The 57,210-nt window shown below is 59.6% G+C and carries 51 protein-coding genes and 3 pseudogenes (1 of these 54 only partly in view); 36 read left to right on the top strand and 18 right to left on the bottom strand.

Annotated features, from left to right (window positions below; all coding sequences use genetic code 11):
- From BSF44_RS14400 to BSF44_RS14370, 7 genes are all read left to right on the top strand, one after another.
- Positions 1–14 carry the final stretch of a PAAR domain-containing protein gene (locus tag BSF44_RS14400; protein WP_095944057.1) on the top strand. The gene continues 241 nt to the left of window position 1, outside the view, so the window shows 14 of its 255 coding nt (coding positions 242–255); its start codon lies beyond the left edge, outside the window; it ends in the stop codon at positions 12–14.
- 9 nt (positions 15–23) lie between these two features.
- Positions 24–1,103 (top strand): hypothetical protein, encoded by a 1,080-nt coding sequence (locus BSF44_RS14395; RefSeq protein ID WP_095944056.1) that lies wholly within the window; start codon positions 24–26, stop codon positions 1,101–1,103.
- A gap of 35 nt (positions 1,104–1,138) precedes the next feature.
- A complete protein-coding gene (locus BSF44_RS14390; protein ID WP_095944055.1) occupies positions 1,139–4,015 on the top strand; it encodes a type VI secretion system Vgr family protein in 2,877 nt (958 codons plus the stop codon).
- 2 nt (positions 4,016–4,017) lie between these two features.
- Positions 4,018–5,979: a phosphatidylserine/phosphatidylglycerophosphate/cardiolipin synthase family protein gene (locus BSF44_RS14385; protein WP_095944054.1), complete on the top strand. Its 1,962-nt coding sequence runs from the start codon at positions 4,018–4,020 to the stop codon at positions 5,977–5,979.
- A gap of 3 nt (positions 5,980–5,982) precedes the next feature.
- A complete protein-coding gene (locus tag BSF44_RS14380; RefSeq protein ID WP_224790047.1) occupies positions 5,983–7,014 on the top strand; it encodes a DUF6396 domain-containing protein in 1,032 nt (343 codons plus the stop codon).
- An 85-nt stretch (positions 7,015–7,099) separates the two neighbouring features.
- On the top strand, positions 7,100–8,164 hold the full coding sequence (locus tag BSF44_RS14375; RefSeq protein ID WP_095944052.1) for a DUF6396 domain-containing protein: 1,065 nt from the start codon (positions 7,100–7,102) through the stop codon (positions 8,162–8,164).
- 85 nt (positions 8,165–8,249) lie between these two features.
- A complete protein-coding gene (locus BSF44_RS14370) occupies positions 8,250–9,314 on the top strand; it encodes a DUF6396 domain-containing protein (protein ID WP_095944051.1) in 1,065 nt (354 codons plus the stop codon).
- A gap of 252 nt (positions 9,315–9,566) precedes the next feature.
- Here the strand turns inward: BSF44_RS14370 and BSF44_RS14360 are convergent, their stop codons facing one another.
- Together BSF44_RS14360 and BSF44_RS14355 are read right to left on the bottom strand one after the other, a co-directional pair.
- Entirely contained in the window at positions 9,567–9,896 is a 330-nt protein-coding gene (locus BSF44_RS14360) for an EscU/YscU/HrcU family type III secretion system export apparatus switch protein (protein ID WP_095944050.1), read from the bottom strand.
- Entirely contained in the window at positions 9,893–11,467 is a 1,575-nt protein-coding gene (locus BSF44_RS14355; protein WP_095944049.1) for a flagellar hook-length control protein FliK, read from the bottom strand. Before BSF44_RS14355 ends, BSF44_RS14360 begins: the two co-directional genes overlap by 4 nt.
- A 199-nt stretch (positions 11,468–11,666) precedes the next feature.
- On the opposite strand from BSF44_RS14355, the gene ccmA reads away from it, so the two are divergent.
- The 12 genes and pseudogenes from ccmA (at position 11,667) to phnN (ending at position 19,854) form a co-directional block, all read left to right on the top strand.
- Positions 11,667–12,302 (top strand): cytochrome c biogenesis heme-transporting ATPase CcmA, encoded by a 636-nt coding sequence (gene ccmA / locus BSF44_RS14350; protein ID WP_095944048.1) that lies wholly within the window; start codon positions 11,667–11,669, stop codon positions 12,300–12,302.
- Positions 12,299–12,967, top strand: coding sequence for a heme exporter protein CcmB (gene ccmB / locus BSF44_RS14345; protein WP_007980754.1), 669 nt, complete (start codon positions 12,299–12,301; stop codon positions 12,965–12,967). Before ccmA ends, ccmB begins: the two co-directional genes overlap by 4 nt.
- Before the next feature lie 79 nt (positions 12,968–13,046).
- Positions 13,047–13,802 carry a heme ABC transporter permease gene (locus BSF44_RS14340; protein ID WP_095944047.1) on the top strand — a complete coding sequence of 252 codons (756 nt, stop codon included), beginning with the start codon at positions 13,047–13,049 and terminating at the stop codon, positions 13,800–13,802.
- The gene (gene ccmD, locus BSF44_RS14335) at positions 13,799–13,975 is read left to right on the top strand and encodes a heme exporter protein CcmD (RefSeq protein WP_008055370.1); all 177 of its coding nucleotides are present in this window, start codon (positions 13,799–13,801) and stop codon (positions 13,973–13,975) included. The genes BSF44_RS14340 and ccmD overlap by 4 nt, the downstream gene beginning before the upstream one ends.
- Complete coding sequence (gene ccmE / locus BSF44_RS14330) at positions 13,972–14,427, top strand: cytochrome c maturation protein CcmE (RefSeq protein WP_056721628.1); 456 nt, start codon at positions 13,972–13,974, stop codon at positions 14,425–14,427. Before ccmD ends, ccmE begins: the two co-directional genes overlap by 4 nt.
- Before the next feature lie 3 nt (positions 14,428–14,430).
- On the top strand, positions 14,431–16,419 hold the full coding sequence (locus BSF44_RS14325) for a heme lyase CcmF/NrfE family subunit (RefSeq protein ID WP_095944046.1): 1,989 nt from the start codon (positions 14,431–14,433) through the stop codon (positions 16,417–16,419).
- Positions 16,416–16,952 (top strand): DsbE family thiol:disulfide interchange protein, encoded by a 537-nt coding sequence (locus tag BSF44_RS14320; protein ID WP_095944045.1) that lies wholly within the window; start codon positions 16,416–16,418, stop codon positions 16,950–16,952. The genes BSF44_RS14325 and BSF44_RS14320 overlap by 4 nt, the downstream gene beginning before the upstream one ends.
- Positions 16,949–17,422 (top strand): cytochrome c-type biogenesis protein, encoded by a 474-nt coding sequence (locus BSF44_RS14315; RefSeq protein ID WP_095944044.1) that lies wholly within the window; start codon positions 16,949–16,951, stop codon positions 17,420–17,422. The genes BSF44_RS14320 and BSF44_RS14315 overlap by 4 nt, the downstream gene beginning before the upstream one ends.
- Positions 17,415–18,614 (top strand): c-type cytochrome biogenesis protein CcmI, encoded by a 1,200-nt coding sequence (gene ccmI, locus BSF44_RS14310; protein WP_095944043.1) that lies wholly within the window; start codon positions 17,415–17,417, stop codon positions 18,612–18,614. The genes BSF44_RS14315 and ccmI overlap by 8 nt, the downstream gene beginning before the upstream one ends.
- A gap of 15 nt (positions 18,615–18,629) precedes the next feature.
- Entirely contained in the window at positions 18,630–19,037 is a 408-nt protein-coding gene (locus BSF44_RS14305; RefSeq protein WP_095944042.1) for a hypothetical protein, read from the top strand.
- Positions 19,038–19,096: 59 nt separating this feature from the next.
- Positions 19,097–19,267, top strand: a pseudogene (locus BSF44_RS14300) (hypothetical protein); the annotation flags it as partial.
- Between the two features lie 20 nt (positions 19,268–19,287).
- The gene (gene phnN / locus BSF44_RS14295) at positions 19,288–19,854 is read left to right on the top strand and encodes a phosphonate metabolism protein/1,5-bisphosphokinase (PRPP-forming) PhnN (protein WP_095944040.1); all 567 of its coding nucleotides are present in this window, start codon (positions 19,288–19,290) and stop codon (positions 19,852–19,854) included.
- A gap of 204 nt (positions 19,855–20,058) precedes the next feature.
- On the opposite strand, the pseudogene BSF44_RS14290 reads toward phnN, so the two are convergent.
- Together BSF44_RS14290 and BSF44_RS14285 are read right to left on the bottom strand one after the other, a co-directional pair.
- Positions 20,059–20,217, bottom strand: a pseudogene (locus BSF44_RS14290) (SDR family oxidoreductase); the annotation flags it as partial.
- 7 nt (positions 20,218–20,224) lie between these two features.
- Positions 20,225–21,430: an MFS transporter gene (locus tag BSF44_RS14285; protein ID WP_095944039.1), complete on the bottom strand. Its 1,206-nt coding sequence runs from the start codon at positions 21,428–21,430 to the stop codon at positions 20,225–20,227.
- Positions 21,431–21,665: 235 nt separating this feature from the next.
- Between BSF44_RS14285 and BSF44_RS14280 the strand changes: the two genes are divergently transcribed.
- Positions 21,666–22,295 (top strand): hypothetical protein, encoded by a 630-nt coding sequence (locus BSF44_RS14280; RefSeq protein ID WP_095944038.1) that lies wholly within the window; start codon positions 21,666–21,668, stop codon positions 22,293–22,295.
- A 62-nt stretch (positions 22,296–22,357) separates the two neighbouring features.
- Here BSF44_RS14280 and BSF44_RS14275 read toward each other — a convergent pair whose 3' ends face one another.
- The 8 genes from BSF44_RS14275 to gcl all read right to left on the bottom strand — a co-directional run bounded on the left by BSF44_RS14275 (position 22,358) and on the right by gcl (position 31,948).
- The gene (locus BSF44_RS14275; protein WP_095944037.1) at positions 22,358–23,356 is read right to left on the bottom strand and encodes a sulfate ABC transporter substrate-binding protein; all 999 of its coding nucleotides are present in this window, start codon (positions 23,354–23,356) and stop codon (positions 22,358–22,360) included.
- A 91-nt stretch (positions 23,357–23,447) separates the two neighbouring features.
- Complete coding sequence (locus BSF44_RS14270; RefSeq protein WP_095944036.1) at positions 23,448–24,272, bottom strand: ion transporter; 825 nt, start codon at positions 24,270–24,272, stop codon at positions 23,448–23,450.
- A gap of 21 nt (positions 24,273–24,293) precedes the next feature.
- Complete coding sequence (locus BSF44_RS14265; RefSeq protein ID WP_095944035.1) at positions 24,294–25,208, bottom strand: urea transporter; 915 nt, start codon at positions 25,206–25,208, stop codon at positions 24,294–24,296.
- 161 nt (positions 25,209–25,369) lie between these two features.
- Positions 25,370–26,785 (bottom strand): pyruvate kinase, encoded by a 1,416-nt coding sequence (gene pyk, locus BSF44_RS14260; RefSeq protein ID WP_095944034.1) that lies wholly within the window; start codon positions 26,783–26,785, stop codon positions 25,370–25,372.
- Positions 26,775–28,055: a glycerate kinase gene (locus BSF44_RS14255; RefSeq protein ID WP_095944033.1), complete on the bottom strand. Its 1,281-nt coding sequence runs from the start codon at positions 28,053–28,055 to the stop codon at positions 26,775–26,777. The genes pyk and BSF44_RS14255 overlap by 11 nt, the downstream gene beginning before the upstream one ends.
- 160 nt (positions 28,056–28,215) lie before the next feature.
- On the bottom strand, positions 28,216–29,109 hold the full coding sequence (locus BSF44_RS14250; RefSeq protein WP_095944032.1) for a 2-hydroxy-3-oxopropionate reductase: 894 nt from the start codon (positions 29,107–29,109) through the stop codon (positions 28,216–28,218).
- 137 nt (positions 29,110–29,246) lie between these two features.
- The gene (hyi, locus tag BSF44_RS14245; protein WP_095944031.1) at positions 29,247–30,029 is read right to left on the bottom strand and encodes a hydroxypyruvate isomerase; all 783 of its coding nucleotides are present in this window, start codon (positions 30,027–30,029) and stop codon (positions 29,247–29,249) included.
- Between the two features lie 143 nt (positions 30,030–30,172).
- Positions 30,173–31,948, bottom strand: a complete 1,776-nt coding sequence (gene gcl / locus BSF44_RS14240; RefSeq protein WP_095944030.1) for a glyoxylate carboligase — start codon at positions 31,946–31,948, stop codon at positions 30,173–30,175.
- Positions 31,949–32,229: 281 nt separating this feature from the next.
- On the opposite strand from gcl, the gene BSF44_RS14235 reads away from it, so the two are divergent.
- Both BSF44_RS14235 and BSF44_RS14230 read left to right on the top strand, forming a co-directional pair.
- A complete protein-coding gene (locus BSF44_RS14235; RefSeq protein ID WP_015096201.1) occupies positions 32,230–32,670 on the top strand; it encodes a heme-binding protein in 441 nt (146 codons plus the stop codon).
- A gap of 212 nt (positions 32,671–32,882) precedes the next feature.
- Positions 32,883–33,341 (top strand): transposase, encoded by a 459-nt coding sequence (locus tag BSF44_RS14230; RefSeq protein ID WP_095944029.1) that lies wholly within the window; start codon positions 32,883–32,885, stop codon positions 33,339–33,341.
- Positions 33,342–33,444: 103 nt separating this feature from the next.
- Here the strand turns inward: BSF44_RS14230 and BSF44_RS14225 are convergent, their stop codons facing one another.
- Positions 33,445–34,050: a TetR/AcrR family transcriptional regulator gene (locus tag BSF44_RS14225; protein WP_008020589.1), complete on the bottom strand. Its 606-nt coding sequence runs from the start codon at positions 34,048–34,050 to the stop codon at positions 33,445–33,447.
- Positions 34,051–34,184: 134 nt separating this feature from the next.
- Between BSF44_RS14225 and BSF44_RS14220 the strand changes: the two genes are divergently transcribed.
- The gene (locus tag BSF44_RS14220) at positions 34,185–35,099 is read left to right on the top strand and encodes a DUF808 domain-containing protein (RefSeq protein ID WP_095944028.1); all 915 of its coding nucleotides are present in this window, start codon (positions 34,185–34,187) and stop codon (positions 35,097–35,099) included.
- A 127-nt stretch (positions 35,100–35,226) separates the two neighbouring features.
- Here BSF44_RS14220 and BSF44_RS14215 read toward each other — a convergent pair whose 3' ends face one another.
- Positions 35,227–36,015, bottom strand: a complete 789-nt coding sequence (locus tag BSF44_RS14215) for a VacJ family lipoprotein (protein WP_095944027.1) — start codon at positions 36,013–36,015, stop codon at positions 35,227–35,229.
- Positions 36,008–37,306, bottom strand: coding sequence for a serine/threonine protein kinase (locus tag BSF44_RS14210; protein ID WP_095944026.1), 1,299 nt, complete (start codon positions 37,304–37,306; stop codon positions 36,008–36,010). Before BSF44_RS14210 ends, BSF44_RS14215 begins: the two co-directional genes overlap by 8 nt.
- Positions 37,307–37,531: 225 nt before the next feature.
- Here BSF44_RS14210 and BSF44_RS14205 point away from each other — a divergent pair, with 225 nt between their 5' ends.
- Complete coding sequence (locus BSF44_RS14205) at positions 37,532–37,900, top strand: hypothetical protein (RefSeq protein ID WP_095944025.1); 369 nt, start codon at positions 37,532–37,534, stop codon at positions 37,898–37,900.
- Between the two features lie 122 nt (positions 37,901–38,022).
- On the opposite strand, the gene BSF44_RS14200 is transcribed toward BSF44_RS14205, so the two are convergent.
- Positions 38,023–39,618, bottom strand: a complete 1,596-nt coding sequence (locus BSF44_RS14200) for a beta (1-6) glucans synthase (protein ID WP_095944024.1) — start codon at positions 39,616–39,618, stop codon at positions 38,023–38,025.
- 296 nt (positions 39,619–39,914) lie between these two features.
- Between BSF44_RS14200 and BSF44_RS14190 the strand changes: the two genes are divergently transcribed.
- From BSF44_RS14190 to BSF44_RS14180, 3 genes are all read left to right on the top strand, one after another.
- Positions 39,915–40,766: a glycine betaine ABC transporter substrate-binding protein gene (locus BSF44_RS14190; protein ID WP_095944023.1), complete on the top strand. Its 852-nt coding sequence runs from the start codon at positions 39,915–39,917 to the stop codon at positions 40,764–40,766.
- Positions 40,767–41,006: 240 nt separating this feature from the next.
- Complete coding sequence (locus tag BSF44_RS14185; protein WP_095944022.1) at positions 41,007–41,318, top strand: DUF485 domain-containing protein; 312 nt, start codon at positions 41,007–41,009, stop codon at positions 41,316–41,318.
- A complete protein-coding gene (locus BSF44_RS14180; protein WP_095944021.1) occupies positions 41,315–42,973 on the top strand; it encodes a cation acetate symporter in 1,659 nt (552 codons plus the stop codon). Before BSF44_RS14185 ends, BSF44_RS14180 begins: the two co-directional genes overlap by 4 nt.
- 745 nt (positions 42,974–43,718) lie before the next feature.
- Here the strand turns inward: BSF44_RS14180 and gltA are convergent.
- Positions 43,719–45,008, bottom strand: a complete 1,290-nt coding sequence (gltA, locus tag BSF44_RS14175) for a citrate synthase (protein WP_007959044.1) — start codon at positions 45,006–45,008, stop codon at positions 43,719–43,721.
- Positions 45,009–45,372: 364 nt separating this feature from the next.
- On the opposite strand from gltA, the gene sdhC reads away from it, so the two are divergent.
- The 9 genes from sdhC (at position 45,373) to sucD (ending at position 56,870) form a co-directional block, all read left to right on the top strand.
- A complete protein-coding gene (gene sdhC / locus BSF44_RS14170) occupies positions 45,373–45,747 on the top strand; it encodes a succinate dehydrogenase, cytochrome b556 subunit (protein ID WP_032829628.1) in 375 nt (124 codons plus the stop codon).
- Complete coding sequence (gene sdhD / locus BSF44_RS14165) at positions 45,741–46,109, top strand: succinate dehydrogenase, hydrophobic membrane anchor protein (protein ID WP_056721678.1); 369 nt, start codon at positions 45,741–45,743, stop codon at positions 46,107–46,109. The genes sdhC and sdhD overlap by 7 nt, the downstream gene beginning before the upstream one ends.
- Before the next feature lie 3 nt (positions 46,110–46,112).
- Entirely contained in the window at positions 46,113–47,885 is a 1,773-nt protein-coding gene (sdhA, locus tag BSF44_RS14160) for a succinate dehydrogenase flavoprotein subunit (protein ID WP_095944020.1), read from the top strand.
- Positions 47,886–47,896: 11 nt separating this feature from the next.
- Positions 47,897–48,601 (top strand): succinate dehydrogenase iron-sulfur subunit, encoded by a 705-nt coding sequence (locus BSF44_RS14155; RefSeq protein WP_095944019.1) that lies wholly within the window; start codon positions 47,897–47,899, stop codon positions 48,599–48,601.
- Positions 48,602–48,854: 253 nt separating this feature from the next.
- The gene (locus BSF44_RS14150) at positions 48,855–51,686 is read left to right on the top strand and encodes a 2-oxoglutarate dehydrogenase E1 component (RefSeq protein WP_095944018.1); all 2,832 of its coding nucleotides are present in this window, start codon (positions 48,855–48,857) and stop codon (positions 51,684–51,686) included.
- Positions 51,687–51,728: 42 nt separating this feature from the next.
- Positions 51,729–52,949: a 2-oxoglutarate dehydrogenase complex dihydrolipoyllysine-residue succinyltransferase gene (odhB, locus tag BSF44_RS14145; protein ID WP_007977514.1), complete on the top strand. Its 1,221-nt coding sequence runs from the start codon at positions 51,729–51,731 to the stop codon at positions 52,947–52,949.
- A 98-nt stretch (positions 52,950–53,047) separates the two neighbouring features.
- Positions 53,048–54,484 (top strand): dihydrolipoyl dehydrogenase, encoded by a 1,437-nt coding sequence (gene lpdA, locus BSF44_RS14140; RefSeq protein WP_095944017.1) that lies wholly within the window; start codon positions 53,048–53,050, stop codon positions 54,482–54,484.
- A gap of 338 nt (positions 54,485–54,822) precedes the next feature.
- Positions 54,823–55,989, top strand: a complete 1,167-nt coding sequence (sucC, locus tag BSF44_RS14135; RefSeq protein ID WP_007919879.1) for an ADP-forming succinate--CoA ligase subunit beta — start codon at positions 54,823–54,825, stop codon at positions 55,987–55,989.
- The gene (gene sucD, locus BSF44_RS14130) at positions 55,989–56,870 is read left to right on the top strand and encodes a succinate--CoA ligase subunit alpha (RefSeq protein WP_007919877.1); all 882 of its coding nucleotides are present in this window, start codon (positions 55,989–55,991) and stop codon (positions 56,868–56,870) included. Before sucC ends, sucD begins: the two co-directional genes overlap by 1 nt.
- A 161-nt stretch (positions 56,871–57,031) precedes the next feature.
- Here the strand turns inward: sucD and BSF44_RS30695 are convergent.
- Positions 57,032–57,210, bottom strand: a pseudogene (locus tag BSF44_RS30695) (IS110 family transposase); the annotation flags it as partial.

The following is a 57,210-nucleotide window of genomic DNA, read 5'->3' as shown; positions in this document are numbered from 1 at the left end:
CTGGCCTTCTCTAAGGAACAGAGATGGAATATCGAACAAGTCTCTATGATCGGATCTCCGAACGCCGGTTGGCGGCGCAGGAGGCGCAACGCCTGGCGGATGCGATATTTCCCGCGGGGGATTTCACCTCCAACTGCGTCAGCATTGCGCGGGCCTGGGTCTGGCTACCCTGCGGCGCCTATGACGCACCGTTACCGGTAAGCGAACTGGCAGGAATGCGTACCGACTTTTCTCACGACCCACGCCTGCTGGATGCCAGCGGACTGCGTCGGCCCATTTGCCGTCTCGCCACTCCCATCGAAGGATGGCCAGCAGTCGAGGCGCTTGGTCGCTCCGGCGAAATCCTGCAGGGTGCCCTGAAAAAATGGGCATCGGCATTCCGCGAATCAATCGACTGGTCGAACACCCAGGTCGTGTTGTTCGTTCCAGACGCTGTCGGCGCGATGGACTGGATTGATCGAGTCGTGAGCCTGTGGCCTCGTGAGCTGATGCCGCTACGTGGTTTTGACTTGCAGACCCAAGCCCCCGCGCAGTGGTTGCCCGAGGTCCTTGGTCACAGTGCCGGGCCGCAGTACCTGTTGTGCCTGAGTCTGGCCACATGGGTCTGCAAGGAGCAGGTGCCGTGTCTCGCACCTGATGAGATGGCCGGCGAAGCGGTCAGCGCGGTGTTGCTGCATCGCCAGCCGAAGCTTGCGGACCTGCGGACCGACAGCGCTCTGAAACTGTTTGCGCCGATCCAGCTGGATCACCCGCCTCGCACTGCACAGGCGCGTATCGACACGCAAACCCTCGAACGGTTGATGGCAAAACTGTGCGAGCTCACGGCCATCGATCCGGTGCGAGTCAGCGTGCTGATCGGAGAGGGCGCACTCGGTGACAACCGCCTCACTCAGCTCGGCGAATATGCCCGGAAATTCTTGTCTGGCCTGGACCTCGAGCGCCAGGTTCGCCTCAACACAATGGGGGCCCGGTTCGGGTCTGTGACCGGGCAATGGGTGCAAATCGGCCTCGCTTGGCTGACTGCAAGCGCTGAACCTGGCTGCGCCGTGTGGATATTGGATCGCACATTGTCCGACCAGACCCGGGGCTGGCTGATCGGCTGAAGCCTCATGGATTAGTGAAACAGGGAGTTTGAACGGTGAATTCAATTACAGACACCGCATTGGCTTCGTTTGTCCAGCCATTGAGCCAGGCCGGACGCTTGTTGCAACTGACCACGCCCCAAGGGCAGGAACTGTTCGCGTTGCGAGCCCATGCCCGGGAGAGGCTGGGCCGGGTGCCTCGCTACACGGTAGACGTGATCAACCAGGCGACGGTGTTCGACTCCGAGCAATTGATTGGTGAGGCGGTGCAACTGAGCATCAAGCTGGACGATGGCAGTTTGAGCCCCAGGCATGGCTGGGTGGAAAGCGTGCGCTACCTGGGAAGTGACGGCGGTCTGGACGATTGGCAACTGGTCTTCGCTCCCTGGTTCAGCCTGCTGGAATACCGTGTGGATTGCAGGATCTGGCAGGAGGTGAGTCTTCCCGACATCTTCGCCCAGGTCTTCCAGCACTACAGCCAGGCGCGTGGCGCGTACCGCTTCGAACTGTCACGGGAATATCCGCTGCTGTCCTACGTCACCCAGTTCAACGAGACCGATGCCCATTTCGTGCAGCGCTGGTGCGAACAGGAAGGTTTGTTCTGGTACGTGGAACATGCGCTTGACAGCCACTGCATCGTCTTCACCGACAGTGTCATTCTTTTGCCGACCTTGAACCCGCCAGCCTTGCGTTTTCATGCGCAACAGGCCGCTGACCAACAAGACAGCATTACCCAGTGGAGCCCCGGGGCCCGATTGCTCAATGGCGTGGTGCAATCGAGCAGCAGCGACTACCTCTGTCATGCCCGATCACAAATCACCCGAACCCCGGCGCTGCCTGCATCCTCGGCGCCACCCGATCTCGAGCGTTATCAATACCGTGGGCAATATGCCTGGCAAAACCCGGATCGGGGCGACTGGCTGAGCCGTGTGCAGATTGAACAGGACGAATCGGCTGCCAGGCGCATCCATGGGCAAGGTGGCGTGCGCCAGATGCAACCGGGTCATGGTTTCGAACTGACCCAACATCCGTTGTATGAATTCAAGGCGCCCAAGGAACGCCAGTTCCTGATCATCGCGGTCGAGTTTTTTGTCCAGAGCAACCTGCCGGTCGGCACGCAGCGCGTCAGCCCGCCCGGTAGCCTGAAAGCGCTTTTCGAATCCGAGCAACGCCAGTCGATGCACAAAGTGGATAACGAAGGCTTTTACCTGAACCGCTTTGAGACCCAGCGGCTGGACATTGCTTATCGCAGTCCTTTTTCCCATGCCAAACCGGCCAACCCCGGCCCGCAGACCGCCGTCGTCGTGGCCCCGAGCGGCCGCGAGGTCTTTACCGACAAGCTCAACCGTATCTGCGTACGTTTTCATTGGGACCGTCTGCTCAAGGATGGCGAACTGGGCTCATGCTGGCTGCGCATGATGCAGGCCAGCAGTGGTGAGGGTTGGGGCAGCGTGAACGTGCCGCGCTCGGGGGAGGAGGTCGTGGTGACGTTCCTCGACAACGACATCGACCGCCCCCTGGTGATGGGTCAGGTCTATGGCGGGCACAAGCCCGCCTGGCACTCAAGCGGATTGATGAGCGGTTACAAGAGCCAGGAGATCAAAGGACTTGGCTACAACCAGTGGGTGATGGACGACTCCACCGGCCAGGTACGGACCCAGATCCACAGCAGCCACGGCCACAGCCAGCTGAACCTCGGTTATCTGATCGACCAGCAGGGCAATCAGCGTGGCGCCCTGCGGGGCACGGGTTTTGAGTTGCGCACCGATGCCTACGGTGCCCTGCGCGCGCAGCAGGGTTTGTACCTCAGCACCTGGCCACGCACCAAAGCGCAAGGCGGCCAGGTCGATGTCGAGGAGGCCCGCACGCAACTGATAAACGCTCAAGAGCGGGTCAAGGCTTTGTCCGAGGCCGCTCGCCAGCACAATGCCCTGCCGATGCAGGGAAGTGTCGACAGCCTCGATCAACTTGGTGTCGATACCCGGTTGGACTATGGCAGTGAAGACAAGCACCTCACCAGCACTCAACGACAACCCCGCAATGGCGGCGACACCGATGCGGCGATCAGCAGTGGTGGCCGTGGCCGCACGGCCGGCTTTCACAAGCCGCTGTTGATTGCTTCAGCGCCTGCCGACATCGTCACCGCGACGCCGCAAAATACTCACGTTCATAGCGGCAAGCAGTTGACCTTGTCGAGCGGAGAGGACATCAACCTTGCCAGCGGCCAGTCATTGCTCGCCAGTGTTGCTCAAAGCATCAGCCTGTTCGCCAAGGCTGCGGGCGCCAGGCTGTTTGCGGCCAAAGGCAAGATCGAAATACAGGCGCAGAGCGATGCCATCGAGCTCACCGCCCAGGACAGCGTGCGTATCACCTCGACCGGGCGTTCCGTCGAAATTGCCGCTCAGGATGAAATCCTGCTGACCAGCGGTGGCGCCTATATCCGCATCAAGGACGGCAACATCGACATCCATGCGCCCGGCACCGTTGATGTAAGGGGCGTGAAAAAGACCTTCAACGGCCCGGCACAACTCAACCGCGAAAACCCTGCGTGGCCAACGGGCTCGGTCAGGCAGACGCTGGCATTGGCGGTCGGGCAAAGCAGTGCCGCAGGTTTCCAGTCGTGGAAGGGCATGCCTTACACACTCTTTGCCGATGGGCTTCAGGTCGCAAAAGGTGTCATGGACGGCAGTGGCCGGATTGCCGTCGACCACCACGTCACCACCCGCCGTTATCACATCGAACTGGCCAACGGCATCAGCTACGAGGTGCCGGTGGGCGGCGATTACCTGGGAGAGCCGGGCAATGCCGAACGGGCCAACCAGGGTTTCCACCGTCATGAGCAGCAACCTCGACCCGGCGATACGCCGCCAGACAGCTCCAGCCGGTTCCGCCAGGCCTATGCCCAATTGAACACGCCAGAGTCGGAGGCTTGAAGATGACCCCACCCACGATCACCGTCCCGATCGCCACGAGCAAGACCACCTCCTGCCAGCTCAACCTGCCATGGTTCGTGCAGTGCACCGAATACGGCCCGGTACCCGCCACCTTCGAGCCGCTGGTGAATGGCGAGCGCGCCTTCGGCTCGGTTTATGACGCCATCGCGGCCGCCAAAACCAGTGTGGAAATCATCTGTTGGGGGTTTCAGCCGTCGATGTACTTCAAGCGCGGTGATACCGGTTCGCTGTGCATCGGCGATCTGCTGATCAAGAAAGCCCATGAAGGCGTTCAAGTCCGAATCCTGTGTTGGTACGACACCTTGCGCCTCGCCCAGACGTCGGAAAACCCGACGCCCGGTGACAACGTCACCAACTGGCTCGGCAAGTACAAGCAGAACCGCAACGACGCACAAGTCGAATATGACAAGATGTGGTATCGCCAGATCCGCCTGGCCTATACGGGCGCCGAAACCGGCCCCATCGAGCTGGGCCAGCGTTTCTTTCGCTTGTTGCTATGGGGCAACGATCCCTCTCTGCGGATCAAGAACATCGAATTCGTCACTCGCGACTTCGGCTTGCTGGATCGTGCGGAAATTGCCTGGCGCCTGAAATGGAAGGCACTGGACAAGGATCGCGACACGACCAACAAAGTCATGAGTTCGGTGGCGATGGTCGCCGAGCCGAGCCACCACCAGAAAATGGTGCTGGTGGACTACGAGCAACCGGAGGTCGCCGTCGGGTTCGTGATGGGGCACAACACGCTGGATGCCTATTGGGACAATGATGATCACAGCCACGTGCGACATCACGGGCAGTTCGGACGCAACGGCGAAACGCCCCGGCAGGATATTTCCAGCCGAGTGAGCGGTCCGGTGCTTGAGTTCTTGAACGACAACTTCTGTGCCGCCTGGAAAAAAGAAACCCGCGTCGACCTGCTCGGCCCGCGTAAACACCTCGCCGGACAACTGCGCGTGCGACCAGACTATGGCCCTCCCGTCATGGCGCAAATACTCAGGACCCAAAGCCAGGAAAACATCCGCGACATCGAGAAGGTCTACCTGAAGGCCGTCAACAACACGACCCGATTCATCTACATCGAGAACCAGTACTTTCGCTGGCCACCGCTGGCGGACAAGATCAAGAGCGTCGTACAAAACCTTCTTAACGGGGGGCGCGATCTTGAAAAAAACGGGCCGCTGTACCTGTTCGTCGTGACCAACTCCTCCACCGAGGCCATGGGTGATGGCTCCGTCAATACCTTCCGCATGTTGAAGCAGTTGGGCCGCCCGGAGCTGATGCCGGGTGTCGCCAAGGCCGAACGGCGCGACGGTCTAGAGGCCGAACTTGCCCAAGCCAGGCTGGCCGAGCGCCTGGCTTCCATCAATGCAGGTATTTTCAAGGATCAACGCGATACCGAGCATGACCAGGCGGCGGCTCGGTACTACGCAACCTTGAAAGACAAGCTGGAGCGCGCACGCGCCAGGGTCGCGCAGCTTGAAAAAGAGTTTCCCCAGCAAGACCAGGCCGTCATATCCCCCACGGAAATTCCCGGCCTGAAAGTGCACATTTGTACCCTGGTTGCCCCAGATTCCCCGCCAGAAAACTGGATGGATGTGTACGTGCACAGCAAGTTGATGATTGTCGATGATGTGTTCACCACGCTGGGTTCCGCGAATATCAATACCCGCAGCATGCAGGTGGATAGCGAGTTGAATATTTGTATTGAGGATCCAGCGGTGACAAGGCCGTTGAGGGAGCATTTGTTTGGGGTGCATACGGAGTGGAGGGCTGCCGGGGGTGAAATGTCTAAGATATATAGAGAGTGGCAAGACATTATTAGCCTAAATAGAAATGCTCGAACGAATAACTCTCAACGTGAAGTAACGAGCGAGCCGGCGTCTCCTGTTGCATCATTGATTGAGTTTATGCGAGAAAGTCCTGACAGAAAAAATTGGGACTAGTTTATGAATAAAATATGTCTCGCGTTTAGTGTGTGTTTGTTTGCTATGGCCTGTTCAAAGGTGGAGGAAAGTATGGTAGGTGCCTCGCAGGTAAATTTTGCTTACAGTAGATTGGAATTTAAGTGCGCATATGAGCGCGATTCGTTACCTTTACTTAACCAAGATGCAGACGTTTTCTATCGGTATGGCCTTTACCTGGAAAAGCGTAAAGGACAGAAAGATTACGATGAGATCGCCCGCTATTATCGTATTGCGGCAGCTCACGATCACTACAAGGCCGCGACCAATCTGCAGTTCCTGTTGTCAACCGGACAAGCCCGCTCTCCTGACGCCAGTAAAGAGGTCATCGATCTAGCCGAGTATTATATTGCTCAAGGCATTCCCGGGGCTTATTACGATATGGCGCATTACCTCGAGTTGGGTTATGGCGTCAAGCAGGATGTCGCCGCGTCCAAGGCGTACTTTCGTCGGGCGGCCGATTTGGGGAATCCGGACGCTCAGTATTACATAGGCAGACTTCTGTCCTATGTACCCAATACGGCAAAAATCATGCTGGCGATGTACGAATGTTCGATGGAGCAAGGCAACAGATTGGCGGGGAGAGAGTATGCAAGTTATTCGAAGGTCTCAGGTTTGTATCGAGAGTCCTTGGAAGGCTACCAACATGCGACTAGAAATGGTGACGCAAACAGTGCCGGAAATCTGGCGAGTGCCTTCGAAGGGCCTCCAGCCTCCGATCGGTTGTACTACCTGGCTGTTCAGCAAGATGACGAGCGCGCCGACCGATACAATAGAATCACCGACTTCCTGACGCGACACGAACACCTCGGAGCAAAAATCCCCGATCTGGATGACATCGTCCCACTTCCACCTGCGACCCTCCCCGAGTGGGACGGTACCTTCCAATGGAAACGCGAGCGTGACTCGGCTGTCCCCATCATTCCATCAGCAGAACTGATCGAGAAACTCAGCGCCGAAAAGGGACTTGATCCCGCCACGGGCTTGCCGCTGCCAAAACCTAACGGGAATACCTGACCATTACCGTCGGGAGGGCATCCTGTTTGGCAGTTCGGAGGAGGTGAATTGATGATGGGTAAGTCATTAATTATCGAGTGAGGTTATGCAGGAGAAATCAATAAATAATCGAGTGGGGGCGGGTAAGCTACTGCCGGCATTGTTCAGCTTCTTGATGATCCTGGCCTGCTCAAAAAAAGAAGAGCATACGCACGATGCTGCGTCGGTGGACTTTGCCTACAGTAGATTGGAGTTTAAGTGCGTACATGAACACGATTCGTTGCCGGTGTTGAGTCAGGACGCGGACGTCCTCTATCGGTATGGCCTTTACTTGGAAAAGCGTAAAGGGCAGAAGGATTACGACGAGATCGCCCGCTATTATCGTATCGCGGCTGCGCACGATCATTACAAGGCCGCGACCAATCTGCAATTTCTACTGTCAACCGGACAAGCCCGCTCTCCTGACGCGAGTAAAGAGGTCATCGATCTGGCCGAATTTTATATTGCTCAAGGTATCCCGGGGGCTTATTACGACATGGCGCATTACCTGGAGTTGGGTTATGGCGTCAAACAGGATGTCGCTGCCTCCAGAGCCTATTTTCGGCGGGCGGCCGACTTGGGGAGTCCGGACGCTCAGTATTACATAGGCAGGCTTCTGTCCTATGTGCCCAATACGGCCGAAATAATGTTGGCGATGTACAAGTGTGCGATGGAGCAGGGTAATCGATCGGCTGGAAGAAAATACTCAATATATTCGCAAGGATCAGGTAATTACAAAGAGTCCTTGCAAGGCTATCAAATAGCAGTTCGTTATGGTGATGCCGCTAGTGCCAGTCGACTGGCTAGCGCATTCGAAGGCCCCCCAGCGTCCGATGAGCTTTATTACTTGGCACTTGAGCAAGATTCCGAACGCGTAGAACGATATAAAAAAATTAACTTATTCCTGAGACGGCACGAACATTTAGGGGCAAAAATGCCCGATCTGGATGACATCGCCCCGCTCCCACCTGCGACCCTCCCTGAGTGGGACGGTACCTTCCAATGGAAACGCGAGCGTGACTCAGCTGTTCCCATCGTTCCATCTGCAAAGCTGATCGAGAAACTCAGCGCCGAAAAGGGACTTGATCCCGCGACGGGCTTGCCGCTGCCAAAACCTACCGGGAATACCTGACCATTACCCGTCGGGGTGCATCCTGCTTGGCAGTTGGGAGAAAGTGAATTGATGATGGGTAAGTGATTAATTATCGAGTGAGGTTATGCAGGAGAAATCAATAAACAATCGGGTGGGGGCGAGTAAGCTACTGCTGGCATTGTCCAGTTTCTTGATGATCATGGCCTGCTCAAAAAAAGAAGAGCATGTTCCTGATGCCGCCTCGGTGGACTTTGCCTACAGTAGACTGGAATTCAAGTGCGCGTATGAGCGTGATGCGTTACCGGGGTTGAATCAGGATGCGGACATCCTCTATCGGTATGGCCTTTACCTGGAAAAGCGTAAAGGGCAGAAGGATTACGACGAGATCGCCCGCTATTATCGTATCGCGGCTGCACACGATCATTACAAGGCCGCGACCAATCTGCAGTTCCTGCTGTCAACCGGACAAGCCCGCTCTCCTGACGCGAGTAAAGAGGTCATTGATCTAGCCGAGTATTATATTGCTCAAGGTATTCCCGGGGCTTATTACGATATGGCGCATTACCTCGAGTTGGGTTATGGCGTCAAGCAAGATGTCGCGGCGTCCAAGGCGTACTTTCGACGAGCCGCCGACCTAGGGAATTCGGACGCGCAGTATTATATAGGTAGGCTTTTAACCTATGTGCCAAATACGGCCGATATCATGCAGGCGATGTACAAATGTGCAATGGAGCAGGGTAATAGATTGGCGGGAAGAAATTACTCAAGTTATTCGAAAGTCGTTGGCCTTTACCAAGAAGCTCTCCACGGTTACCAAACAGCAATTCGCAATGGCGATGCCAATAGTGCCAGTCGTCTGGCCAGTGCCTTTGAAGGGCCTCCAGCCTCCGATCGGCTGTACTACCTGGCTTTACTGCAAGATGACGAGCGCGTCGATCGATACAATAAAATCAGCGATTTCCTGACGCGTCACGAACACCTCGGAGCAAAAGTCCCTGATCTGGATGACATCGTCCCACTCCCACCCGCAACCCTCCTCGAGTGGGACGGTACCTTCCAATGGAAACGAGAGCGTGACTCTGCTGTCCCCATCATTCCATCAGCCGAGCTGATCGAGAAACTCAGCGCCGAAAAGGGACTTGATCCCGCCACGGGCTTTCCGCTGCCAAAAACCGCCGGGAACCTCTAATTAATGCTGTCCCTGCAACACGTGATGGTCGGCATGGGCTGACTCAGTCCTGCGGCTTGGTCGAGGCTTAGGAGACCTGTAGGAGCGAGCCTGCTCGCGATGGTCGTTAACGATGACGCGGGTTTCCTGGAGATACGCGGCGCTCATACGTGCATCGCGAGCAGGCTCGCTCCTACAGTGGTTCCATGTCGGTCACAGAATCACTGCAGATCACCTGTGGGCGAGCCTGCTCGCGATGGCGCCCTTGAAATCTCAGTAATCATCCCCGCTTTCGGTGACGTCCTTCTCCACCATCAGCGCATCCGGCCCCATCCCCGCCGGAAACTTCCCCTTCAAACTCCACGCAAACGCAATGATCTCGGCAATCGTCAGATAGAGCTCCTGGGGAATGCTGTCCCCCAGCTCCATCCTCGCCAGCAGTCTCACCAGTTCGGCGTTTTCGTAGATCGGTACCTCGCAGTCGCGGGCAATGCGCAGGATTTCTTCCGCCAGCGCTTCGTCGCCCTTGGCGGTGAGGGTGGGGGCGTGGGTGCCGTCGTATTTGAGGGCGATGGCTTGGCGTGGGGCGTTGGGGTTTTTCATGCGGTTTCGTCGACCCAGCGTTGTTCGAGGCGGGTTTGCGGGCCTTGGGGTGGTGTGCCGAGGTGGCAATCCAGGTCGCCGACGTTCAGGCCGGCGGACAGCAGGCGGTCACGTAGCCTGGCGAGGTTGCTTTCGATCAGGTTGGCGGTGTACGGCCGTTCGGCCCAGAGCTGGCCGGACAGGCTGCCCTTGATCAGTTGTGCCTGAATTTGCAGCGGCCCCAAGGGCTCCATGGCGAAGGCCAGTTCCACACGCCACAGCTGTTGTTTGGGTTCGCGTTCTTCGCGACGTTCCTTCGGCGGGTCTTTTTCGGGTGATTCTTCACGCTGGAACTTGACCTGCAAGGGCACGATGTCCTGCATATTGCGCATAGGGATTTCCAGTTGCCAGGTGCTCATCAGCCGTCCGTCGGCAGTTACGCCGGTTTGTTCCAGGCTCGACAGCTGATGGCTTTGCAGGCGTGAAACCGCGGCGGCGGCCAGGCGTAGCAGGTGTTCGAGGTCGTTTTCACCGTCGGCGCTTTGCAACAGGCGTTCGGGCAGCGGGAAACCGGTCGGCGACGGCTTGGCACTCACCTGGCCGAGCATGCCCAGGGCATTGCGAACAAAATTCGGCATGGCCTGGGCCAGGGTGTTGGCGGCGATGATCGCGCCGAGGCTGGTATCGGCCGGCAAGCCCTGACGCAACTGCGCAACCAGTTTGAGCAGATCGCCTTTCATATCCGGTGCGAGCATCGGGTTTTGCCCGGTCAGCAGTTTGCTTTCGAGGAACGCACCGCTGCTGGCCAAGGCCTGGGCCAGGCCCTTGGGGGTGCTCAACTGTTGAACATCCGGCAGGCCGGCGAGCAACCGGGCAGCGGCGCTACGCAATTCAACGGTTGTCTGGTCCGAGGGCGCAAGGTTCTGCAGGAGTTTGAGCAAGCCGTCCAGCGATCCTTGGCGGCTTTGCTGGTCGACCAGTTGCCGGGTCACCGCCAGTTGTTCCTGTCGGCTGCTCAGTGGCACGAACTTCACGGTCTGGGCGTCCTGCACCTGCGCGCTCAACAAGGTGCCAATGCGCAAGGGCTGCGGGCTGTCGATGCTCAGGGTACTGCCGCTCAGTGCGGTATTGAGCAGGCTCACCATCGAGCGAAACACCATGGGCTGGCCGGGCACCTGGGGCAGCACTTGCGAGGTCAGCACTTTGCCCTGCAGCAGGGTGCCAACGGGCAGTTGTGCGGTGTCGAGGCGGGTGAGGGTGGCGACGTTGGAGGCAATGGCCTGTTGCACCGTCACGGCCAGATTGCCGGCCGAGGGCTGGGTGACGACCAGCGTGGTGCCTTGGGCCAGCGGTTGATTACTGGTGGTCTGGACCGTGGTCTGGCGGCCGCTGTCGAGGGTGACCTTGAGTAGCATCTGGAAAGTCTGGTCCGCCTGCTTGAGCGACAACACTTCGGCCTGGGCGGTTTGACCGACGCTGATCAGCCCCTCCACCGGGGTCAGCAATTTGAGCAGCTCGCCGCTGACCACCTGCGGGCGGGAAGTCGCCGGGAGGGTTTGCGGTAGCGGGAGGATGTTCATTTCGCCTGTCATACGCGGTCACAACCTGAGGAAAATGCACTCTTTAGAGTAAGGCATGGCATGTATAATGCCGCGCCGTTGTATCCAAAAATGGCGAAAACTTTGCAATTGTTTGACGCAGCTCTCTAGAACAAGACGTCATTGCATCTATGCTGCGTCTCTTTAACGGCCGCGCCAGAGCCGACTTGAACCGTATAAGGCCCGTGATCCCTTGACCAGTCCTGTCCTGCAAACCGTTGCCCTTGCCTGCGAGCGAGACCTTCGGCTGCTCTTCGAAAATCTCGATTTGAGACTGGCCAGTGGCGAAATGATGCAAATCAGCGGCCCCAACGGCAGCGGCAAGACCAGCCTGTTGCGCCTGCTCTCGGGGCTGATGCAGCCGACCGCCGGCCAGGTGTTGCTCAACGGTCAGCCGCTGAACGAACAACGCGGTGAGCTGGCGCGCAACCTGCTGTGGATCGGCCACGCCGCCGGGATCAAGGATTTGCTGACGCCGGAAGAGAACCTGAGCTGGCTGTGCGCCTTGCATCATCCGGCGACCCACGAGGCGATCTGGCAGGCACTGGCCGCGGTTGGCCTGCGTGGATTCGAGGATGTGCCTTGTCACACCCTATCTGCCGGTCAACAGCGCCGCGTCGCCTTGGCGCGCCTGTATCTGGACAGCCCGCCGCTGTGGATCCTCGATGAACCCTTTACCGCCCTCGACAAGCAGGGCGTGGCGCAACTCGAAGAACACCTGGCCGGCCACTGCGAGCGCGGCGGCATGGTGGTGTTGACCACCCACCATACGCTGAGCCGGATGCCGGCCGGTTATCGCGATATCGATCTGGGGAGCTGGGCCGTATGAGTGTTTTCGGCCTGTTGGTCGCCCGTGAGGCTCGTCTGCTGTTCCGCCGTCCGGCGGAACTGGCCAATCCGCTGGTGTTCTTTGCCATCGTCGTTTCCCTGTTCCCGTTGGCGGTCGGTCCTGAGTCTCAATTGTTGCAAACCTTGTCTCCGGGGTTGGTCTGGGTCGCGGCACTTTTATCGGTCCTGCTCTCGCTGGACGGGCTTTTCCGCAGTGATTTCGAAGATGGATCCCTCGAACAGTGGGTCCTTTCGCCGCACCCCCTGGCTCTTCTGGTTTTGGCCAAGGTGCTGGCACACTGGGCTTTTTCCGGCCTGGCACTGGTTTTGCTCGCGCCCTTGCTGGCGCTGATGCTCGGTTTGCCTGCCGCCTGTCTGCCGGTGTTGCTGCTTTCGTTGCTGCTCGGTACACCGGTACTGAGCCTGCTCGGTGCGGTGGGCGCGGCGCTGACGGTGGGCTTGAAGCGCGGCGGCCTGTTGCTGGCACTGCTGATTCTGCCGCTGTACATCCCGGTGTTGATCCTTGGCAGTGGCGCCTTGCAGGCGGCCTTGCAGGGGATGCCGGCGACCGGTTATCTCCTGTGGCTTGGCAGCCTGACCGCCCTGGCGATAACCCTGACACCTTTTGCAATAGCTGCTGGCCTGAAGATCAGTGTCGGCGAATAATGAGGTCTGGTTAAAAAGTAACCAGTAAAGACCCTTTGGCTGTCTCGCGATATCGAGCAGCAACCGTGATGGAAACAGTATGAACTGGACGTGGTTTCACAAGCTCGGCTCGCCCAAATGGTTTTACGGCATCAGCGGCAGAATGCTGCCCTGGCTGAGCGTCGCGGCGTTGTTGCTGATCAGCGTTGGCGTGGTCTGGGGCCTGGCCTTCGCGCCGCCGGACTATCAGCAGGGCAACAGCTTCCGCATCATTTATATCCACGTCCCGGCCGCCATGCTGGCGCAGTCCATCTACGTGATGCTGGCGGTGTGTGGCATCGTCGGTCTGGTGTGGAAGATGAAACTGGCCGACGTCGCCCTGCAGTGCGCGGCGCCCATCGGTGCCTGGATGACCGCCGTGGCACTGGTCACCGGGGCGATCTGGGGCAAGCCGACCTGGGGCTCGTGGTGGGTCTGGGATGCACGCCTGACGTCCATGCTTATCCTGCTGTTCCTGTACTTCGGTCTCATTGCGCTGGGCAACGCCATCAGCAATCGTGACAGCGCGGCCAAGGCTTGTGCGGTGCTGGCGATTGTCGGCGTGATCAATATCCCGATCATCAAGTACTCGGTGGAGTGGTGGAACACCCTGCACCAGGGCGCGACGTTCACGCTCACGGAAAAACCGGCGATGCCCGCCGAGATGTGGCTGCCGTTGCTGCTGACGGCGCTGGGTTTCTACTGTTTCTTCGGCGCGGTGCTGTTGCTGCGCATGCGCCTCGAAGTGCTCAAGCGCGAAGCCCGGGCCAGTTGGGTCAAGGCCGAAGTCGAACACAGCCTGGAGGTCGCTCGATGAGTTTTGCTTCATTCGGCGATTTCCTCGCCATGGGCCATCATGGCCTGTATGTCTGGTCGGCCTATGGCATCTGCCTGGCGGTGCTGGCCCTCAACGTGGCGGCGCCGATCCTGGCCCGCAAGCGGTATCTGCAACAAGAGGCGCGTCGTTTGCGCCGGGAGAACGGCAAGTGAATCCGCTGCGCAAAAAGCGTCTTATCATCATTCTCGCGATCCTGGTCGGGGTCGGCGCTGCCGTCGGCCTGGCCCTGAGCGCCCTGCAGCAGAACATCAACCTGTTTTACACACCAACGCAGATCGCCAACGGCGAAGCGCCACAGGACACACGCATCCGTGCCGGCGGCATGGTCGAGGCCGGTTCCTTGCAGCGCTCCGGCGACTCGCTGGACGTGAAGTTTGTCGTCACCGACTTCAACAAGTCCGTGACCATCACGTATCGCGGCATCCTCCCGGACCTGTTCCGCGAAGGGCAGGGCATCGTCGCTTTGGGCAAGCTCAACGCCGATGGCGTGGTGGTGGCCGATGAAGTGCTGGCCAAGCACGATGAAAAGTACATGCCGCCGGAAGTGACCAAGGCCTTGAAAGACAGCGGCCAGTCGGCACCTACTCCTGTGAAAGAGGGCTAACTGATGACAGCTGGAATCTTCATTCCCGAGTTGGGCCACCTGGCCATGATCCTGGCGCTGTGTTTCGCGCTGGTTCAGGCCGTGGTGCCATTGGTCGGTGCCTGGCGCGGCGACCGCTTCTGGATGAGCCTGGCCCAGCCGGCCGCGTGGGGGCAGTTCGCGTTTTTACTGTTCGCCTTCGGTTGCCTGACCTACGCCTTCATGGTCGATGACTTCTCCGTGGCTTATGTGGCCAACAACTCCAACAGCGCCTTGCCGTGGTACTACAAGTTCAGCGCCGTGTGGGGTGCCCACGAAGGTTCCCTGCTGTTGTGGGCCTTGATTCTCGGCGGCTGGACCTTCGCGGTATCGGTGTTTTCCCGGCAGTTGCCGCAGGTCATGCTGGCCCGCGTGCTGGCGGTGATGGGCATGATCAGCACCGGATTCATGCTGTTCCTGATCATGACCTCCAACCCGTTCAAACGCATCCTGCCGCAAACGCCCACCGACGGTGCCGACCTCAATCCACTGTTGCAAGACATCGGCCTGATCGTTCACCCGCCGATGCTGTACATGGGCTACGTCGGTTTCTCGGTGGCTTTCGCCTTCGCTATCGCCGCGCTGATGGGCGGTCGCCTGGATGCCGCGTGGGCGCGCTGGTCGCGTCCGTGGACCATCGTGGCCTGGGCGTTCCTCGGCATCGGTATCACTCTCGGTTCGTGGTGGGCTTACTACGAACTCGGCTGGGGCGGCTGGTGGTTCTGGGACCCGGTGGAAAACGCCTCGTTCATGCCATGGCTGGTGGGCACCGCGCTGATTCACTCGTTGGCGGTCACGGAAAAACGTGGCGTGTTCAAGAGCTGGACCGTGTTGCTGGCCATCGCCGCCTTCTCCTTGAGTCTGCTGGGCACTTTCCTCGTGCGTTCCGGCGTGCTGACCTCGGTGCACGCCTTTGCGTCCGATCCGGAGCGCGGGGTGTTCATTCTGATTTTCCTGCTGTTCGTGGTCGGTGGTTCGCTGACCCTGTTCGCCCTGCGCGCGCCGGTGGTCAAGAGCCAGGTGGGCTTCAACCTCTGGTCCCGGGAAACGCTGTTGCTGGGCAACAACCTGGTGCTGGTGGTGGCGGCTTCGATGATCCTGCTCGGCACCCTGTATCCGCTGATTCTCGACGCCATGACCGGCGCCAAGCTGTCCGTCGGCCCGCCGTACTTCAACGCGCTGTTCATTCCGTTGATGGCGTTGCTGATGGTGGTGATGGCGGTCGGCGTGATCGTGCGCTGGAAAGACACCCCGGTGAAATGGCTGGTGAGCATGCTGACCCCGGTCCTGCTCGGCAGCGCCGCGCTGGCAGTCGTGGCCGGCGTCGCCTATGGCGATTTCAACTGGGCCGTGCTCGCGACCTTCATGCTCGCCGCCTGGGTATTGCTGGCCGGCGTGCGTGACATCTTCGACAAGACCCGGCACAAGGGCCTGATCAAAGGCCTGCCAACCCTGACCCGCAGCTACTGGGGCATGCAGGTCGCGCACCTGGGCATTGCCGTGTGTGCGCTGGGTGTCGTGCTGTCGAGCCAGAACAGTGCCGAGCGCGACCTGCGCCTGGCGCCGGGCGAATCCATGGACCTGGGCGGCTATCAGTTCGTCTTCGAAGGCGCCAAACACTTCGAAGGCCCGAACTTCACTTCCGACAAAGGCACCGTGCGGGTGATCCGCAACGGCAAGGAAATCAGCGTGCTGCACCCGGAAAAACGCCTGTACACCGTGCAGAACTCGGTGATGACCGAAGCGGGCATCGATGCCGGTTTCACCCGCGACCTCTATGTCGCCCTCGGTGAACCGCTGGGCAACGGCGCCTGGGCTGTGCGCGTGCATGTCAAGCCGTTCGTGCGCTGGATCTGGTTCGGCGGTCTGTTGACAGGCGCAGGCGGGCTGCTGGCGGCGCTGGATCGGCGTTATCGGGTCAAGGTCAAAAGCCGCGTGCGCGAAGCACTGGGCATGCCGGGAGCCACTGCATGAAGCGTTGGTTGATGTTGTTGCCACTGGCGATTTTTCTGGTGGTCGCTGTATTCCTTTACCGTGGGTTGTACCTGGATCCGGCCGAGCTGCCTTCGGCCATGATCAACAAACCGTTCCCGGAGTTTTCCCTGCCGTCGGTGCAGGGCGACAAGACCCTGACCCGCGCTGACATTCTGGGCAAACCGGCGTTGGTCAACGTCTGGGGCACCTGGTGCATTTCCTGCCGGGTCGAGCACCCGGTGTTGAACAAACTGGCCCAGCAGGGCGTGGTGATCTATGGCATCAACTACAAGGACGTCAACGCCGATGCCTTGAAGTGGCTGAAGGACTTCCACAACCCCTATGCACTGGACATTCGTGACGACGACGGCTCGCTGGGCCTGAACCTCGGCGTGTACGGCGCACCGGAAACCTTCTTCATCGACGCCAAGGGCATCATCCGCGACAAGTTCGTCGGCGTGATCGACGAGCAGGTCTGGCGCGAAAAACTGGCGGGCAAGTACCAGGCGCTGGTTGACGAGGCCAAGCCATGAAGCGCTGGATCGCTGCCGTTGCCTTGGGCTTGAGCCTGGCGGGCATGGCCCACGCGGCCATCGACACCTACGAGTTCGCCAAGGAAGAAGATCGCGAGCGTTTCCGCGAGCTGACCAAGGAGCTGCGTTGCCCCAAGTGTCAGAACCAGGACATCGCCGACTCCAACGCACCGATTGCCGCCGACCTGCGCAAAGAGATTTTCCGCATGCTCGGCGAAGGCAAGGACAACCAGCAGATCATCGACTTCATGGTCGACCGTTATGGTGATTTCGTCCGCTACAAGCCTGCGCTGAACGCCAAGACCGCCTTGCTCTGGTTCGGCCCCGCCGGCCTGTTGCTGGGCGGTGTCGTGATCATCGCGGTGATCGTCCGCCGTCGTCGCGTGCAACGCGCCGGCACCCCGGGCTCGCTGTCTGCCGAGGAGCGCTCGCGCCTCGACCACCTGTTGGATAAAACCAAGAATGATTGATTTCTGGCTCGCTGCAGGTCTGCTGCTTCTGGTTGCCCTGAGTTTTCTGTTGATCCCGGTGCTGCGTAGCCGTCGCGCCCAGCGTGAAGAGGATCGTACCGCCCTGAACGTCGCGCTTTATCAGGAGCGCGTGGCTGAGTTGCAGACTCAGCAGGAAGAGGGTGTGCTCGATGCGGCGCAAATGGACGCCGGTCGCGCCGAAGCCGCCCGTGAGTTGCTGGCGGACACCGAAGGCGCTGAAGCGCCACGGGTGTCGCGTCTGGGCAAACCCTTGCCGTTGCTGGCGGCCATACTGGTGCCGGTGCTGGGCCTGGGCCTTTATCTGCATTTCGGTGCCAGCGACAAGGTCGAACTGACCCGTGAATTCTCCCAAGCCCCCCAGTCGATGGAAGAGATGACCCAGCGCCTGGAGCGCGCGGTCGCTGCTCAGCCGGATTCCGCTGAAGGCATGTACTTCCTCGGTCGCACCTACATGGCTCAGGATCGTCCGGCGGACGCGGCGAAGATGTTCGAACGCACGGTGAACCTGGCCGGTCGTCAGCCCGAGTTGCTCGGTCAATGGGCCCAGGCCCAGTACTTTGCCGATGGCAAGAAGTGGTCGGACAAGGTCCAGGCCCTGACCGACGAAGCGCTCAAGGCCGATCCGAAAGAAGTCACCAGTCTTGGCCTGCTGGGCATTGCCGCGTTTGAAAGTGAGCGTTATCAGGACGCCATCGATTACTGGAATCGCCTGTTGGCGCAATTGCCGCCGCAAGACCCGTCCCGCGAGGCGCTGCAAGGCGGGATTACCCGGGCCACGGAGAAACTGGTGGCCAGTGGCGGCAAGGTTGCGCAAGCACCGACGGCCAAGGCGGCGTTGCTCAAGGTCAGTGTCGATCTGGCCTCGGACCTTAAATCCAAGGTCCAGCCTGGCGACAGCGTGTTCATTTTCGCCCGTGCGATCTCCGGTCCTCCGGCCCCGCTGGCGGTCAAGCGCATGACCGTGGCCGACCTGCCGGTGACCGTCGAACTGGGCGATGCCGACGCAATGATGCCGCAATTGAAACTGTCGAACTTCCCTGAAGTCCAACTGGTTGCGCGCATTTCCCGTGCTGGCAAACCGACTGCCGGCGAATGGATCGGTCGCAGCCAGCCCTTGGCCAGCAGCACCACCGCGCCGCAAACATTGACCATCGATAGTCCGGACAAATAACAGGAAAACGCAATCATGACCGCATTCGCTCGTATCACCCTGTTCAGCGTCGTCATGGGGTTAAGCGCTTGTGCGGTCCAGCCACCAACGGAACATCAGGCACCAGCACCGTTCCCGCCGTCGCAGCCGAGCCCCACGCCATCGACGTCGCCTGTACCGAGCAAGCCGACCATTCCGGCCAAACCCTCAAAGCCGTTGCCACGCACCTCTGCCAGCTTCGCGCCGCCACCAGGGGGCAATAGCCATTGGGATCCGAAGCTTGGGGTGTATGTGCTGGATGACCAGCCCAATACCTTTTATCGCCAGCGTACCTATTACCGCTGGGATAACGGCTGGAGCCGGTCGATCAGTCCGAACGGGCCGTGGGAAGATACTGACATCCACGGTGTACCGGGTGGCCTGGGGCGGCAATTCGGGCAGTAGCGCAAAAAAGGCGACCTTCGGGGGCGCCTTTTTTGTGGGCGTTGAAGTTGTGCTTTCACGGCAGGAGTATGTTGATGGGCGCACCGAACATCGTGCACGGCCGGTCGCACTCGGGTAACGTGGCCGCCGCAGAGCTGGCCGCCGGGCTGGACGATCGTGGCGAGATTGCGACGGGCCTGCGGGCCGAACTGCTGCGGGCACGGACGGTTTACCGGTGGTCCAAGTGGTGACAAGCGAAGAGGGTGTTTTGATGGCGGGCAGGTTGATCTATCTCATCGGGCCTTCAGGTTCGGGCAAGGACAGCCTGCTGGATGCCGCGCGAACGCGGTTGGCCGAACACGGCTGCCGTATCGTGCGCCGGATCATTACCCGCTCGGCCGAAGCCGTGGGCGAGGCGGCGCTGGGCGTCAGTGCCCGGCAATTCGCCGACATGGAAGCCCGGGACGCGTTTGCCCTGAGCTGGCACGCCAATGGGTTGTCCTATGGCATCCCACGGGAAATCGACGATTGGCTGGCCGCTGGCCAGAACGTACTGGTCAATGGCTCGCGGGGGCATTTGCAGAATACGCAGCTGCGCTATCCGGATGTGTTGGTGCTGTTGCTGAGCGTGGACCAGGCGGTGCTGCGTCAACGACTGCTCAAGCGCGGGCGTGAATCGGTTAGCGAGATCGATCAGCGCCTGGCACGCAATGCCCGATTCAACGAGCAGCTGCTGGCGGAAGATTCTGCCGTGCACCTGCTCGACAACTCCGGGCCACTGGAGCTTACGGTCGAACGCTTGCTGGCCTGCATTGACGAGCAAGCTCCACGCGCCTGACGTTGCCGGGCACCGGTCATGCCCGGCAAGTGCCAGCCTGCGATCTGTTGATTTTGATTCAACGGTTTTTACCCCGCCCACCCCTTCAAGTCTAAACATACAAGCGAGCTTGCTCGCGATGACGGCAGTACCTTCACCATTGATGTGGCTGACAGTCCGCTATCGCGAGCAAGCTCGCTCCCACAGTGGATGGGTGTTGGTAAGTTAGAAAGCAGCCTTGCCCACAGAAGCACCACCATCGACAAACAGCATCTGCCCGGTGATGAACCCGCTCTGTTCCGACAGCAGAAACGTAATTGCGGAGGCGATTTCCTGTGGTTGTCCCAGGCGGCCCATCGGCACGTTGGCCAGATACCGCGCTTTTAGCGATTTACGCCGTCGCCAACGAACCCTTCTGCGAAACACTCAAGAACCGCAACAATGCCAACAGCGGAAACGCGCTGCCGACGATCACGATCCACAACCAGCCGCCGTGTTCGTACACCGCGCTGGCCACCGAAGAGCCGAAGGCGCCGCCGATGAAGATGCTGGTCATGTACAGCGCATTCAGGCGGCTGCGGCTTTTGCCGTCGAGGGCGTAGACCGCACGCTGGCCCAGGACCATGTTCATCTGCACGCAGAAGTCGAGCACCACGCCGGTCACCGCCAGGCCGATGACGCTGTAGGCCGGATGGATAAACGCCGGCATAAAACTCAGGCTGGCGAACAGCAGGGCCAGCAACGAGGCGATGCGGGTGTGACCGGCATCGGCCAGGCGCCCGGCGATCGGGGCGGCAATGGCGCCGATGGCGCCGACCAGCGCGAAAATCGCGATCTCGCTTTGCGACAAGCCATGGTTGCGCGCCAGCTCCAGTGGTACGGCGGTCCAGAACAGGCTGAAGGTGGCAAACATGCAGCCCTGGTAAAACGCCCGCTGGCGCAGCACCGGTTGTTTGCGCAACAGCGTCCACAGCGAGCCCAGCAATTGGCCATAGGACGCACTGTGATCAGGTTCACGCTTGGGAATGGTCACGGCCAGCACGATGCTGATGGCCGCCATCAACACCGCGGCAATCATGAACATCGCCCGCCAGCCGAAGTGGTCGGCTACCACGCTGGACACCGGCCGGGCCAGCAGAATGCCGAGCAGCAAACCGCCCATGATCCCGCCCACCACACGGCCACGGGTTTCTTCCGGCGCCAGGTGCGCGGCCAACGGAATCAGGATCTGCACCGAAACCGAACTGAACCCCACCAACAGCGAAATCAGCAAAAACACGTTCGGCTGATCGGTGAACGCCGCGCCCAGCAGACTGACAATCGCCACCAGCGTGGTGATGATCATCAACCGACGGTTCTCCAGCAGATCCCCCAGCGGCACCAGGAAAAACAGCCCCAGCGCATAGCCGATCTGGGTCAGGGAGACGATCAGGCTGGCCATGGTGTTGGTCAGGCCGATGTCCGGGGCGATCAGGCCGATGATCGGTTGCGCGTAGTAAATGTTGGCGACAATCGCGCCGCAGCAGAAGGCGAACAGCAGCACCATCCCTGGGGTCATTGTCGCAGTGCCGTGGGGCACCTGGGTCGCTGGGTTCATAACGGGTCTCGCTGTACGGAAAGGAATGCGCGCAGGCTAATGGGCTGACTGAAACGGCGGAAGTGGGATTGGAGTGATAGCAGTCATTCCATTGCGCAATGACTGACGAACGCGTGTGTCGTCCGTCGCAGAGCCTTGCGTCAGAACTATGCAGGTGAATGATACATTCACTTACATCTTGTTCGATAGCGTGCTTATGTTCTCTCTTCCTGTCTCACCACCGGAGGGCCGTCCCATGAAGGTGAAGTTTCGTCAGCTGATTCGCTGGGTTTCCGTCGTCACCTTGATCAGCGTATTCAACGTTGGCCTGGCTCAGGCCGAAGATGCGCCGGGCACGCGCATCGGGGTGCGCGGCGAGATAACCGGTGTCAGCCAGGACGCTCTGAAGGTCCATGCCAACAGTGGCGAAAACGTCATGATCAACCTGACCAAGGACACCAAGGTCCGCGCCGTGACCCTGGCTAACATCGAAGACATCAAGCCCGGCAGCTACATCGGCTCCGCGGCCATTCCTCAGGAGGATGGCAGCCTCAAGGCCTTGGAGGTTCATGTGTTCCCGCCGGAACTGGCCGGCAGTGGCGATGGTCATCGGCCGTTTGACCTGGTCAAGGGCAGCAGCATGACCAACGGCAGCGTCGGCGACCTGGTGGTGAGCAATGGCCGGGTGCTGACCGTCAACTACAAGGGCGGCCAACAGAAGATTCTGGTGCCCGAAGACGTACCCATCGTCAATCTGATGCCGGCCGATCGCAGCCTGTTGAAAGTGGGCGTGAAGATCGTAACCTTTGTGACCCAGGGCGCTGACGGCACGCTCACCGCTCAATCCATCTCGGCGGGCAAGGATGGCGTGACACCGCCGATGTAGCGGGAAGTCACAGAACCTGTGGGAGCAAGCTCGCTCCCACAGGAGTTGCAGTGTTCAGGTAATTACTGACCGCTGTAGATCTGGTCGAAAACCCCGCCATCATTGAAGTGGGTCTTCTGCACGGTGCGCCAGTCGCCGAAGGTTTTCTCCACCGACAGGAAGTCCACTTTCGGGAAGCGGTCGGTGTACTTGGCCAGCACAGCCGGGTCACGCGGGCGCAGGTAGTTCGCCGCGGCAATTTCCTGGCCTTGCGGCGACCACAGGTACTTCAGGTATTCCTCGGCCGCCGCGCGGGTGCCTTTCTTGTCGACGGTCTTGTCGACCACCGACACCGGTGGCTCGGCTTCGGCGGAAACGCTTGGGTAGATGACTTCGAACTGATCACGGCCGAACTCGCGGGCAATCATTTCCGCTTCGTTCTCGAAGGTCACCAGCACGTCGCCGATCTGGTTGGTCATGAAGGTGGTGGTGGCGGCACGGCCGCCGGTGTCGAGTACCGGCGCTTGCTTGAACAGTTTGCCGACGAAGTCTTTGGCCTTGTTCTCGTCGCCGCCGTTTTTCAACACGTAGCCCCAGGCCGAGAGGTAGGTGTAGCGACCGTTACCGGAGGTTTTCGGGTTCGGGACGATGACCTGAACGCCGTCCTTGAGCAGGTCCGGCCAGTCTTTCAGGGCTTTCGGGTTGCCCTTGCGCACGATGAACACGGTGGCGGAGGTGAACGGCGCGCTGTTGTTCGGCAGGCGCGTGACCCAGTTGTCCGGGACCAGTTTGCCGTTGTCCGCCAGGGCATTGATGTCGGTGGCCATGTTCATGGTGATGACATCGGCCGGCAGGCCGTCGATGACCGAACGTGCCTGTTTGCTGGAGCCGCCAAAGGACATCTGCAGGACGATGTTTTCGTTATGTTCGGCTTGCCAGTGTTTCTGGAACGCAGTGTTGTAGTCCTTGTAGAAATCTCGCATCACGTCGTAGGAAACGTTGAGCAGGGTCGGTGCGGCCTGGGCGATGTTGCCCAAGGCCAGGCCAGCGGCGAGAAGCGAGGCGCCAAAGAGTTTTTTCACTGCGAATTCCTTGTTCTATTAAAAGTGGGGCAATTTGCCAGCGACTATAACTGGGCTCGTTTAGTCCCTTAAAGATTAAAAAGCTCTTTGCTTATTCCAGTTTTTTGAACAATGCATTGCCACAACGGGAGCAGAACGACGCCTCCGGTTCATGGCTGTCCTTGGCACACACCGGGCAGTCGCGATGCAACTGGCCGCCACGCATGGCTGTGGCCAGTTCGGCGGTGAAAATCCCGGTGGGCACGGCGATGATCGAGTAACCGGTGATCATCACCATCGACGAGATGACCTGGCCCAGTGCGGTCTTGGGCACGATGTCGCCGTAACCGACGGTGGTGAGAGTGACGATAGCCCAGTAAATGCCCTTGGGAATGCTGGTGAAGCCATGTTGCGGGCCTTCGACCACATACATCAGGGTGCCGAACACCGTCACCAGGGTGCAGACGCTGAGCAGGAACACGAGGATTTTCTGCTTGCTGCCGCGCAAGGCATCGAGCAGGTAATGGGCTTGCTTGAGGTACGGGCCGAGCTTGAGCACGCGGAAGATCCGCAGCATCCGGATTACCCGGATGATCAGCAGGTACTGGGCATCGCTGTAGTACAGCGCGAGGATGCCGGGCACGATGGCCAGCAGGTCCACCAGCCCATAGAAACTGAAGGCATAGCGCAGGGGCTTGGGCGAGCAGTACAGGCGCAGGATGTACTCGCCGAGGAAGATCACCGTGAAGCCCCACTCGATGTACGCCAGCAGGCTGGCGTAGTTCTGGTGGACGTCATCGATGCTGTCCAGGATCACCACCACCAGGCTGGCGAGGATGATCAGCAGCAAGGTGGAGTCGAAGCGTCGACCGGCAACGGTGTCGGTCTGAAAAATAATCACGTACAGGCGATTACGCCACGTGTCGTTGCTGTTCATGTACATCGCCTTGGCCGCAAATCAGCGCAGCCTAGGTTGATTCTCCCCGGGAGCGCAAGGCGCGCTTTCGACGGTGGCCTTGCCGAGCATTTGCACGACGCAGCGGATCAGCCAGCCGGCAAGAATGAACGGCGCGGTCAGCATGGGCAGACCGATGGCGGCAAACACGGGAGTCAGCAACAGCGCCAGGCCAATGCCAACCAGTGGCAGCCACGGGTGGCGACGCTGCGAGCTGAAGGCGAGGGCGGCCAGCACGGCGTTATAGCCACCGAGGCCGAGCAGTGCGGTATAGAAGTCGTGGTTCAGCAGGCTCCAGCCCATGCCCGCGACGGAGGCCAGCAACGCCCAGCAGAAGGCGCGGCGATCAGCGATCAGCAAACCGGCGGCAATCATTGCACCGGCCAGCGGATGACCGAGGAACATCACCTGACCAATGCCTTTGAGGGGGGCGGCGAGCATGTTCAGGGTGCTGACTTCGATCAAGTGCGGCTCAGTCGAGGGCGTGGCGAAGCACAGCAGCAGCCAGCCCAGTCCGACGAAGGGCGCGGTGTAGGCCGGCAGGCATTGGCTGAACCGGACGCGCTTGAGCCACTGCTGGGTGACCATCGCGCTCAGGCCTCCGGCGGCCAGAATCAGTGGCGGCATCATCGCCGACCAGGGGAAATACAGGCTCAGTAACAGTCCGAGCAGCACGCCGTTGTAGCTGAACAACCCGGCCTGACGATCAGCCTTGGCATAGTTGCGGCGTTGCGCGGTGAGCAGCCCGGCGACACCACCGAGCAAGGCGCCGCCGAGCAGGGCGGGCGCGGTGAACAGGATGGCCAGGACGCACAGCAGGCCGCACAGCGGATTGCGCTGGAGAAAGATCTGGCTGAAGCCATTGAGCAAGGCTTCGGCCCAATCGGGGCAGTGGGTGTTGAAATGGTTGGCAGGCATGGCAGTTCTGAAAGGTCAGTGAAGCCGAGTTGGTCGAGCGCGACCCCGGCTGATCGCCAGCAGGCTGGCTCCCACACTGAATCTCTGTTCAGTCTTGATTCCGTGATCGACACAAAACCAATGTGGGAGCGAGCCTGCTCGCGATGAGGCCGGTACAGGCGCTAGATCAATGTCTCGATACGCAAAGAGTTAGTCGACCCCGGCTGCCCAAACGGCACACCGGCGGTGATCAACAGCGTGTCGCCGCGCTGAGCCATGCCTTGTGCCTGGGCGATCTCTAGCGCCGTGGAGCAGACTTCATCGACCTGACGCAGGCGGTCGTTGACCACCGAGTGCACCCCCCACGCCACGCTCAGGCGACGGGCGGTTTGCAGGTTCGGTGTCAGGTTGAGGATCGGCACCGTCGGCCGCTCCCGCGCCGCGCGCAGGCTCGATGCGCCAGATTCGCTGTAGTTCACCAGCACCGCCACCGGCAGCACGTTGCTGATGCGGCGAATGGCGCAGCTGATCGCGTCGGAAACAGTCGCCTCGGCTTTCGGTCGGCTGACGTCCAGTTGAGTCTGATAGTCCGGACCGTTTTCCACCTGGCGGATGATCTTGCTCATCATCTGCACGGCTTCGAGCGGGTATTCGCCGGAGGCGGTTTCCGCCGACAGCATCACCGCGTCCGCACCTTCGGCCACAGCGTTGGCGACATCGGTGACTTCGGCGCGGGTTGGCGCCGGTGAGAAGCGCATTGACTCGAGCATCTGGGTCGCCACCACCACCGGTTTGCCGAGCTGGCGGCAGGTGCCGATGATGTTCTTCTGGATCTGCGGCACGCTTTCGGCCGGCACTTCCACGCCCAGGTCACCGCGGGCGACCATGATCGCGTCGCTCAATTCGGCGATCTCGCGCAGTTGTTCGACGGCCGAGGGCTTCTCGATCTTGGCCATCAGGAAGGCCTTGTCGCCGATCAGGCTGCGGGCTTCGCGGATGTCATCGGGACGTTGCACGAACGACAGCGCCACCCAGTCCACACCCAGCTCCAGACCGAAGGTCAAGTCGCGGCGATCCTTGGCGGTCAGCGGGCTCAGGTCGAGCACCGCTTGCGGCACGTTCACGCCTTTGCGGTCCGACAGTTCGCCGCCATTGAGCACGGTGGTGTCGATGGCGTCGGCGTACTTGGTCACGACCCGCAGGCGCAACTTGCCGTCGTCCAGCAGCAGGTCCATGCCCGGCTCCAGTGCGGCGATGATTTCCGGGTGCGGCAGGTTGACCCGGCGCTCATCACCCGGCGTGGCATCGAGGTCCAGGCGCAAGGCCTGACCGCGCACCAGTTGCACCTTGCCGTCGGCGAACTTGCCGACCCGCAGTTTCGGGCCTTGCAGGTCCATCAGAATGCCCAATGGATAATTCAACTGGCGCTCGACTTCACGGATCCACTGAAAACGCTGGGCGTGGTCGGCGTGATCGCCATGGCTGAAGTTCAAGCGGAAGATGTTGACCCCGGCCAGCACCAGCTCACGGATGGCGTCGATGCCGTCGGTGGCCGGGCCGAGCGTGGCGAGGATTTTGACCTTTTTATCAGGCGTCATGTTTAGTGCTCTCAAGGATCAGAATGGCGCGGAAGTCGTTGACGTTGGTACGGGTCGGCTCGGTGACGATCAGGGCGTCGAGCGCCTCGAAGTAGCCGTAACCGTTGTTGTTGTCCAACTCGTCGCCGGCGCTCAGGCCCAGGGCGGCGGCGCGGGCGTAGCTGTCCGGGGTCATGATCGCGCCGGCGTTGTCCTCGGAGCCGTCGATGCCGTCTGTGTCGCCGGCCAGCGCGTAGACGCCCGGCAGGCCCTTGAGGTTGTCGGTCAGGCTCAGCAGGAACTCGGCATTGCGCCCGCCACGGCCATTGCCGCGCACGGTGACGGTGGTTTCGCCGCCGGAGAGAATCACGCAGGGCGCCGCCAGCGGCTGACCGTGCAGGACGATCTGCCGTGCGATGCCGGCGTGGACTTTCGCCACCTCGCGGGATTCGCCTTCCAGGTCACCAAGGATCAGCGGACTGAACCCGGCCTGACGGCATTTCACCGCCGCTGCTTCAAGGGATTGCTGCGGGCGGGCGATCAACTGGAAATGACTGCGTGCCAGGCTCGGGTCGCCGGGTTTGACGGTTTCCGACTCGGGGCTTTGCAGCCAGGTGCGCACCGAAGCCGGAACCTCGATGGCGTAGCGTTTGAGGATCGCCAGCGCTTCGGCCGAGGTGCTCGGGTCGGCCACGGTAGGGCCGGAGGCGATGACCGTGGCGAGGTCGCCCGGCACATCGGAAATCGCATAGGTGTAGACCGTGGCAGGCCAGCAGGCTTTGCCCAGGCGGCCACCCTTGATCGCCGAGAGGTGCTTGCGCACGCAGTTCATCTCGCCGATGGTCGCGCCGGACTTGAGCAGGGCTTTGTTGATCGACTGCTTGTCGGCCAGGGTGATGCCGACCGCCGGCAGTGCCAGCAGGGCAGAACCACCGCCGGAGAGCAGGAAAATCACGCGGTCGTTTTCGTTCAGGTCGCTGACCAGTTCCAGCACACGCTTGGCCACGGCCAGACCCGCAGCGTCCGGTACCGGATGTGCGGCTTCGACCACTTCGATTTTTTCGCAAGGTGCGCCGTGACCGTAGCGGGTCACTACCAGGCCTGTGACTTCACCCTGCCAGCAGCGCTCGACCACCTGGGCCATGGCGGCTGCGGCTTTGCCGGCGCCAATGACGATCACGCGACCGCTGCGGTCGGCAGGCAGATGGGCTTCGAGGACTTGTTGCGGATGCGCCGCGTCGATGGCTGTGGCAAACAGCTCGCGCAGCAATTGTTGCGGATCGACCGACATGGCGGGCTCCCGGAATTCTTGTTATTCGAAAGGGCAACTCTGATCCCTGTAGGAGTGAGCCTGCTCGCGATCCAGGCACTGCGGTGTATCAGGTACACCGCGGTGATTTCATCGCGAGCAGGCTCACTCCTACAGGTTTGAAGCGGTGTGGGGCAGGGGCTTACTTCTTGTCGCGAATCGAGAAGTTCGCCATGTGTTCCAGACCCTTGATCAGCGCCGAGTGGTCCCAGTTGCTGCCACCGATGGCCGCGCAGGTGCTGAACACTTGCTGGGTGTTGGCGGTGTTCGGCAGGTTGATGTTCAGCTCCCTGGCGCCTTGCAGGGCCAGGTTCAGGTCCTTCTGGTGCAGGCTGATGCGGAAGCCTGGATCGAAGGTGCCTTTGATCATGCGCTCGCCGTGCACTTCGAGGATCTTCGAGGACGCGAAACCGCCCATCAGTGCTTCACGCACCTTGGCTGGATCGGCACCGTTCTTCGAAGCGAACAGCAGGGCTTCGGCCACGGCCTGGATGTTCAGGGCCACGATGATCTGGTTGGCCACCTTGGCGGTTTGACCGTCGCCGTTGCCACCGACCAGGGTGATGTTCTTGCCCATGGCCTGGAACAGCGGCAGGGCACGTTCGAAGGCGTCGGCATCACCGCCGACCATGATGCTCAGGGTCGCAGCCTTGGCGCCGACTTCACCGCCGGATACCGGGGCGTCGAGGTATTGCGCGCCTTTTTCGTTGATCCTGGCCGCGAAAGCCTTGGTGGCGGTCGGCGAGATCGAGCTCATGTCGATGACGACTTTGCCTTTGCTCACGCCTGCAGCGATGCCGTCGGCACGGAACAGCACGTCATCGACCTGCGGGGTATCGGGCACCATGACGATGATGAACTCGGCTTCCTGGGCGACTTCTTTCGGGTTCGCCAAGGCAACGGCGCCAGCGGCGATCAGGTCGGCGGGCGCAGGGTCGTGGTGGGCCGACAGGAACAGGCTGTGACCGGCTTTCTGCAGGTTCGCCGCCATTGGGTGGCCCATGATGCCGGTGCCGATAAATCCGATTTTAGCCATGAGAAAATCCTCTTGTTTTGTGCTTTCTGTAGGAGCGAGCCTGCTCGCGAAAAAACTCAACGAAAACGCGTGCTGCCTGAGTAAACGCGGCGCCTGATCGTTCTTCGCGAGCAGGCTCGCTCCTACAGGGATATGTATTAGATCGCGTTATGGGTTTTCAACCAGCCCAGGCCCGCTTCAGTGGTGGTCAGCGGCTTGTATTCGCAACCGACCCAGCCTTGGTAACCGATGCGGTCCAGGTGTTCGAACAGGAAGCGGTAGTTGATTTCACCGGTACCAGGTTCGTTGCGCCCCGGGTTGTCCGCGAGTTGCACATGGTTGATCTCGCCCAGGTGCGATTGCAGGGTGCGGGCCAGATCGCCTTCCATGATTTGCATGTGGTAGATGTCGTATTGCAGGAACAGGTTGGCGCTGCCGACCTGCTCGCGAATCGACAGGGCTTGCGCCGTGTTATTCAGGTAGAAGCCTGGGATGTCACGGGTGTTGATCGCCTCCATCACCAGCTTGATACCCGCCGCTTGCAGCTTGTCGGCCGCGTACTTGAGGTTGGCGACGAAGGTTTTCTCCACGGTGGCATCGTCAAAGCCCTGCGGACGAATACCGGCCAGGCAGTTGACCTGGGTGTTGCCCAGCACTTGCGCGTAAGCGATGGCCAGGTCGACACCGGCACGGAACTCTTCGACCCGGTCCGGCAGACACGCGATACCGCGCTCGCCCTTGGCCCAGTCACCGGCCGGCAGGTTGAACAGCACTTGGGTCAGACCGTGGGCGTCGAGCTTGGCCTTGATTTCGGCGGAGCTGAAGTCGTACGGGAACAGGTATTCGACACCACTGAAGCCGGCCTTGGCGGCCGCTTCGAAACGGGCAAGAAAGTCCTGTTCGGTGAACAGCATGGACAGGTTGGCTGCGAAACGCGGCATGGTGGTCTCCTGTAAATGTGTGAGTGCCCCCCTGTAGGAGTGGGCCTGCTCGCGATAGCGTAATGTCAGTCAACATTGATGTTGAATGTTCCGGCCTCATCGCGAGCAGGCTCGCTCCTACAGGGAGAGCGATCAGCTGTTAATCAATCAAGCAACGAGATCGCAGTCGGTGCGTCGTCGCCAACCAGTGCCAGGTCTTCGAATTCGTTGACAGCGTTGATCTCGGTACCCATGGAAATGTTGGTCACGCGCTCCAGGATGATCTCGACGATCACTGGAACCTTGAACTCTTCGATCAGCTCCTGGGCCTTGCGCAGGGCAGGCTGGATCTGGGACGGTTCGAACACACGCAGTGCCTTGCAGCCGAGGCCTTCGGCAACGGCGACGTGGTCCACACCGTAGCCGTTGAGTTCCGGCGCGTTCAGGTTGTCGAAGGACAGCTGCACGCAGTAGTCCATGTCGAAACCGCGCTGCGCCTGACGGATCAGACCCAGGTACGAGTTGTTCACCACGACGTGGATGTACGGCAGCTTGAACTGCGCGCCCACCGCCAATTCCTCGATCATGAACTGGAAGTCATAGTCCCCCGACAGGGCCACGACTTTACGGTTCGGATCAGCCTTGACCACGCCCAGCGCTGCCGGAATGGTCCAGCCCAACGGGCCAGCCTGGCCGCAGTTGATCCAGTGGCGCGGCTTGTAGACGTGCAGGAACTGCGCGCCGGCAATCTGCGACAGACCGATGGTGCTGACGTAGCAGGTGTCTTTGCCGAACACCTGGTTCATTTCTTCGTACACGCGTTGCGGCTTGACCGGTACGTTGTCGAAGTGAGTCTTGCGCTGCAGGCTGGCTTTACGCTGCTGGCAGTCTTGCAGCCAGGCACTGCGGTTCTTCAGCTTGCCGGCGGCTTGCCATTCGCGAGCGACTTCGATGAACACGGTCAGCGCGGCAGCGGCGTCGGAAACGATGCCCAGGTCCGGGGTGAATACGCGGCCGATCTGGGTCGGTTCGATGTCAACGTGAATGAACTTGCGGCCTTCGGTGTAGACGTCGACGGAACCGGTGTGACGGTTAGCCCAACGGTTACCCACGCCCAGAACCACGTCGGACTTGAGCATGGTTGCGTTGCCGTAGCGGTGCGAAGTCTGCAGACCAACCATGCCGACCATCAGCGGGTGATCGTCCGGGATGGTGCCCCAGCCCATCAGGGTCGGGATCACCGGGATGCCGGTCAGCTCAGCGAACTCCACCAGCAGGTCGGCGGCGTCGGCGTTGATGATGCCGCCACCGGCCACCAGCAATGGACGCTCGGCCTGGTCCAGCATGGCCAAGGCTTTTTCAACCTGGACGCGGGTAGCGCTCGGCTTGGCCAATGGCAGCGGCTGGTAAGCATCGATGTCGAATTCGATTTCGGCCATCTGCACGTCGAACGGCAGGTCGATCAGCACCGGGCCTGGACGGCCGGAGCGCATTTCATAGAAAGCCTTCTGGAACGCATAAGGCACCTGGCCCGGTTCCATGACGGTGGTCGACCACTTGGTGACTGGCTTGACGATGGTGGTGATATCGACGGCCTGGAAGTCTTCCTTGTGCATACGGGCGCGGGGTGCCTGACCGGTAATGCAGAGGATTGGAATCGAGTCGGCCGAGGCGCTGTAGAGCCCGGTGACCATGTCGGTGCCGGCAGGGCCGGAAGTGCCGATGCACACGCCGATGTTGCCGGCCTTGGTGCGGGTGTAGCCCTCGGCCATGTGCGAGGCGCCTTCAACGTGGCGAGCGAGTACGTGATCGATGCCGCCGACCTTTTGCAGGGCGGAGTACAGCGGGTTGATGGCGGCACCCGGGATGCCGAAAGCGGTATCGACCCCTTCACGGCGCATCACCAGAACGGCGGCTTCGATTGCTCTCATTTTGCTCATGGTTTTGTGCCTCTTTACGTTTTGTAATTGTATACAAGTGGCTTTGCGCAGAGTGTATTCACGGCGGACGGCGCAGGTCAATCCATTTTCTCAAGCGCTTGTTTCATTCGTCGGAAGCCCGTTCTGCTGTGGCTTTTCGTCGCATGTCGCGCCTTTCGAGAATTATTGTATACAAAAAAATAATTCATTGTGTTCTATTTGTTGCATCGGGCTGCGGCACAACGTCTCGCACTTGTGCCGCAGCCCACCGACTTTCCGAAAAACAAAATGAGGACGGCACCATGAGCGCTTTAACCTTGAAAGTCGCAGTCAACCTGGTCAACGAGGCCATCACCGCAGGGCGGGCAATCGCTGCGGCACCCTTGACCATTGCAGTACTGGATGCCGGCGGGCATCTGATCACCCTGCAACGCGAGGACGGCGCCAGCCTGCTGCGCCCGCACGTCGCCATCGGCAAAGCCTGGGGCGCCATCGCGCTGGGCAAGGGTTCACGCCTGCTGGCGCTGGACGCCCAGCAACGCCCGGCGTTTATCGCCGCGTTGAACAGCCTGGGGCAGGGCAGCGTCGTGCCGGCACCGGGTGGTGTGCTGGTTCGCGATCAGGACGGGAACGTGCTGGGGGCGGTGGGGATCAGCGGCGATCTGTCGGATGTCGACGAACAGTGCGCGATCAATGCGATCGAGGCGTTGGGGTTGGTGGCGGATGCGGGGGTGGCGGCTTGATTTGTAGCTTCTGATCAATCGCCTTCGCGAGCAGGCTCGCTCCCACAAGGGGCGGTGGCGGACACAGAATGTCTGATCACCGCAATACCACTGTGGGAGCGAGCCTGCTCGCGAAGGCATTCTCCCAGTCACATCCAGCTAAAAGTCTGCATTACCCTCCAGCATTTCCGGGGCTAGCCTTTTCATGACGTCATCATGAGAGTGGCAAGGGAATGCCTGAACTGTCTGCTTCACACCGTCTGCGCCTCGGCCGCTACACCGAACACAATCGAATCTATCTGCTGACAGCCAATACCTTCGAACGCCGACCTGTCTTCAAGGATTTCACCTTGGGCAGATTAGTCGTGAACCAATTTCGTAATGCTCAGGAGCAAGGTTGCGCCAAGTCATTGGCGTGGGTCGTCATGCCTGATCATTTTCATTGGTTGGTCGAGTTGCAGCGGGGTTCGCTGAGTGGATTGATGCAGAAGACCAAATCGTTGAGTACTAAGGCAGTGAATCGGTTCGTCGACGGGAAGATCTGTCTTTGGCAACAGGGGTATCACGACCGAGCGCTGAGGCGAGATGAGGATTTGGTGAAGATGGCGCGGTATGTAGTAGCCAACCCGTTGCGGGCTGGACTGGTGGCAAAGCTTGGCGACTATCCGTTGTGGGATGCGATCTGGGTTTGAGCTGAAACCGTGTCGTCTCGATCGCGAGCAGGCTCACTCCTACAGGGGAATGCATTCCAAATGTAGGAGTGAGCCTGCTCGCGATTGGTAGCACCGCTGTCCATCAATCCGGCTCACACCCCTTGAGCACCAACCGGATAATTGTCTGTGCCGCCGCTTCATAATCTTCTTCATCCAGCCTGGCCTTGCCGGTGATGGCGGTGATTTGCCAGTCGAAGTCGGCGTAGGTCTGGGTCGCGGCCCAGATGCTGAACATCAGGTGGTTGGGGTCGATGGGGGCGATTTGCCCGCGGTCGATCCAGGTCTGGATGCACTCGATGTTGTGTTTGGCCTGGCCATTGAGCTGTTCGACCAGATCGCTGCTCAGGTGGGGGGCTCCGTGCATGATTTCGCTGGCGAACACTTTGGAGGCGAATGGCAGGTCACGGGAGATGCGGATTTTCGAGCGAATGTAGCCGCTGAGTACTTCACCGGGTTCGCCGTCCGGATTGAATGGTGTCGAAGCCTGCAGGATGGGCTCGATGATACTTTCCAGAACCTCGCGGTAGAGGTTTTCCTTGGACTTGAAGTAGTAGTAGACGTTGGGCTTGGGCAATCCCGCCTTGGCTGCGATGTCGCTGGTTTTGGTCGCAGCGAAGCCTTTGTCGGCGAATTCCTCACTGGCGGCACGCAGGATCAGTTGTTTGTTGCGCTCGCGGATAGTGCTCATAAACCGGGTGATTCCTTGCCTGTTCTGGCGGTTGCGCATGGTATCACCGGCCTCGCGCGGCGCTCAAGAATGCACCGTAGGCTCTTATGTCGCGCTATGCTGCTGCGCATTCATTGCAGAAGGAAACCCGATTCATGGCAGGAAGCAGTTTGCTGGTACTGATCGACGATATCGCGACCGTGCTGGACGACGTGTCTTTGATGACCCAAATGGCCGCCAAGAAAACGGCCGGTGTACTCGGTGACGATCTGGCACTCAATGCCCAGCAAGTCAGCGGCGTGCGTGCCGAACGGGAAATTCCGGTGGTCTGGGCGGTCGCCAAGGGGTCGTTCATCAATAAACTGATCCTGGTGCCGTCGGCATTGGCGATCAGTGCATTCATTCCGTGGCTGGTCACGCCGTTGTTGATGGTCGGCGGTGCCTATCTGTGTTTCGAAGGTTTTGAGAAGCTCGCCCACAAGTTTCTGCACAGCAAGGCTGAAGATGTCGCCGAGCATGCGCAGTTGGTCGAGGCGGTGGCCGATCCTGCCATCGACCTGGTGGCGTTCGAGAGGGACAAGATCAAAGGCGCTATCCGCACCGATTTCATTCTTTCGGCGGAAATCATCGCGATCACCCTCGGTACTGTGGCCGGCGCGCCATTGACTCAGCAAATCATCGTGCTTTCGGGCATTGCCATTGTCATGACCGTCGGCGTGTACGGATTGGTGGCGGGTATCGTCAAGCTCGACGACCTGGGCCTGTGGTTGACCCAGAAACCCGGGCAGATGGCGAAAAGCATCGGCGGGGGGATTCTGCGTGCGGCACCGTACATGATGAAAAGCCTGTCGGTGATTGGTACGGCGGCGATGTTCCTGGTGGGCGGCGGGATCCTCACGCACGGTGTGCCGGTGGTGCATCACTGGATCGAAAGTGTCGGCGCAGCGGCGGGAAGTGGCGGGTTTATCGTGCCGGTGTTGCTCAATGGCGTGGCGGGGATTATCGCGGGGGCGGTGGTATTGGTTGGCGTGATGGCCGTCAGCAAGATCTGGAAAGCCATGAAGGGCTGAAGGCAACACAAAGCAAATGTAGGAGCGAGCTTGCTCGCGATGACGGAGTGTCAGACAACCTCGTTGGTGACTGACACGACCTCATCGCGAGCAAGCTCGCTCCTACAGTTATTTGCGATCGTCTGATTTACTCGGCGACCTGCAACTTGCGCGCTTCGGTGTACACGTAGCGCACTTTCTCGTATTCGAATGGCGAGTTCATCTGGCCATAGCGGAAGCTGGTCTGGTGGCGCTTGTCGATGGCGCGCAGGATCAAGATTTCCGGATGGTTGGAGCTGACTTCGGCCACGTTGAGGAAGTTGATCGCATTCTCGGCCGAGTAGTCCACCAGCAGGCCACCGGTATCACGCAGATTCGACGGACCGAGGATCGGCAGGACGAAATAAGCGCCGCCCGGCACACCGTAGAAGCCTAAAGTCTGGCCGAAGTCTTCGCTCTGGCGCGGCAGACCCATGGCGGTGGCCGGGTCCCACAGGCCGGCGATGCCGATGGTGGTGTTGAGCAGCAGTCGCCCAGTGGTTTCCAGGGAGCGCTGACCCTTGAGCTGCAGCAGGCTGTTCATCAGGTTCGGCACATCGCCGAGGTTGTTGAAGAAGTTGCTGACACCGGTACGCAGGAAGCTCGGGGTGACGTAGCGGTAACCATTGACCACCGGCAGGAACACCCATTGGTCGAAGCGGTAGTTGAAGTGATAGACGCGCCGGTTCCACTCCTCCAGCGGATCGTAGACGGCCAGCGCATTGAGCGTCGAACGCTCGAACTCGCGCTGATCCAGGCCCGGGTTGAATTTGAGTTTGCTCAGCGGCTCCTTGAAGCCATCGCTGTCGACGACCACGGGGGCATTGGCTTTGCTGTTGTCGGCATTGGCGACGCCTGCACAGAGTAACGCTGCCAAAAGCAGGAGGTATTTAGCCACGGAAGAACTCCAGCATGGCGTCGCTGTTGACGCGGTAGTTAATGTTGCCGCAATGGCCGCCCAGCGGGTAAACGGTCAGGCGATCGCCGAAGGTCCGGCGCAGGAAACCCAGGTCACCAGGTCCGAGGATCACGTCGTCGGCGTTGTGCATGACGGCGATTTTCGGGCTTTCGTGCAGATAGTCCTTCAGCGCATACAGGCTCACCTGGTCAATCAGTTGCAGCAGGCTGCCGCCGTCGGTGCGGGCGCGCCACATCGGGATCACTTGCTCGGTGATGTAGCAGTCGAAGTCGCATTGCAGCGCACGCTTGAGGAATGGCGTGAGGCTGGTGCCCTCGGTGATTGGGAACTTGGGTGGGGTGATCAGGCCGCGACGGTTGACCAGGTCCGAAGTGAAGGCAATGTCGGCCGCCGAAAAGCGGAACGAGGTGCCGATCAGCATGGCCATCTGCTCGTTGCTCAGGTGCTGCTTGGACTGCTGGAAGTCGTAGAGCAGGGCGTCATTGAGGTCGATGTAGCCCTTCTGCTGGAAGTAGCGGGTCAGCTTGTCCAGTACCAGCTCATAGAATGTGGTGCTGGTGTTGATGCCCTTGACCTCGGTCTGGACCAGCTTGTCGAGGTTGGTGATCGAGGTGTAGAGGTTGACCGGCGGGTTGAGCAGCAGGACTTTCTTGAAGTTGAAGCTGCGGCGGGTTTCGTCCAGGTGCGAGACGAAAGCGGCATCCAGTGCACCCAGGCTGTACCCGGTCAGGTAGTAATCGGTGACCGGCATTTTCGGGTTCTGTGCCCGTACGGCCTGCATTACCCGGTACAGGTCTTCGGCGTCTTCCTTGGAAACACCCGGGGTGGCGAAGCGTGATGCGGCACTCATGAAGTCGTAGCTGGTGGGCGATGACAACTGCACCACGTGGTAGCCGGCTTTGTAGTAGAGCTTCTTCAGGTATTCGTTCAGGGTGCTGTCATAGCGCGCACCGGTGCCGGCGATCAGGAAAATCAGCGGTGCGGCGTGATCCTGTGTGGCAATGCGGTAGTCGAGTTTCTTGACCGCCCAGAAATTGTCCGGCAATTCGAACGCCCGTTCCGGACGCAAGGTGACGCTGCGCACTTCCTGATCGATATCGTCGTCCAGGGGTAACTCCGGACGCAGGTCCGGCGGCGTGGTCGCGATGGTCGCCTCGAACGGATTGGTCAGGGGGTAGCCGTAACTGGCGGCGTCAATGTCGACCGCCAGTGCGGACGCACTCAATATAAGGCCGCCAAACAGGGCAGCGAAGCGCAAGGAACGGAGCATGACTAAATCCCTTAGAAGAAGGTGCCAAATGAATTTCGCAGGCTATGACCACCGGATTTGCGCCAAAGTGCCAAGCCTCGGCACCAAACAGGCTTTATTTCGAAGTAATAGTAGCTGGACGATACACTTTGCAGCGATTGAATGACCAGTTAACAGTTGTTATCGCTTGCGAAACGCTCTTGTGCGATTAAGCTGGCCGCCGTTTTTCGCCAATTGGAGTGTTACATGTCCCGCCGCCTGCCCGTGATCCTGCTGCTTGTTTTGCTGCCTGTATGGCTGGCCGCCAGTTATGGCGCGCGTTATGGCTTCATGGAGGATGCGCAGTGGGTCGGCATTTGCGCGGATGAAGCGAGTCGTTGGGAATGCCAGGTGCGTTCGAACCTGGGGCTGATGATTCATTTCGGGGTGCTGGGTTGGTCTGCACTGGGCGCGGCGATCATCGGCTTTGTCGTGCCAGGGAGGGCAGGCTGGTGGCTCGCGGTGCTGGCGCTGGTGTTCGGTTTTCCGGCGCTGGCTTTGTACAACACGACGCTGGCGGTGTTTGCGGTGGTGATTGCGGGGTTGCGGTTGGTCAGGAAGTCTCGTAGCGCCTGATAGTCCGTCATCGCGAGCAGGCTCCCACAGTAGATCTTCAGTGAACACAAAATTTGCGTGCGACAAAGATCAAATGTGGGAGCGAGCCTGCTCGCGATGGGGCCGGCTAAGTCGCTAGAGAGTTAAGCATTGCGAACGCGCAAACAGCGCCATAGTGCAGCCACCATCAACCCGCTCACCAGCGCCCAGCCCAAGGCCTGCTGGTTCTGCAGGCCTTCAACGAACAACTGCGGCGCAATGCCGGCACCGATGATGAAGGTCAGCAACGCAATCTCGCGGCGCGGCACGTTAACCGGGCGGCACAGATACACCAGCGCAGGCACGATGAACGCGACACTCGGGAAACTGCGGTAGCGCGGATCGAGCACCAGTTCCAGCATCATCACCGCTGCCGCGAACCCTGTCGTTGCAACCAGCCAGCCAGCACGGCGTTCCAGCAGGTTGAAAGCCCGGCCACGCCAACCGCTGCGAGGGCTCAATATCAGTGCGGCATGGGCCAGCACCAGCAGATTCAGAGCGGTCAGCAATCCGACCCATAGCCATTCACTGGTAAAACGGGTGGTCACTCGTGCCAGGTCGCCCCAGGCGCCAATCGAGCACGCCGCCAGCGCACCGAGCAGGGGCAGCACCAGTGCCGAACGCGTCGTGCGGACCCGGCCACCGAGCAGCAACGTGCCGATGAAGATCAAGCCACCCACCGCGAGCCACTGCGACCAGTACGGTACGTTTGTCACGGGCCCCGCCAGCACGCCCTTGTCCTGGCGATCGGCATCGAACAGCCCCCAATAACCACCGACCGCACCTTCACTGGCGCGTTTCCAGGGCTGGTCGAAGGCTTCGATCAAGTTGTAGTGCCAACCCTGTTGCTCGGCCATGGCGACAAAGCCGCGAATGAATCTGGCTTCGTTGACCCGGCTCGGCAGGGCCGTTTCGCGCTGGCGACCTTCGCTTGGCCAGCCGGTTTCGCCGATCAGCACATCCTTGGGCGCGAATTTGTTGCCGAACACCTGGCGTACGTCGGCCACATGTTGCAGGGCTGCGTCGATGTTCGACGGATCATCTTCCCAGTACGGCAGCAGGTGAATGGTCAGGAAATCCACGGCGGGGGCGATTTCCGGATGCTTGAGCCAGAACTCCCAGACGTCGGCGTAGGTGACAGGCTGTTTGACCTGGCTCTTGACCTTGTTGATCAGCTTCGCCAATTGCGCGCCGGTGACTTCCTTGCGCAGCAGGGTTTCGTTGCCGACGATCACTGCGCTCACCACATCCGGGTTGGCGTTGGCCGAGGCGATCAGAAGGTCGACTTCTTTCTCGGTGTCCACCGGGTTGCTGTTGACCCAGGCGCCGATCATCAGCTTCAAGCCATGCTTGCGCGCAAGGTCCGGCAGGGCTTCAAGGCCGGTCATGGAATAGGTGCGGATGCATTCGAAGCTTTTGGACAGCAGTGCGAGGTCGGCATCCATACGCTCGGGGCGCAAGTTGAAAGGCACGTCGAACGGCGATTGGTCTTTATCGAATGGGGTGTATGAGGCGCATTGCAACTTGTGCGTTGCGCTGGCGACGTCCGGCAAAATTACCGGTTTGCCGAGGCCGTACCAGAAGCCGCCAAGGGCAAACAGCCCGAGCAGGCAGGCGAATAGATAAGCAGCAAAAGGGAAACGGGAAGTCGCGGACATGGTCAGGCCGTGTGGGAACAAAGCGGCGCATGTTACCTGCATTTGTCGCGTGCTTGGTGGCCTGCATGATTTTGTCATGCAAAGTTCGGGCGGATTGGCAGGGGTGTTTGTAGCGCTGAGGGTTAATGGCTTTCTGATGTCGTTTCTCGATGCCTTGAGGTCGCTGGCAGAGCAGGTCGCCATGAGCGTCAGGTTGATTATCGCAAGTGTCAGTACTCCGCTGATGTTCGAACGAGTTTGCGGTGGGCGTGAAGGGCGTGATGGGGGCGCTGTGCACCATAACAATACGTTTAAGCGACTCGGCATCCGTCGAGCGCAGCACTTTCGGGGAAGTAACGATGAAGATGCGACGACTCTTGGGCGCAGGTGCCGCTTTGGTGCTGGCGATCAGTTCTACCGTGGCCAGTGCCGCCAGCAAGGAAGTGACTATCGGTTATGTCGACGGCTGGTCGGACAGTGTCGCCACGACCAACGTGGCGGCTGAAGTGATCAGGCAGAAACTCGGTTATGACGTGAAGTTGCAAGCCGTTGCCACCGGGATCATGTGGCAGGGCGTGGCCACAGGTAAACTCGACGCCATGCTGTCGGCCTGGCTGCCAGTGACCCACGGTGACTACTGGACGAAGAACAAGGATCAGGTCGTCGACTACGGCCCGAACTTCAAGGATGCGAAAATCGGTCTGATCGTGCCGGAGTACGTTAAAGCCAAGTCCATCGAGGACCTGAAAACCGACGACACCTTCAAGAACCGCATCGTCGGCATCGACGCCGGTTCAGGCGTGATGCTCAAGACCGATCAGGCAATCAAGGACTATGACCTGACCGGCTATCAACTCAAGGCCAGTTCCGGCGCCGGCATGATCGCCGAGCTGACCCGTGCCGAGAAGAAGAATGAATCCATCGCCGTGACCGGCTGGGTACCGCACTGGATGTTCGCCAAGTGGAAACTGCGCTTCCTCGAAGACCCGAAAGGCGTGTACGGCGCGGCTGAAACCGTGAACAGCATCGGCAGCAAGGGCCTGGAAGCCAAGGCGCCGGAAGTGGCCAAGTTCCTGAAGAACTTCCAGTGGGAATCCAAGGATGAAATCGGCCAGGTGATGCTGGCGATTCAGGATGGTGCCAAGCCTGAAGCCGCGGCGAAGGATTGGGTCGCCAAAAACCCTGAGCGTGTGGCTGCCTGGACCAAGTAACAAGGAACCTCGCTGTACCCTGTAGGAGCGAGCCTGCTCGCGATAGCAGTCTGTCAGTTGACTGAGAAGTCGCCTGACACGACGCTATCGCGAGCAGGCTCGCTCCTACATTTATTTGTACATGCTGGAGTTTGGCGAATCCGTCATGGGGTTCTAAGACTAAGGTCGTCTGGAACCTGCCCCGCAGCCGCATAGAGTGGATACCGTTCCAACTAAATCTGTGCTGCGAGGATAAAAACAATGAACGACAGCATTTACCTCTCGATTCAAAACAGCCCGCGCTTCAAGGAGCTGGTTAGCAAGAGGGAACGATTCGCCTGGATTCTTTCGGCGGTCATGCTAGGGCTTTACTCCGGATTCATCCTTCTGATTGCCTACGGGCCGCAGGTGCTGGGGGCGAAAATCAGCCCTGAGTCTTCGATTACCTGGGGCATACCGATCGGTGTCGGGCTGATTGTCTCGGCCTTCATCCTGACCGGTGTCTACGTACGACGCGCCAACGGCGAGTTCGACGACCTGAACAATGCGATTCTCAAGGAGGCTCAGCAATGATCCGCCGTCTAATGGCTCTTTTGAGCATCGCAGCTTTCGCACCTGGTGCCTGGGCGGCTGACGCCCTGACCGGTGCCGTGCAGAAGCAACCGCTTAACGTGTCGGCGATCGTGATGTTCGTCGCCTTCGTCGGTGCCACCCTGTGCATCACCTACTGGGCTTCCAAGCGCAACAATTCGGCGGCCGACTACTACGCCGCCGGCGGCAAGATCACCGGTTTCCAGAACGGTCTGGCGATTGCCGGTGACTACATGTCGGCAGCGTCCTTCCTGGGTATTTCCGCGCTGGTGTTCACCTCCGGCTACGACGGCCTGATCTACTCGATCGGCTTCCTGGTGGGCTGGCCGATCATTCTGTTCCTGATCGCCGAACGCCTGCGTAACCTGGGTAAATACACCTTTGCCGACGTGGCGTCCTATCGCCTGGGGCAAACCCAGATCCGCTCGCTGTCTGCTTGCGGTTCGCTGGTGGTGGTGGCGTTCTACCTGATCGCGCAAATGGTCGGAGCCGGCAAGCTGATCCAGTTGCTGTTCGGTCTCGATTACCACGTCGCGGTGATCCTGGTCGGTATCCTGATGTGCCTGTACGTGTTGTTCGGCGGCATGCTGGCGACCACCTGGGTGCAGATCATCAAGGCTGTGCTGTTGCTGTCCGGTGCTTCCTTCATGGCGCTGATGGTGATGAAGCACGTCAACTTCGACTTCAACATGCTGTTCTCCGAGGCGATCAAGGTTCACCCGAAAGCTGAAGCGATCATGAGCCCTGGTGGCCTGGTGAAGGATCCGGTCTCGGCGTTTTCCCTCGGTCTGGCGCTGATGTTCGGTACCGCTGGCCTGCCGCACATCCTGATGCGCTTCTTCACCGTGAGTGACGCGAAGGAAGCTCGCAAAAGCGTGCTGTACGCAACCGGCTTCATTGGTTACTTCTACATCCTGACCTTCATCATCGGCTTCGGCGCGATCCTGCTGGTCAGCACCAACCCGGCCTTTAAAGACGCTGCCGGCGCCTTGCTGGGCGGTAACAACATGGCGGCGGTGCACCTGGCCAACGCGGTGGGCGGCAGTATCTTCCTGGGCTTCATCTCGGCGGTGGCGTTCGCGACCATTCTGGCAGTGGTTGCCGGTCTGACCCTGGCCGGTGCTTCGGCGGTGTCCCACGACCTGTACGCCAGCGTGATCAAGAAGGGCAAGGCCAACGAGAAGGACGAGATTCGCGTCTCGAAAATCACCACCATCGCCTTGGCGGTGCTGGCCATTGGTCTGGGTATCCTGTTCGAGAGCCAGAACATTGCGTTCATGGTGGGCCTGGCGTTCTCCATCGCGGCGAGCTGCAACTTCCCGGTGCTGCTGCTTTCCATGTACTGGAAAAAGCTGACCACCCGCGGTGCGATGATCGGCGGCTGGATGGGGCTGGTCAGTGCCGTGGGCCTGATGGTGCTTGGTCCGACCATCTGGGTGCAGATCCTGCATCACGAGAAGGCCATCTTCCCGTATGAGTACCCGGCGCTGTTTTCGATGATGATTGCCTTTGTCGGGATCTGGTTCTTCTCGGTTACCGACAAGTCGACTGCGGCTGACAATGAGCGGGCGTTGTTCTTCCCGCAGTTTGTGCGTTCGCAGACTGGCCTGGGTGCAAGTGGTGCTGTTTCGCACTAAGCGTTTGGGTTTGACTGTTTAAGTTGTGTTGAATGGAAATGCCCTGGTCGAGAGATCGGGGCATTTTTTATTGGGCGGTGATCGACCTGAATTTCGTGGATGTACAGATTTACTGTAGGAGCGAGCTCGCTCGCGATGGACGTCAACGATAACGCGTGCTGCCTGATTGAAGGTGTTGTCCAGACGTTTTTCGCGAGCAGGCTCGCTCCTACAGTGGATTAGCGTATTGGCTGGCAGGCCGAACTATTCGCAATTGAACGCGTTCCCTGTAGGAGCGAGCTTGCTCGCGATAGCAGCCTGGCAGTCACCAGGCACCTCCCGGACGAACGCACCCCGCAAACAGGCCGGCCGGTAGGCCGCCTCGGTTGCTGTTGCGGTGCACGCCCGTGAGGCCGAGCGCAGGTTCTGCGCAGTGGGCAACCCGGCATGGATGCCGGGTTAGCCGCCGCCGGCCATGGATGGCCGATGGCGGCGGGCCCACGGAGCAGGACCGGAGCGAGGGCATGCCGAGCCACAGCGAGGCACCGAATGTCAGGGGCAAGAGCCCTTTGGTTACTTTGGGGCTTTTCCAAAGTGACCCGCCGTAAGGGCGGAACCCTAAGAGGTCGTTACAGAAAAAGCGGATATGTACCCGACCAAAGAGCCAATCGCGACAAAGCGCACAAACAAAAACGGCCTCCTGCTCTTTATATAAAAAGCAGAGGCCGTTCCCGGTACAACTCAACACCCTACAGCAAGACAGCGCTTACTTGCGGTCTTCCAGCTTGGTGATATCACGCGACTCGTAGCCGGTGTACAACTGGCGCGGACGGCCAATCTTGTACGGGCTGGAGAGCATTTCCTTCCAGTGGGAGATCCAGCCGACGGTCCGCGCCAGGGCGAAGATCACGGTGAACATGCTGGTCGGGATGCCGATCGCCTTGAGGATGATCCCCGAGTAGAAGTCGACGTTCGGGTACAACGAGCGTTCGATGAAGTACGGATCGGTCAGGGCGATCTCTTCCAGGCGCATGGCCAGTTCGAGTTGCGGATCGTTCTGGATGCCCAGTTCCTTCAACACTTCGTCGCAGGTCTGCTTCATTACCGTGGCGCGCGGGTCGCGGTTTTTGTAAACGCGGTGACCGAAGCCCATCAGCTTGAACGGATCGTTCTTGTCCTTGGCCTTGGCGATGAACTTGTCGATGTTCGAAACATCGCCGATTTCATCGAGCATGGTCAGTACGGCTTCGTTGGCACCGCCGTGGGCAGGGCCCCACAGTGCAGCGATACCGGCGGCGATACAGGCGAACGGGTTGGCACCCGAAGAGCCGGCCAGGCGTACGGTGGAGGTCGAAGCGTTCTGCTCGTGGTCGGCGTGGAGGATGAAGATCCGGTCCATGGCCTTGGCGAGTACCGGGCTGATCGGTTTGATCTCGCACGGGGTGTTGAACATCATGTGCAGGAAGTTTTCCGCGTACGACAGGTCGTTGCGCGGGTACATCATGGGTTGGCCCATGGAGTACTTGTAAACCATCGCGGCCAGGGTCGGCATCTTGGCAACCAGACGGATCGCGGAGATTTCGCGATGCTGCGGGTTATTGATGTCCAGGGAGTCGTGGTAGAACGCCGAGAGGGCACCGACTACGCCGCACATGACGGCCATCGGGTGGGCGTCACGACGGAAGCCGTTGAAGAAGGTCTTCAGCTGCTCGTGAACCATGGTGTGGTTCTTCACGGTGCCGACGAACTGGGCCTTCTGTTCTGCGGTCGGCAGTTCGCCGTTGAGCAGCAGATAGCAGGTTTCCAGGTAGTCCGACTTTTCAGCCAGCTGTTCGATCGGGTAGCCGCGGTGCAGCAGAATGCCGTTGTCGCCGTCGATATAGGTGATCTTCGACTCGCACGAGGCGGTCGACATGAAGCCTGGGTCAAAGGTGAAACGGCCCGTGGCCGTCAGGCCCCGAACATCGATAACATCGGGACCAACGGTGCCGGTTAAAATGGGCAGCTCGACGGGGGCTGCGCCCTCGATGATCAACTGCGCTTTTTTGTCAGCCATGTGGCCTCCTATTTATGCTTGAAATCATCAGACAGACCCCCCACGCAGGGCCCGCACCACTATAGTGAGATAAATTCGAATGTCAATTTGCCTAAAGTCTTGCTCCAGAAGGCTTTAACCGGACTTTTTTCTCGAAATTGGCTGCCATTTACGCCTTTTATGCCAGTTGCGCAATCAGCTGTTTGGGTTAGGTGTTTGCGTTGTCATTAGTAGCCTAACTGTCTATACTCGGCCACCGACCGCCAAGGGCTTTTGGGCTTGCTTTCATTGGGGGTCGCATCCCTGGGTGGTGGTTACCTGACCAGTGCACTCCCCAACAACTTTGCCCTGATTGTTAGGGGCTCTTCAGTGTGAAAAAAAAGCCGTGAAAAGCCAACGACCTGTAAACCTAGACCTAAGGACCATCAAACTCCCAGTCACTGCTTACACGTCCATCCTTCACCGAATTTCCGGTGTCATCCTCTTCGTGTGCCTTGCCATCATGCTTTATGCATTGGACAAGTCGCTGAGTTCCGAGGAAGGCTTCGGTCAGGTGAAAGCGTGTCTGACCAGTCCGCTAGCCAAGCTAGTGACATGGGGCATCCTGTCCGCTCTGCTTTATCACCTGGTAGCCGGTGTGCGCCATTTGATCATGGACATGGGCATCGGTGAGACGCTGGAAGGCGGCAAGCTGGGCTCGAAAATCGTTATCGCCGTTTCCGTGGTGGTAATCGTTCTGGCAGGAGTTTGGATATGGTAACTAACGTCACGAACCTGTCGCGTTCGGGCCTCTATGACTGGATGGCGCAACGTGTGTCTGCGGTCGTTCTCGCGGCTTACTTCATCTTCCTGATCGGATACATCGTGGCCAACCCTGGCCTCGACTACGCCCAGTGGCATGAACTGTTCGCCCACAACGGAATGCGTATCTTCAGCCTCCTGGCCCTCGTTGCCCTCGGCGCTCACGCCTGGGTCGGCATGTGGACCATCGCGACCGACTACCTGACGCCAATGGCGTTCGGCAAGTCCGCAACGGCTATACGTTTCCTTTTCCAGGCAGTATGCGGCGTTGCGATGTTCGCTTACTTCGTCTGGGGCGTGCAGATTCTCTGGGGTATCTGAGTCATGGCTAACATTCCAACGATTTCTTTCGACGCCATCATTATTGGTGGTGGCGGTGCCGGCATGCGCGCAGCGCTGCAACTGGCACAGGGCGGTCACAAGACTGCCGTGATCACCAAGGTTTTCCCGACCCGTTCGCACACTGTGTCCGCCCAGGGCGGCATCACCTGCGCGATCGCGTCCGCTGACCCGAACGATGACTGGCGCTGGCACATGTACGATACCGTCAAGGGTTCCGACTACATCGGTGACCAGGACGCTATCGAATACATGTGTCAGGAAGGCCCGGCTGCCGTTTACGAGCTGGACCACATGGGGATGCCATTCTCGCGTACCGAGCAAGGTCGTATCTACCAGCGTCCATTCGGCGGTCAGTCCAAGGACTACGGTAAAGGCGGCCAGGCTGCGCGTACTTGCGCTGCGTCCGACCGTACCGGTCACGCACTGCTGCACACCCTTTATCAGGGCAACCTGAAAGCCGGTACCGTGTTCCTGAACGAGTACTACGCTGTCGATCTGGTGAAGAACGGCGAAGGCGAGTTCGTCGGCGTGATCGCCATCTGCATCGAAACCGGCGAAACCACCTACATCCGTGCGAAGGCCACCGTACTGGCTACCGGCGGTGCAGGTCGTATCTACGCTTCGACCACCAACGCCCTGATCAACACCGGTGACGGCGTTGGCATGGCGCTGCGTGCCGGCGTTCCGGTGCAAGACATCGAAATGTGGCAGTTCCACCCGACCGGTATCGCCGGCGCCGGTGTACTGGTTACAGAAGGTTGCCGTGGTGAAGGTGGATACCTGATCAACAAGCACGGCGAGCGTTTCATGGAGCGTTATGCTCCGAACGCCAAAGACCTTGCCGGTCGTGACGTTGTTGCCCGTTCGATGGTTAAGGAAATCATCGCCGGTAACGGTTGCGGTCCGAACGGCGACCACGTGATGCTCAAACTCGACCACTTGGGCGAGGAAGTGCTGCACAGCCGTCTGCCAGGCATCTGCGAACTGTCCAAGACTTTCGCACACGTTGACCCGGTTGTTGCTCCGGTTCCGGTTGTTCCGACCTGCCACTATATGATGGGCGGCGTTGCCACCAACATTCACGGTCAGGCGATCACCCAGGACGCTGATGGCGTCGATGCCATCATCCCGGGCCTGTTCGCAGTAGGCGAAGTGGCTTGCGTATCGGTTCACGGTGCCAACCGTCTGGGCGGCAACTCGCTGCTCGACCTGGTGGTATTCGGCCGCGCTGCCGGCCTGCACCTGGAAAAGGCGCTGACCGACGGTATCGAATACGACGACGCCACCGACGCCGACATCCAGGCTGCCCTGGCGCGTCTGTCCGCTCTGAACGAGCGTACCGAAGGCGAAGACGTGGCTACCCTGCGTCGCGAGCTGCAAAACTGCATGCAGAACTACTTCGGTGTATTCCGTACCGGCGAATACATGCAGAAGGGTATTGCCCAGCTGGCTGACCTGCGCAAGCGCATCGCCAACGTGAAGATCAACGATAAGTCGCAGGCGTTCAACACTGCGCGTATCGAAGCGCTGGAACTGCAGAACCTGCTGGAAGTGGCCGAAGCCACCGCCATCGCTGCAGAAGTACGTAAAGAGTCCCGTGGTGCTCACGCCCGTGAAGACTTCGAAGACCGTGACGACGAAAACTGGCTGTGCCACACCCTGTACTTCCCGGGTGACAAGCGCGTGACCAAGCGTGCCGTGAACTTCTCGCCGAAGACTGTTCCGACTTTTGAACCTAAGATTCGGACTTATTAAGGGTGGCCGCCATGTTGCAAGTCAGCGTTTATCGTTACAACCCTGATCAGGACGCCGCGCCGTTCATGCAGGAATTCCAGGTTGATACCGGTGGTAAAGACCTGATGGTGCTGGACGTGCTGGCCCTGATCAAAGAGCAGGACGAGGGTTTCTCCTATCGTCGCTCTTGCCGTGAAGGTGTTTGCGGTTCCGACGGCATGAACATCAACGGCAAAAACGGCCTGGCGTGCGTCACGCCGCTGTCTGCTGTCGTAAAAGGTAACAAGTTGATCGTTCGTCCTCTGCCAGGTTTGCCGGTTATCCGTGACCTGGTCGTCGATATGAGCATCTTCTACAAGCAATACGAAAAGGTTAAGCCATACCTGCAGAACGACACGCCGGCTCCGGCCATCGAGCGTCTGCAGTCCCCTGAAGAGCGTGAAAAGCTGGACGGTCTGTACGAGTGCATCCTGTGCGCTTGCTGCTCGACTTCCTGCCCGTCCTTCTGGTGGAACCCGGACAAGTTCCTGGGTCCGGCTGCCCTGCTGCAAGCGTACCGCTTCCTGGCAGACAGCCGTGATACCAAGACGTCCGAGCGTCTGGCTTCGCTGGATGACCCGTTCAGCGTATTCCGCTGCCGCGGGATCATGAACTGCGTCAGCGTATGTCCGAAAGGCCTGAACCCGACTAAGGCCATCGGTCACATCCGTAACATGTTGCTCTCAAGCGGCGTGTGATTCAGCTGCTGTACCCGCTGTACCCGTAGACGCTACGGCGCAGGCTTCAACCGGCGCCGTAGCTTTAACCTGAGCAGCAGCTTAAAAGGCTGCGGCTCTTATTTTGAAGAAATGAGACAAGCAGGGGCATCCGGGCTGGTACCCGGACTATCAGTGTGATCCTAGTGGCTTGTTTTGGTCGCTGCATTCGGACTTCTGCAAGTTTGCTCGGTGTCGACACCGATGGTGTTCCCCTAACCGAGGGTGACCAAGCATGCAAGAAAGCGTGATGCAGCGCATGTGGAACAGTGCCTACCTATCCGGTAGTAACGCTGCCTATGTGGAAGAGCTTTACGAGCTCTACCTGCACGACCCTAACGCTGTGCCAGAAGAGTGGCGCACCTACTTCCAGAAGTTGCCTGCTGACGGCAACTCTGCCACCGATGTTTCGCACTCCACAATTCGCGATCATTTCGTCTTGCTGGCAAAGAACCAGCGCCGCGCCCAACCGGTTTCCGCCGGCAGCGTGAGCAGTGAGCACGAGAAGAAGCAAGTTGAAGTGCTGCGATTGATCCAGGCCTACCGTATGCGTGGCCACCAGGCAGCCCAGCTTGACCCGCTGGGGCTGTGGCAGCGTCCTGCACCTGCAGACCTGTCGATCAATCATTACGGCTTGACCAATGCCGATCTTGATACGACCTTCCGTGCCGGCGACCTGTTCATCGGCAAAGAGGAAGCGAGCCTACGCGAAATTCACGAAGCGTTGCAGCAGACATATTGCCGCACCATCGGCGCTGAATTCACGCACATCACCGATTCCGAGCAGCGCCAGTGGTTCCAGCAGCGTCTGGAAAGCGTGCGCGGTCGTCCGACGTACTCCGCCGACATCAAGAGCCACCTGCTTGAGCGCGTGACCGCCGGCGAAGGCCTGGAAAAATACCTGGGCACCAAATACCCGGGTACCAAGCGTTTCGGTCTGGAAGGCGGCGAAAGTCTGATTCCGATGCTCGACGAGCTGATCCAGCGTTCCGGTTCCTACGGCACCAAGGAAATCGTCATCGGCATGGCCCACCGTGGCCGTCTGAACGTGCTGGTCAACACCTTCGGCAAGAACCCGCGCGAGTTGTTCGACGAGTTCGAAGGCAAGAAGAAGGTCGAGCTGGGTTCCGGTGACGTTAAATACCACCAGGGCTTCTCGTCCAACGTGATGACCACCGGCGGTGAAGTTCACCTGGCCATGGCGTTCAACCCGTCCCACCTGGAAATCGTTTCCCCGGTGGTCGAGGGTTCGGTTCGCGCCCGTCAGGACCGTCGTAACGATCCGACCGGCGAGAAGGTTCTGCCGATCTCCATCCACGGTGACGCTGCGTTCGCAGGTCAGGGCGTGGTCATGGAAACCTTCCAGATGTCGCAGACCCGCGGTTTCAAGACCGGCGGTACCGTGCACATCGTGATCAACAACCAGGTCGGGTTCACCATCAGCAACCCGCTGGACTCGCGTTCCACCGAGTACGCGACCGACGTTGCGAAAATGATCCAGGCGCCGATCCTTCATGTGAATGGCGATGATCCGGAAGCCGTATTGTTCGTGACCCAGCTGGCCATCGACTACCGCATGCAGTTCAAGCGTGACGTGGTGATCGACCTGGTCTGCTACCGTCGTCGCGGCCACAACGAGGCCGACGAGCCAAGCGGCACCCAGCCGATCATGTATCAGCAGATCACCAAACAGCGCACCACCCGTGAGCTGTATGCCGATCGTCTGACCCAGGGCGGTGTGCTGGACGCAGAGCGTGTTCAGGCGAAAGTCGACGAATACCGCAACGCACTGGACAACGGTCTGCACGTGGTGAAGAGCCTGGTCAAAGAGCCGAACAAAGAGTTGTTCGTGGATTGGCGTCCGTATCTGGGCCACGCCTGGACCGCGCGTCACGACACTCGCTTCGACCTCAAGACCTTGCAGGAACTGTCCGCCAAGCTGCTGGAAATTCCGGAAGGCTTCGTGGTTCAGCGCCAGGTCGCGAAGATCTACGAAGACCGTCAGAAGATGCAAGCCGGCGGCCTGCCGATCAACTGGGGCTACGCCGAAACCATGGCGTACGCGACCCTGGCGTTCGAAGGTCACCCGATCCGCATGACCGGCCAGGACATCGGCCGCGGTACGTTCTCGCACCGTCATGCTGTCTTGCACAACCAGAAAGACGCGGGCACCTACATCCCGCTGCAGAACCTGTACAACGGCCAGCCACGTTTCGACCTGTACGATTCGTTCCTGTCCGAAGAAGCCGTACTGGCGTTCGAATACGGTTACTCGACCACCACGCCTGATGCGCTGGTGATCTGGGAAGCCCAGTTCGGCGACTTCGCCAACGGTGCCCAGGTGGTTATCGACCAGTTCATCACCAGTGGCGAGCACAAGTGGGGCCGTCTGTGCGGTCTGACCATGTTGCTGCCGCACGGTTACGAAGGTCAGGGGCCGGAGCACTCCTCGGCGCGTCTGGAGCGTTACCTGCAGCTGTGCGCCGAGCACAACATTCAGGTAGCCGTGCCGACTACGCCGGCACAGATCTATCATTTGCTGCGTCGTCAGGTGATTCGCCCGCTGCGCAAGCCGTTGATCGTTCTGACTCCAAAGTCGCTGCTGCGCCACAAGCTGGCCATCTCGACGCTGGAAGATCTGGCCGAAGGTTCGTTCCAGACCGTCATCCCGGAAATCGATGCCCAAGACCCGAAAAAGGTCGAGCGCGTTGTTCTGTGTAGCGGCAAGGTCTACTACGACCTGCTGGAAAAACGCCGTGCCGAAGGTCGTGACGACATCGCTGTCGTGCGTATCGAGCAGCTGTACCCATTCCCTGAGGACGACTTGAAGGAAGTCCTGGCGCCTTACACCAACGTCAAAGCTGCCGTCTGGTGTCAGGAAGAGCCGATGAACCAGGGTGCATGGTACTGCAGCCAACACCACATGCGTCGCAGCATCAGCAACCTCAACAAGTCTCTCGTACTCGAGTACGCGGGCCGTGAGGCTTCTGCTGCACCAGCATGCGGTTACGCATCGATGCACGCCGAACAGCAGGAAAAACTGCTGCAAGACGCCTTTACTGTTTAACGCCTTCGCGCACCTGAAACCGAATTTAAGGAACCACAGACAATGGCTATCGAGATCAAAGCCCCCACTTTCCCGGAATCGGTTGCCGATGGCACCGTTGCCACCTGGCACAAACAACCGGGCGACGCGGTCAAGCGCGACGAACTGATCGTCGACATCGAAACCGACAAAGTCGTGCTGGAAGTGCTGGCTACCGCTGACGGCGTGCTGGGCGCTATCGTCAAGAACGAAGGCGACACCGTTCTGTCCGACGAAGTCCTGGGCTCCATCGTTGAAGGCGGCGCTGCTGCTGCCGCTCCGGCTGCCGCTGCTGCTCCGGCCGCTGCCGCTGCCGCTCCAGCTGCCGGCGCTGACGAAGACGCCATCGCCGCTCCGGCTGCTCGCAAGCTGGCCGAAGAAAACGGCATCAACCTGGCTTCCGTCAAGGGCACCGGCAAAGATGGTCGTGTAACCAAGGAAGACGTGGTTGCCGCTGTCGAAGCCAAGAAAGCCGCTCCTGCTGCCGCGCCTGCCAAGGCTGCTGCTCCGGCTGCCGCTGCTCCTGTGTTCGCCGCCGGCGATCGCATCGAGAAGCGTGTACCGATGACCCGCGTTCGTGCCACCGTGGCCAAGCGTCTGGTTGAAGCTCAGTCGAACATGGCGATGCTGACCACTTTCAACGAAGTCGACATGACCGAAGTCATGGCCCTGCGTTCGAAGTACAAGGATCTGTTCGAGAAGTCCCACAACGGCGTGCGCCTGGGCTTCATGTCGTTCTTCGTGAAAGCGGCCACCGAAGCGCTGAAACGCTTCCCGGCTGTCAACGCGTCGATCGACGGCGGTGACATCGTTTACCACGGCTACGCTGACGTCGGCGTTGCAGTTTCCAGTGATCGCGGCCTGGTTGTACCGGTTTTGCGTAACGCCGAACTGATGAGCCTGGCTGAAATCGAAGGCGGCATCGCCACCTTCGGCAAGAAAGCCCGCGACGGCAAACTGTCGATGGACGAAATGACCGGTGGTACTTTCACCATCACCAACGGTGGTACTTTCGGTTCGATGATGTCGACCCCGATCGTCAACCCGCCACAAGCCGCCATCCTGGGCATGCACAACATCATCCAGCGTCCTATGGCCATCAACGGTCAGGTCGTTATCCGTCCGATGATGTACCTGGCACTGTCCTACGATCACCGTCTGATCGATGGCAAAGAAGCTGTGACCTTCCTGGTGACCATCAAGAACCTGCTGGAAGATCCGGCTCGTCTGTTGCTGGATATCTGATAGAAGCAGCCATGAGCTGCAAGCCCAGGCTGCGGAAAACCCGCGACCTGGCTTGCCGCTCGCGGCTTGAAGCTTTTCGCTAAAGAGGATTTTTTTCAATGTCGCAGAAATTTGACGTAGTAGTGATCGGCGCGGGCCCTGGCGGTTACGTGGCTGCCATCAAGGCTGCCCAGCTTGGTCTTTCGACAGCCTGCATCGAGAAGTACACCGACAAGGAAGGCAAACTGGCTCTGGGCGGTACTTGCCTGAACGTCGGCTGCATTCCATCCAAGGCGCTGCTGGACAGCTCCTGGAAGTACAAGGAAGCCAAAGAAGGCTTCGCGATCCACGGTATCAACCACGCTGGCGTGACCATGGACGTGCCGGCAATGGTCGGCCGCAAGGCCACCATCGTCAAAGGCCTGACCTCTGGCGTTGCGACCCTGTTCAAAGCCAACGGTGTGACTTCCATTGAAGGTCACGGCAAGCTGCTGGCCGGCAAGCAAGTTGAAGTCACCAAGCCAGACGGCTCGGTAGAAATCATCCAGGCCGAGAACGTGATCCTGGCTCCAGGTTCGCGTCCGATCGACATTCCACCGGCTCCGGTCGACCAGAATGTGATCGTTGATTCGACTGGCGCCCTGGAATTCCAGACCGTGCCTAAGCGTCTGGGCGTGATCGGCGCTGGCGTGATCGGTCTGGAACTGGGTTCGGTCTGGTCGCGTCTGGGCGCGGAAGTGACTGTCCTGGAAGCCCTGGACACCTTCCTGATGGCAGCGGACACCGCTGTTTCCAAGGAAGCGCTGAAAACCCTGACCAAACAGGGCCTGGACATCAAGCTGGGCGCTCGCGTCACCGGTTCCAAAGTGAACGGCGACGAAGTCGTGGTGAACTACACCGATGCCAAGGGCGAACAGAACATCACTTTCGACAAGCTGATCGTAGCCGTTGGTCGCCGTCCGGTGACCACTGATCTGTTGGCTGCCGACTGCGGCGTGACCCTGGACGAGCGCGGTTTCGTGCACGTTGACGATCACTGCGCCACCACCGTACCGGGCGTTTACGCCATCGGTGACGTGGTTCGCGGCATGATGCTGGCGCACAAGGCCTCGGAAGAGGGCATCATGGTTGTCGAGCGCATCAAGGGCCACAAGGCCCAGATGAACTATGATTTGATCCCTTCGGTTATTTATACTCACCCGGAAATCGCGTGGGTTGGTAAAACCGAGCAGGCCTTGAAAGCTGAAGGCGTTGAAGTTAACGTCGGCACCTTCCCGTTCGCAGCCTCTGGCCGTGCCATGGCTGCCAACGACACCGGTGGTTTCGTCAAGGTCATCGCAGATGCCAAGACAGACCGCGTTCTGGGCGTCCACGTGATTGGCCCAAGCGCTGCCGAACTGGTTCAGCAGGGCGCGATCGGTATGGAATTCGGCACCAGCGCTGAAGACCTGGGCATGATGGTTTTCTCCCATCCGACCCTGTCTGAAGCCTTGCACGAAGCTGCTTTGGCTGTGAATGGCGGCGCCATTCACATCGCCAACCGCAAGAAGCGTTAAGGGCTATGTGAAAACGTAGCGAGCGACGGAAAGACAAGGCAAAAACAGGTGAGGAAGCGGAGTTGACGTCAGTCAATGAGCATTTCGAACCTGTTTTTAACGCAGTGTTTCCTAGCGCAGCAGTTTTCACATGTCCGAAAGAGATAATAAGAAACCACGGCGGTTTGGCCCGTCGTGAGCCTTGCATGCAAGACTCACCGCGGAATATCCGCTGGACGCAGTCTTGCATAGCTGCACCGGGTATCCGGAAAGGCTATGCAAGCAGCAGTCACAGGTGGTGCGGCACTTGAATGAGTGCAGCACCGAATGCGCAGTACCTAACGAAGACGGTAATAAGCATGAATCTTCACGAGTATCAGGGTAAGCAGCTGTTCGCTGAATACGGCCTGCCAGTTTCCACCGGTTACGCGGTAGACACCCCGGAAGCAGCAGCAGAAGCTTGCGACAAAATCGGCGGCAGCGAGTGGGTTGTCAAAGCCCAGGTCCACGCCGGTGGTCGCGGTAAAGCGGGCGGCGTAAAGCTGGTTCGCAGCAAAGAAGACGCCAAGGCATTCGCACAGCAGTGGCTGGGCAAGCGTCTGGTGACTTACCAGACTGACGCCAATGGCCAGCCAGTCACCAAGATCCTGGTTGAATCGTGCACTGATATCGCTAAAGAGCTGTACCTGGGCGCTGTCGTGGACCGTTCGAGCCGTCGTATCGTGTTCATGGCTTCCACCGAAGGTGGCGTGGACATCGAGAAAATCGCTCACGACACTCCAGAAAAAATTCTGAAGGCCACTATCGATCCACTGGTTGGCGCTCAGCCATTCCAGGGTCGCGAGCTGGCATTCCAGTTGGGTCTGGAAGGCAAGCAAGTTGCCCAGTTCGCCAAGATCTTCGTAGGTCTGGCCAAACTGTTCAAGGATCACGACCTGGCCCTGCTGGAAGTGAACCCGCTGGTGATCAAGGCTGACGGCGATCTGCACTGCCTCGATGCCAAGATCAACATCGACGCCAACGCCATGTACCGTCAGCCTAAGCTGAAGACTTTCCACGATCCGTCGCAGGACGATCCGCGCGAAGCGCACGCTGCCAAGTTCGAACTGAACTACGTAGCGCTGGAAGGCAACATCGGTTGCATGGTCAACGGTGCCGGCCTGGCCATGGGTACCATGGACATCGTCAACCTGCATGGCGGCAAGCCAGCCAACTTCCTCGACGTGGGCGGCGGTGCTACCAAGGAACGCGTTACCGAAGCGTTCAAGATCATCCTGTCCGACACTAACGTCGCTGCAGTATTGGTCAACATCTTCGGCGGCATCGTTCGTTGCGACATGATTGCCGAAGGCATCATCGGCGCGGTGAAAGAAGTCGGCGTGAAAATCCCGGTTGTTGTTCGCCTTGAAGGCAACAACGCTGAGCTGGGCGCTAAAGTACTGGCAGAAAGCGGTTTGAACATCATCGCTGCTACCAGCCTGACCGACGCTGCTCAACAAGTTGTCAAAGCTGCGGAGGGCAAATAATGAGCGTCCTGATCAATAAAGACACCAAAGTTATCTGCCAGGGCATTACCGGTTCGCAAGGTAGTTTCCACACCCAGCAAGCCATCGAGTACGGCACCAAGATGGTGGGTGGTGTAACTCCAGGCAAAGGCGGCACCGAGCACCTGGGCCTGCCAGTGTTCAACACCGTGAAAGACGCTGTAGCTGCCACTGGCGCCACCGCCAGCGTGATCTACGTTCCGGCTCCTTTCTGCAAAGACTCGATCCTGGAAGCTGCCTTCGGCGGCATCAAGCTGATCGTGTGCATCACCGAAGGCATTCCTACCCTGGACATGCTGGACGCTAAAGTTAAGTGCGACGAGCTGGGCGTAGTCCTGATCGGCCCTAACTGCCCAGGCGTGATCACCCCAGGCGAATGCAAGATCGGCATCATGCCAGGTCACATTCACTTGCCAGGCAAGGTCGGTATCGTTTCCCGTTCCGGCACCCTGACCTACGAAGCTGTGAAGCAGACTACTGACGCCGGTTTCGGTCAGTCGACTTGCGTCGGCATCGGTGGTGACCCGATCCCGGGTTCGAACTTCATCGACATCCTGAAGCTGTTCCAGGAAGACCCGAAGACCGAAGCGATCGTAATGATCGGTGAGATCGGCGGTTCGGCTGAAGAAGAAGCGGCTGCCTACATCAAGGCACACGTGACCAAGCCGGTTGTTTCCTACATCGCTGGTGTGACTGCTCCTCCGGGCAAGCGCATGGGCCATGCTGGCGCAATCATCTCTGGCGGCAAAGGTACTGCAGACGAGAAATTCGCTGCTCTGCAAGACGCAGGCGTTAAAACCGTGCGTTCGCTGGCAGACATCGGCAAGGCCCTGGCCGAGCTGACTGGTTGGGCTGTCAAGTAAGCCTCGCGCTTGGCTGACGCTTCACCAAACAAAGGCCACCTTCGGGTGGCCTTTGTCGTTTCCGGCATTTGTGTTGACCGTGCGGACGCCATCGCGAGCAGGCTCGCTCCCACATTGGAACGCGGTCAACTGTGGGAGATTCTATGGTTGAGGGAAAGTCCTCAACTGGCTTTTGGCTGATATTCGCTTTGCCCTTTCAGCAAGGCGAATACCACCCGAGCAAGCTTGCGAGCCAGCATCACTAGCGCCTGAGTGGTGCTGAACCCCCGAGTTCTTTGTTCTTCGTAATACCCTTTCCAGGCTTTCGTACGGCTAGCCGACATCGCTGCATTGTGCAGAA

Source organism: Pseudomonas sp. ACN8, assembly GCF_002303925.1.
GTDB lineage: Bacteria > Pseudomonadota > Gammaproteobacteria > Pseudomonadales > Pseudomonadaceae > Aquipseudomonas.
The sequence above is the reverse complement of the archived record's forward strand: the minus strand, read 5'-3'. Positions and strand labels throughout refer to the sequence as shown.

Excerpts from the sequence above, each read along its gene's own strand:
- BSF44_RS14395 (WP_095944056.1), top strand. The coding sequence starts at position 24 with ATGGAATATCGAACAAGTCTCTATGATCGGATCTCCGAACGCCGGTTG.
- BSF44_RS14385 (WP_095944054.1), top strand. The coding sequence starts at position 4,018 with ATGACCCCACCCACGATCACCGTCCCGATCGCCACGAGCAAGACCACC.
- BSF44_RS14380 (WP_224790047.1), top strand. The coding sequence starts at position 5,983 with ATGAATAAAATATGTCTCGCGTTTAGTGTGTGTTTGTTTGCTATGGCC.
- BSF44_RS14375 (WP_095944052.1), top strand. The coding sequence starts at position 7,100 with ATGCAGGAGAAATCAATAAATAATCGAGTGGGGGCGGGTAAGCTACTG.
- BSF44_RS14370 (WP_095944051.1), top strand. The coding sequence starts at position 8,250 with ATGCAGGAGAAATCAATAAACAATCGGGTGGGGGCGAGTAAGCTACTG.
- BSF44_RS14360 (WP_095944050.1), bottom strand. The coding sequence starts at position 9,896 with ATGAAAAACCCCAACGCCCCACGCCAAGCCATCGCCCTCAAATACGAC.
- BSF44_RS14355 (WP_095944049.1), bottom strand. The coding sequence starts at position 11,467 with ATGACAGGCGAAATGAACATCCTCCCGCTACCGCAAACCCTCCCGGCG.
- ccmB (WP_007980754.1), top strand. The coding sequence starts at position 12,299 with ATGAGTGTTTTCGGCCTGTTGGTCGCCCGTGAGGCTCGTCTGCTGTTC.
- BSF44_RS14340 (WP_095944047.1), top strand. The coding sequence starts at position 13,047 with ATGAACTGGACGTGGTTTCACAAGCTCGGCTCGCCCAAATGGTTTTAC.
- ccmD (WP_008055370.1), top strand. The coding sequence starts at position 13,799 with ATGAGTTTTGCTTCATTCGGCGATTTCCTCGCCATGGGCCATCATGGC.
- BSF44_RS14325 (WP_095944046.1), top strand. The coding sequence starts at position 14,431 with ATGACAGCTGGAATCTTCATTCCCGAGTTGGGCCACCTGGCCATGATC.
- BSF44_RS14320 (WP_095944045.1), top strand. The coding sequence starts at position 16,416 with ATGAAGCGTTGGTTGATGTTGTTGCCACTGGCGATTTTTCTGGTGGTC.
- BSF44_RS14315 (WP_095944044.1), top strand. The coding sequence starts at position 16,949 with ATGAAGCGCTGGATCGCTGCCGTTGCCTTGGGCTTGAGCCTGGCGGGC.
- ccmI (WP_095944043.1), top strand. The coding sequence starts at position 17,415 with ATGATTGATTTCTGGCTCGCTGCAGGTCTGCTGCTTCTGGTTGCCCTG.
- BSF44_RS14305 (WP_095944042.1), top strand. The coding sequence starts at position 18,630 with ATGACCGCATTCGCTCGTATCACCCTGTTCAGCGTCGTCATGGGGTTA.
- phnN (WP_095944040.1), top strand. The coding sequence starts at position 19,288 with ATGGCGGGCAGGTTGATCTATCTCATCGGGCCTTCAGGTTCGGGCAAG.
- BSF44_RS14285 (WP_095944039.1), bottom strand. The coding sequence starts at position 21,430 with ATGAACCCAGCGACCCAGGTGCCCCACGGCACTGCGACAATGACCCCA.
- BSF44_RS14280 (WP_095944038.1), top strand. The coding sequence starts at position 21,666 with ATGAAGGTGAAGTTTCGTCAGCTGATTCGCTGGGTTTCCGTCGTCACC.
- BSF44_RS14270 (WP_095944036.1), bottom strand. The coding sequence starts at position 24,272 with ATGAACAGCAACGACACGTGGCGTAATCGCCTGTACGTGATTATTTTT.
- BSF44_RS14265 (WP_095944035.1), bottom strand. The coding sequence starts at position 25,208 with ATGCCTGCCAACCATTTCAACACCCACTGCCCCGATTGGGCCGAAGCC.
- pyk (WP_095944034.1), bottom strand. The coding sequence starts at position 26,785 with ATGACGCCTGATAAAAAGGTCAAAATCCTCGCCACGCTCGGCCCGGCC.
- BSF44_RS14255 (WP_095944033.1), bottom strand. The coding sequence starts at position 28,055 with ATGTCGGTCGATCCGCAACAATTGCTGCGCGAGCTGTTTGCCACAGCC.
- BSF44_RS14250 (WP_095944032.1), bottom strand. The coding sequence starts at position 29,109 with ATGGCTAAAATCGGATTTATCGGCACCGGCATCATGGGCCACCCAATG.
- hyi (WP_095944031.1), bottom strand. The coding sequence starts at position 30,029 with ATGCCGCGTTTCGCAGCCAACCTGTCCATGCTGTTCACCGAACAGGAC.
- gcl (WP_095944030.1), bottom strand. The coding sequence starts at position 31,948 with ATGAGCAAAATGAGAGCAATCGAAGCCGCCGTTCTGGTGATGCGCCGT.
- BSF44_RS14235 (WP_015096201.1), top strand. The coding sequence starts at position 32,230 with ATGAGCGCTTTAACCTTGAAAGTCGCAGTCAACCTGGTCAACGAGGCC.
- BSF44_RS14230 (WP_095944029.1), top strand. The coding sequence starts at position 32,883 with ATGCCTGAACTGTCTGCTTCACACCGTCTGCGCCTCGGCCGCTACACC.
- BSF44_RS14225 (WP_008020589.1), bottom strand. The coding sequence starts at position 34,050 with ATGAGCACTATCCGCGAGCGCAACAAACAACTGATCCTGCGTGCCGCC.
- BSF44_RS14220 (WP_095944028.1), top strand. The coding sequence starts at position 34,185 with ATGGCAGGAAGCAGTTTGCTGGTACTGATCGACGATATCGCGACCGTG.
- BSF44_RS14210 (WP_095944026.1), bottom strand. The coding sequence starts at position 37,306 with ATGCTCCGTTCCTTGCGCTTCGCTGCCCTGTTTGGCGGCCTTATATTG.
- BSF44_RS14205 (WP_095944025.1), top strand. The coding sequence starts at position 37,532 with ATGTCCCGCCGCCTGCCCGTGATCCTGCTGCTTGTTTTGCTGCCTGTA.
- BSF44_RS14200 (WP_095944024.1), bottom strand. The coding sequence starts at position 39,618 with ATGCAGGTAACATGCGCCGCTTTGTTCCCACACGGCCTGACCATGTCC.
- BSF44_RS14190 (WP_095944023.1), top strand. The coding sequence starts at position 39,915 with ATGAAGATGCGACGACTCTTGGGCGCAGGTGCCGCTTTGGTGCTGGCG.
- BSF44_RS14185 (WP_095944022.1), top strand. The coding sequence starts at position 41,007 with ATGAACGACAGCATTTACCTCTCGATTCAAAACAGCCCGCGCTTCAAG.
- BSF44_RS14180 (WP_095944021.1), top strand. The coding sequence starts at position 41,315 with ATGATCCGCCGTCTAATGGCTCTTTTGAGCATCGCAGCTTTCGCACCT.
- gltA (WP_007959044.1), bottom strand. The coding sequence starts at position 45,008 with ATGGCTGACAAAAAAGCGCAGTTGATCATCGAGGGCGCAGCCCCCGTC.
- sdhD (WP_056721678.1), top strand. The coding sequence starts at position 45,741 with ATGGTAACTAACGTCACGAACCTGTCGCGTTCGGGCCTCTATGACTGG.
- sdhA (WP_095944020.1), top strand. The coding sequence starts at position 46,113 with ATGGCTAACATTCCAACGATTTCTTTCGACGCCATCATTATTGGTGGT.
- BSF44_RS14155 (WP_095944019.1), top strand. The coding sequence starts at position 47,897 with ATGTTGCAAGTCAGCGTTTATCGTTACAACCCTGATCAGGACGCCGCG.
- BSF44_RS14150 (WP_095944018.1), top strand. The coding sequence starts at position 48,855 with ATGCAAGAAAGCGTGATGCAGCGCATGTGGAACAGTGCCTACCTATCC.
- odhB (WP_007977514.1), top strand. The coding sequence starts at position 51,729 with ATGGCTATCGAGATCAAAGCCCCCACTTTCCCGGAATCGGTTGCCGAT.
- lpdA (WP_095944017.1), top strand. The coding sequence starts at position 53,048 with ATGTCGCAGAAATTTGACGTAGTAGTGATCGGCGCGGGCCCTGGCGGT.
- sucC (WP_007919879.1), top strand. The coding sequence starts at position 54,823 with ATGAATCTTCACGAGTATCAGGGTAAGCAGCTGTTCGCTGAATACGGC.
- sucD (WP_007919877.1), top strand. The coding sequence starts at position 55,989 with ATGAGCGTCCTGATCAATAAAGACACCAAAGTTATCTGCCAGGGCATT.